We start from the raw sequence: 55,811 nt of genomic DNA, 5'->3' as shown, positions 1-55,811 counted from the left end.
GATCAGCGGCGGCGGCCTCCCCTGAGCTTCGACTTCCTGATCAACCCTTCATACTGATGAGCGAGCAGATAGCCCTGCACCTGCGACACCGTATCCATCGTCACGCTGACGACGATCAGGAGCGACGTGCCGCCAAAGTAGAACGGGACCGAGGCGTAGGAAATCAGAATTTCAGGAATCAGGCAGACGATCGCGAGATAGATCGCGCCGAGCACCGTGATGCGCGACAGCACGTAGTCGATATATTCGGCGGTGCGCTCCCCGGGCCGGATGCCCGGGATGAAGCCGCCATGCTTCTTCAGATTGTCCGCGGTCTCGGTCGGGTTGAACACGATCGCGGTGTAGAAGAAGGCAAAGAACACGATCAGCGCGAGATACATCAGCAGGAACAGCGGCCGGCCGTGGCTGAGCTGGGTGGTGAGCCACTGGAACCACTCTGGCCCCTTGCCGGCGTTGAAGTTCGCAACCGTGGTCGGCAGCAGCAGCAGCGACGAAGCGAAGATCGGCGGAATCACGCCCGAGGTGTTGAGCTTGAGCGGCAGATGCGAGGACTGGCCCTCGAACATCTTGTTGCCGACCTGGCGCTTCGGATACTGGATCAACAGCCGGCGCTGCGCACGCTCCATGAACACGATGAAGGCGATCACGGCGACTGCCATCACGATGACGATCAGGATCAGGCCGGTCGACATCGCGCCCTGGCGGCCGAGTTCTAGCATGTTGGCGAGCGCCGACGGCAGCTCGGCGACGATGCCTGACAGGATGATCAGCGAGATACCGTTGCCGATGCCGCGCGAGGTGATCTGCTCGCCGAGCCACATCAGGAACATGGTGCCGCCGGTCAGCGTGATCGCGGTCGAGATCCGGAAGAACATGCCGGGGTCGCTGACGACATTGCCGGCGCCTTCGAGGCCGATCGCGATGCCGTAGGACTGGAACAGCGCCAGGATCACCGTGAGATAGCGGGTGTACTGGTTCAGCGTCTTGCGGCCCGCCTCGCCTTCCTTCTTGAGCGCCTCAAGTTGCGGCGACACGGTGGTCAGCAGCTGGACGATGATCGATGCCGAGATGTACGGCATGATGTTCAGCGCAAAGATCGCCATGCGGTGGATGCCGCCGCCGGCGAACATGTTGAACATGCCGAGGATACCGCCGGACTGGCTGCGGAACACCTGCTCCCAGATGTTGGGATCGATGCCCGGCAGCGGGATGTAGGTGCCCAGCCGATAAACAAGCAGCGCACCCAGGGTGAACCAGATGCGCTTCTTCAGCTCGTCAGCTTTCGCCAGCTGTCCGAAATTGAGGTTTGCGGCAAGTTGTTCGGCTGCTGAGACCATGTTCGGCTTTCTCCCGGAGCCCGCTTCGCCGACGCCCCCAAGAAACTCGCTCTCTCGGGCCGTCGGCAGACACCGGACATTATCTGGTGCTCGGCCTCGATAAGTCCATCATTCGATCTGCGGATTGCCCGCGCAGGCCGCGGGCAATGACGCAGATGTTACGCCGCCTCGCCTTCGTCCTTGGCGGGAGCCAGGATCTTGACCGAGCCGCCGGCCTTCTCGACCGCAGCAATCGCCGACTTGGAGGCGCCGTGCGCTTCGATGGTCAGCTTGGTCTTGATCTCGCCGCGGCCGAGCAGCCGCAGGCCGTCCTTGGCGCGGCGCAGCACGCCGGCCTTCACCAGCGACTCGACGTTCACCGTCGCGCTCGCATCGACCAGCTTGCTGTCGATCGCTTCCTGCAGACGGTCGAGATTGATCTCGGCGAAGTCGAGCCGGAAGATGTTGTTGAAGCCGCGCTTCGGCAGGCGGCGATGCATCGGCATCTGGCCGCCTTCGAAACCCTTGATGCGGACGCCCGAACGCGCGGTCTGGCCCTTGCCGCCGCGGCCCGAGGTCTTGCCCTTGCCGGAACCGATGCCACGGCCGACACGCATGCGCTTCTTGCGCGAGCCGGCGTTGTCGGCGATATCGCTGAGCTTCATCGCCCTTCTCCTTATCTCTGCTTACTCGCCGACGACGCGGACGAGATGCTGGACTTTGCTGATCATGCCGCGAACTTCAGGGGTGTCCTGCAGCTCGGCAACCCGGCCGATCTTGTTGAGCTTGAGGCCGATCAGCGTCGAACGCTGCGAGTGATGGCGGCGGATTGCGCTGCCGATCTGCTCGACCTTGATGGTCTTGCTGGCCTGGGCCATGACAGTAACTCCAAATAGCGCGCTGGCTAATCGCGCGGGGTTATTCCGCCACCACTTCGGCGTCACCGCCGACGCGGCGCGACTGCAGGGTGGAGACCTTGATGTTGCGGCGCGCTGCCACCGAGCGCGGCGAATCCTGATGCTTCAGCGCGTCGAAGGTTGCGCGAACCATGTTGTAGGGATTCGACGAGCCGATCGACTTCGCCACCACGTCCTGGATGCCGAGCGTCTCGAACACCGCGCGCATCGGGCCGCCGGCGATGATGCCGGTACCGGCCGGAGCGGCACGCAGATAGACGCGGCCGGCGCCGTGACGGCCGGCGATGTCGTGATGCAGCGTGCGGCCTTCGCGCAGCGCGACCCGCGTCAGGTTGCGCTTCGCCGATTCGGTCGCCTTGCGGATCGCTTCCGGAACTTCGCGCGCCTTGCCGTGGCCGAAACCGACCCGGCCCTTCTGATCGCCGATCACGACCAGCGCCGCAAAGCCGAAGCGCTTGCCGCCCTTGACGACCTTCGCCACGCGATTGATGTGGACGAGCTTGTCGACGAACTCGCTGTCGCGCTCCTCGCGATCCCTGCTCCGTTCGCGTCCGCCGCGTTCGCGTTCACCTGCCATGGTGTTTTCCAATCTCTACGAGGCCTGACGCCTCTATCCTGGTAATCGTTCGATTCGTTTAGAAGCTCAATCCGCCTTCGCGCGCCGCATCCGCGAGCGCCTTGACGCGCCCGTGATAGATGTAGGCGCCGCGATCGAACACGACTTCCTTGACACCCTTTTGCGCCGCGCGTTCCGCCAGCAGCTTGCCGACCGCCTTCGCCGCATCGATGTCGGCGCCGGTCTTGCCGGCGTCGCGCAGGTTCTTCTCCAGCGACGAGGCGGACGCGAGCGTCTCGCCCTTTTGGTCGTCGATGACCTGGGCGTAGATGTGCTTGGACGAGCGGAACACCGACAGCCGCGGACGGCCGCCTGCCGAGCGGCGAAGCGCAAGGCGGACGCGCTGCTTGCGCCGGGCATTCGTAACCTTGAGTGACATGACCGGCTCCGTTACTTCTTCTTGCCTTCCTTGCGGAAGATGAATTCGTTGGCGTACTTCACGCCCTTGCCCTTGTAGGGCTCCGGCGGACGGTAGGCGCGGATCTCGGCGGCGACCTGGCCGACGCGCTGCGGATCGTTGCCGGTGATCGTGATCTCGGTCGGCTTCGGCACCGCGATGGTGATGCCTTCCGGGATCGCGTAGACCACGTCGTGGCTGTAGCCGAGCGCGAGCTGCAGGTTCTTGCCCTGCATCGCGGCGCGGTAGCCGACGCCGGTGATCTCGAGCTTCTTCTCGAAGCCCTTGGTGACGCCCTCGACGAGGTTGGCGACCTGCGCGCGCGCGGTGCCGTACATCGCCTGCGCGCGGTTGGTCTTGACGCGCGGAGCGACCTTGACCTGGCCGTTCTCGAACTTCACCTCGACGTCGTCATGCACGACGAACTGAAGCTGGCCCTTCGGCCCCTTCACCTTCACCGTCTGGCCCTCGACGCTTGCCGTCACACCCGACGGGATCGCCACCGGCCTTTTGCCGATACGTGACATCGTAAAATCCTTCCTCAGAACACCGTGAAGAGAACTTCGCCGCCCACGTTGGCGTCGCGCGCCTCGTGGTCAGCCATGATTCCCTTCGGCGTCGACAACACCGAAATGCCGAGACCGTTGTTCACGCGCGGCAGGTTCTTCACCGAGGCGTAAACGCGGCGGCCCGGCTTCGACACCCGCTCGATCTCGCGGATGACGGGCTCGCCGTCGAAATACTTCAGCTCGATCTCGAGCTCGCTGCGGCCCGAGGCATGCTCGACGCTGGCGTAGCCGCGGATGTAACCCTCGGACTTCAGCACTTCGAGCACGTTGGCGCGCATCTTCGAGCCGGGGGTCGAGACCTTGGACTTGGAGCGCATCTGCGCGTTGCGGATGCGGGTGATGAGATCGCTGATCGGATCGTGCGTAGACATGGTTCCGACCCTCCTTACCAGCTCGACTTCACGAGCCCGGGAACCAGGCCCTTGGAGCCGAGTTCACGCAGCGCGATGCGCGAGAGCTTGTTCTTGCGATAGTTCGAGCGCGGACGCCCGGTCAGTTCGCAACGGTTGCGGATGCGGGTCGCCGACGAGTTGCGCGGCATCTCGGCAAGCTTCAGCGTCGCCGCGAAGCGCTCTTCCATCGGCTTGGTCTTGTCGGCGATGATCGCCTTCAGCTTCGCACGCTGCGGGGCGGCGTTCTTCGCCATCCGCTTGCGCCGGTTGTTCTTCTCGATCGAACTCTTCTTTGCCATGCTTGGCTCCTGGGTATCCGCGTTTGAGTGGCTTTGCTCAGCTACTCACTGCCGGAACGGGAAATTGAAAGCGGTCAACAAGGCGCGCGCCTCGTCGTCGGTCTTGGCGGTGGTGCAGACCGTGATGTCCATGCCACGCGCTTCCGAAACCTTGTCGAAGTCGATCTCGGGGAAAATGATGTGCTCCTTGATGCCGAGCGAATAATTGCCGCGGCCGTCGAAGCTCTTCGGGTTCAGGCCGCGGAAGTCGCGGACGCGGGGCAGCGCCACGTTCACCAGGCGGTCGATGAACTCGTACATATGGGTCTTGCGCAGCGTGACCTTGCAGCCGATCGGCTGGTTCTCACGCAGCTTGAAGGTCGCGATCGCGATCCGCGAATAGGTCACGATCGCCTTCTGGCCGGCGATCTGGCTCAGCTCGGCAGCGGCCGTCTCGGCCTTCTTGCGGTCGTTGACAGAATCGCCGACGCCCATGTTGAGCACGACCTTGTCGAGGCGCGGCACCTGCATCACGTTGGCATAACCGAACTTCTCGGTCATCATGCCGCGGATCTTCTTGTCATACTCCGCGCGCAGACGCGGCGTGTAAGCTGTCTCAGCCATCGATCTCTGCTCCCGAGCTCTTGGCAACACGAACCTTCTTGCCATCGGCCTGAATCTTGAACCCAATGCGGGTCGGCTTTCCGTCCTTGCCGACATACGCAATGTTGGACAGGTGGATCGGCATCTCCTTGGAGATGATGCCGCCTTCCTGGGTCTGGCTCTGCTTCTGGTGACGCTTCACCATGTTGATGCCGCGAACGAGAGCCTTGTTCTCGTCCGGACGCACCTCGAACACCTCGCCGGTGCGACCCTTGTCGCGGCCGGTGAGCACCATCACCTTGTCGCCCTTGCGGATCTTGGCAGCCATCACAGCACCTCCGGCGCAAGCGAAATGATCTTCATGTGGTTCTTGGCGCGCAACTCGCGCGGCACCGGCCCGAAGATACGGGTGCCGACCGGCTCGGACTGATTGTTGATCAGCACGGCGGCGTTGCGGTCGAAACGGATGACCGAACCGTCGGCGCGGCGGATGTCCTTGCGGACCCGGACCACGACGGCCTTCATCACGTCGCCCTTTTTCACCTTGCCACGCGGAATGGCTTCCTTGATCGACACAACGATAACGTCGCCCACGGTGGCATAGCGGCGCTTGGAACCTCCAAGAACCTTGATGCACATGACACGGCGTGCGCCTGAATTATCGGCCACGTCGAGGTTGGTCTGCATCTGAATCATTGATGCACCTCGTCCTCTTTCTGCGCTTTAGCGCGCCCAAAATTTCCCTGAATGTCTTCGGCCAGGCCGAAGTAATCAGGCCGTTTTCTTGTGTTCGCCCCGGACCACGGTCCAGCGCTTCAGCTTCGAGATCGGCTTCGATTCCTCGATCCAGACCATGTCGCCCGGTTTGAACTGATTGTCCTCGTCGTGCGCGTGGTAGTTCTTGGAACGGCGGATCGTCTTCTTGTAGATCGGGTGGGTGAAGCGGCGATCGACGCGCACCACCACGGTCTTGGCTTGCTTGTCGCTCACGACCACGCCCTGCAGAGTACGTTTCGGCATAGCTGGCCCCTTACTTCTTCTTCGCGCGCAGCTGCGCGGCGATGGTCTTGATACGAGCGATATCGCGGCGGGCTTCCCGCATCCGCGACGTGTTCTCCAGCTGCCCGGTGGCGCGCTGGAAACGCAGGTTGAAGCGTTCCTTCTTCAGGTTAAGGACCGCGTCTTCCCGCTGGTCGTCGCTCATCGCGCGAATGTCTTCAACTTTCATCTCGGCCATGGCGATTACTCCGCAATGCGCGCAACGAAGCGCGTCTTGATCGGCAGCTTGGCGGCGGCGAGCGACAGCGCCTCCTTGGCGGTCTGCACCGGCACGCCGTCGATTTCGAACATCACGCGGCCCGGCTTGATCCGGACCACCCACAATTCCGGCGCACCCTTGCCGGAGCCCATGCGGACTTCGGCGGGCTTCTTCGACACCGGCACGTCCGGGAACACCCGGATCCAGACGCGGCCGGCGCGCTTCATGTGACGGGTCAGCGCGCGGCGGGCGGCTTCGATCTGACGGGCGGTGACGCGCTCAGGCTCCATCGCCTTCAGGCCGAACTGGCCGAACGCCAACGTCGCGCCAGAGGTCGCAACGCCGTGGATACGGCCCTTATGCGCCTTCCGGAACTTCGTCTTCTTAGGTTGCATCATGGCTTTAAGCCCTCAAATTCCTGCTTTGCCTCAAGCGGCGTCGCGGCGCGAACGCGGCGTGTTGTCGCCCTCGGCCATCTTCTTATCCTGGGCCATCGGATCGTGCTCGAGGATCTCGCCCTTGAAGATCCAGACCTTGACGCCGCAGGTGCCGAAGGTCGTGAACGCGGTGGCAACGCCGTAGTCGACGTCGGCGCGCAGCGTGTGCAGCGGCACGCGACCTTCGCGATACCACTCCATGCGCGCGATTTCGGCGCCGCCGAGACGGCCCGAGCAGTTGATGCGGATGCCCTCGGCGCCGAGACGCATCGCCGACTGCACGGCGCGCTTCATGGCGCGGCGGAACGCAACGCGGCGCTCGAGCTGCTGGGCGATCGATTCAGCGACCAGGGTCGCGTCGAGCTCCGGCTTGCGGATTTCGACGATGTTGATCACGACGTCCGACGAGGTGATGTCGGCAACCTTCTTGCGCAGCTTGTCGATGTCGGCGCCCTTCTTGCCGATCACGACGCCCGGACGGGCCGAGTGGATCGTCACGCGGCACTTCTTGTGCGGGCGCTCGATCACGATGCGGGCGACAGCCGCCTGCTTGAGCTCCTTGTGCAGGATCTCGCGGATCTTGACGTCCTCGTGCAGGAGCTTGCCGTATTCCTGCTTGCCGGCGAACCAACGGGAGTCCCAGGTCCGGTTGATGCCGAGACGCAGCCCGATTGGATTGATCTTTTGACCCATCGTCTTCTCCTGCGCCCTTCTTAGGCGCTTGCCTCGGCCTCGACCTGACGAACCACGATGGTCAGGTGCGAGAACGGTTTGAACACACGGCCCGAACGGCCACGGCCGCGCGGAGCAAAACGCTTCATCACGATGCCATTGCCGACATGCGCCTCGGCAACGACGAGATCGTCGACATCGAGGTCATGGTTGTTCTCGGCGTTCGCGATCGCCGATTCCAGGCACTTCTTGACGTCGACCGCGATCCGCTTGCGCGAGAACTGCAGGTCGGCGAGCGCAGCCGAAGCCTTGCGGCCGCGGATCAGCTGTGCCACCAGGTTGAGCTTCTGCGGGCTGACGCGCAGCATGCGGGCGACGGCCTTGGCCTCATTGTCCGCGAGGCTACGTTCGCGCTTTGGTTTGCTCATCGTCTATTCCTCAAGCCTTCTTGGCTTTCTTGTCGCCCGAGTGGCCGTGGAAGGTCCGGGTCGGCGAGAACTCGCCGAACTTGTGACCCACCATTTCCTCGTTGATCGCCACCGGCACATGCTTCTGGCCGTTGTAGACACCGAAGGTCAGGCCGACGAACTGCGGCAGGATGGTGGAGCGACGGCTCCAGATCTTGATGACGTCGTGACGGCCGGACGCGCGCGCGGCATCTGCCTTCTTGAGCAGAGAACCCTCGACGAACGGGCCTTTCCAGACTGAACGAACCATGTCCGGCGTTCCTTACTTCTTCCGCTTGTGGCGGCTGAGGAGAATGAATTTGTTGGTCGACTTGTTGGTGCGGGTCTTCTTGCCCTTGGTCGGCTTGCCCCACGGAGTAACCGGGTGGCGACCGCCCGAGGTACGACCTTCACCACCGCCGTGCGGGTGATCGATCGGGTTCATGACGACGCCGCGGTTGTGCGGACGCCAACCGAGCCAGCGGGTACGACCGGCCTTGCCGATCGAGATGTTCATGTGATCCGGGTTCGAGACCGCGCCGATCGTGCCGCGGCAACGGCCGTGCACGAGACGCTGCTCGCCCGAGTTCAGGCGGACGATGACGTAGTCCTGGTCGCGACCGACGATCTGGGCATAGGTACCGGCGGAGCGTGCCAGCTGGCCACCCTTGCCGATCTTCAGCTCGATGTTGTGCACGATCGTGCCGACCGGCATGTTGCCGAGCGGCATGACGTTGCCCGGCTTCACGTCGACATAGTTGCCGGCGACGACGGTGTCGCCCGCCGCCAGACGCTGCGGCGCCAGGATGTAGGCCAGCTCACCGTCCTGATACTTGATCAGCGCGATGAACGCGGTGCGGTTCGGATCGTACTCCAGCCGCTCCACGACCGCCGGCATGTCCACCTTGTCGCGGCGGAAGTCGACGGTGCGGTAGGCCTTCTTGTGGCCGCCGCCGCGGAAACGCACGGTGATGCGACCGGTGTTGTTACGACCGCCGTTGCCGAGCTTGCCCTCGGTCAGGGTCTTCACCGGCTTGCCCTTGTAGAGCGCCGAACGATCGACCATGACCAGCTGGCGCTGGCCCGGCGTCGTGGGATTGTAGGTTTTCAATGCCATCGTCGTTGCGCCTTATAGTCCGGTAGTCACGTCGATGCGGTGGCCCTCTTCAAGGGTCACGATCGCGCGCTTGGAGTCCGACTGCGAACCGAGATTGCCGCGGAACACCTTGGTCTTGCCCTTGCGAACGAGAGTGTTGACGCTCTTCACCTTGACGTCGAACAGCTTCTCGACCGCTTCCTTGATCTGCGGCTTGGTCGCCTTGCCGGCGACCTTGAACATCACCTTGTTGTGCTCGGAGGCGAGCGTCGCCTTTTCCGTCACGACCGGCGAGATGATGACGTCGTAGTGGCGCGGATCGATGTTCTTCATTTGAAGCGCGCCTCCAGCGCATCAACCGCAGCCTTGGTCAGCACCAGCTTGTGGCGGCGGAGAATGTCGTAGACGTTGATGCCCTGGATCGGCAGCACGTCGATGTTCGGGATGTTGCGGGCCGCGGTCGCGAAACCGTTGTTCAGCTCCGCACCGTCGATGATCAGCGCATTGGTCAGGCCGAGGCCCGAGAAGTGACCGAGCAGCGCCTTGGTCTTGGCGGCCTCGAGCTGTGCATTGTCGATCACGATCAGCCCGCCGTCCTTGGCCTTGGCCGACAGCGCATGCTTCAGCGCGAGCGCGCGCACCTTCTTCGGCAGGTCGGTCGCATGGGAGCGAACCACCGGACCGAATGCACGGCCACCGCCGCGGAACTGCGGCACGCGGGCCGAGCCGTGACGGGCGCCGCCGGTGCCCTTCTGCTTGTACATCTTCTTGCCGGTGCGCCAGACGTCGGCGCGGCCCTGGGCCTTGTGCGTGCCGGCCTGGCGCTTGTTGAGCTGCCACTGCACGCAGCGCTGGATGATGTCCTTGCGCGGCTCGAGACCAAAGATTTCGTCCGACAGCTGAACCGAACCGGCGTCCTTGCCTTCAAGGGTGGTGACTTTTAGTTCCATCTCACACGCCCTCCTTCTCGGCTACAGCCTCGGTAGCTTCACCGCCGGCGACCTTGAACTTGCCGGGCTTCGGGGCTTCCTTCGGCAGCGGCTTCTTGACCGCGTCGCGCACCGAGATCCAGCCGCCCTTGGAGCCGGGAACGGCGCCTTCGACGAGGATCAGGCCGCGCTCGACGTCGGTCGAAACCACGCGCAGATTGAGCGTGGTGATGCGGTCGACGCCCATGTGACCGGGCATCTTCTTGTTCTTGAAGGTCTTGCCGGGGTCCTGACGGCCACCGGTCGAACCGATCGAACGGTGCGAGACCGACACGCCGTGGGTGGCGCGCAGACCGCCGAAATTCCAGCGCTTCATACCGCCGGCGAAGCCCTTACCGATCGAGGTACCGGTCACGTCGACAAACTGGCCGACCACGAAATGGTCCGCCTGAATTTCCGCGCCGACCGGGATCAGCGCGTCCTCGGACACGCGGAACTCGGCAACCTTGCGCTTCGGCTCGACCTTGGCGACCGCGAACTGGCCGCGTTCGGCCTTCGGCATGTACACCGTCTTGCGGGCGCCCGAGCCGAGCTGAAGAGCGACATAGCCGTTCTTCTCGGTCGTGCGGTGGCCCAGCACCTGGCAGTTGCCCAACTTCAGCACGGTCACAGGGATATGCTCGCCGGTCTCCGTAAAGACCCGCGTCATCCCGACCTTTTGTGCGATCACTCCGGAGCGCATCGGCGTGCTTCCTGTCTTTCTGTCCGCAAGCGGCGGACGTAAAAATCCAAAACCTTAGAGCTTGATCTCGACGTCGACACCGGCGGCCAGGTCGAGCTTCATCAGCGCATCGACGGTCTGCGGGGTCGGGTCGACAATGTCGAGGAGGCGCTTGTGAGTGCGCATCTCGAATTGCTCGCGGCTCTTCTTGTCAACGTGCGGCGAACGGTTGACGGTGAACTTCTCGATGCGGGTCGGCAGCGGAATCGGTCCGCGAACCTGCGCACCGGTGCGCTTCGCCGTGTTCACGATCTCACGGGTCGACGTATCGAGGATTCGATGGTCGAACGCCTTGAGACGGATGCGAATGTTTTGGCCGTTCATTGCCGTATCTCTTTCTTCGTCGCTCAATTAGCGAATAGCGAGTGGTGAGCGGCGGGTGGGCGAACCCACCCGCTGCAAACTGACTGATCCACCCTTACTCGATGATGGCGGCGACGACGCCGGCGCCGACGGTGCGGCCGCCTTCGCGGATCGCGAAGCGCAGCTTCTCTTCCATCGCGATCGGCACGATCAGGTGCACTTCCATCGCGATGTTGTCGCCCGGCATCACCATCTCGGTGCCTTCGGGCAGGTGCACAACGCCGGTCACGTCGGTGGTGCGGAAGTAGAACTGCGGACGGTAGTTGGTGAAGAACGGGGTGTGACGACCGCCCTCTTCCTTGGTGAGGATGTAAGCCTCAGCCTTGAACTTGGTGTGCGGCTTGACCGAACCGGGCTTGCACAGCACCTGGCCACGCTCGACTTCCTCGCGCTTGGTGCCGCGGAGCAGCGCACCGATGTTGTCGCCGGCCTGGCCCTGATCGAGCAGCTTGCGGAACATTTCGACGCCGGTGACGATGGTCTTCTGGGTGTCGCGGATACCGACGATCTCGATTTCCTCGCCGACCTTGATGATGCCGCGCTCGACACGGCCGGTGACGACGGTGCCGCGGCCCGAGATCGAGAACACGTCTTCAACCGGCATCAGGAACGGCTGGTCGATCGGGCGCTCCGGCTGCGGGATGTATTCGTCGACATTGCGCATCAGCTCGAGGATGGCATCGTGGCCGAGCGTCTTGTCCTTGTCTTCGAGAGCGGCGAGCGCCGAGCCCTTGATGATCGGGATCTTGTCGCCCGGGAATTCGTACTTCGAGAGCAGCTCACGGACCTCGAGCTCGACGAGCTCGAGCAGCTCCGGATCGTCGACCATGTCGCACTTGTTGAGGAACACGACGAGCGCGGGCACACCGACCTGGCGGGCGAGCAGGATGTGCTCGCGGGTCTGCGGCATCGGGCCGTCAGCAGCCGACACGACCAGGATCGCGCCGTCCATCTGGGCGGCACCGGTGATCATGTTCTTGACGTAGTCGGCGTGGCCGGGACAGTCGACGTGGGCATAGTGACGGTTCTTCGTCTCGTACTCGACGTGAGCGGTCGAGATCGTGATGCCGCGTGCCTTCTCTTCCGGCGCCTTGTCGATCTGGTCGTAGGCGGTGAACGTCGCGCCGCCGGTCTCTGCAAGCACCTTGGTGATCGCTGCGGTCAGCGAGGTCTTGCCATGGTCGACGTGACCGATGGTGCCGATGTTGCAGTGGGGCTTGTTACGCTCGAATTTTGCTTTGGCCATTTGACTCTCCGTTCAGTCGTTAGTTGCTAACCAACGACAATCAAGCAAACTTTTTCTGGACTTCAGCCGACACGTTCGCCGGTGCTTCGGCGTAGTGATCGAACTGCATTGTGAAGGTCGCGCGACCCTGGCTCATCGAGCGCAGGTTGTTCACGTAACCGAACATGTTCATGAGCGGCACCATCGCGTTGATGACGTTGGCGTTGCCGCGCATGTCTTGGCCCTGGATCTGGCCGCGCCGGGAATTCAGGTCGCCGATGACCGAACCGGTGTAGTCTTCCGGGGTCACCACCTCGACCTTCATGATCGGCTCGAGCAGAACGGACTTGCCCTTCGTCAGCGCCTCGCGGAACGCGGCGCGCGACGCGATTTCGAAGGCCAGTGCCGACGAGTCGACGTCGTGATACTTGCCGTCGACGAGTTGCACCTTGACGTCCACCACCGGGAAGCCGGCAACGACGCCGGAGCCCATCACGCTGTTGAGGCCCTTTTCGACGCCGGGGATGTATTCCTTCGGCACCGCGCCGCCGACGATCTTCGATTCGAACTCATAGCCCTTGCCAGGCTCGTTCGGCTCGACGACGATCGACACTTCGGCGAACTGACCGGTACCGCCGGTCTGCTTCTTGTGCGTGTACTTGACTTCGGCCTTCTTGGTCACGCGCTCGCGGAACGCCACCTGCGGCGCGCCGATGTTGGCATCGACCTTGTAGGTGCGCTTGAGGATGTCGACCTTGATGTCGAGATGCAGTTCACCCATGCCCTTGAGAATGGTCTGGCCGGACTCTTGGTCGGTCGACACGCGGAACGACGGATCTTCCGCAGCGAGCTTGGCAAGCGCCACGCCGAGCTTTTCCTGGTCGGCCTTCGACTTCGGCTCGATCGCGATCTCGATCACCGGCTCCGGGAATTCCATCTTCTCGAGGATGACCGGCTTGTCGGGATCGCACAGCGTGTCACCGGTGCGCGCTTCCTTCAGGCCAGCCAGCGCGACGATGTCGCCGGCATAGGCTTCCTTGATGTCTTCGCGGTTGTTCGCATGCATCAGCAGCATGCGGCCGATACGTTCCTTCTTCTCGCGGGTCGAGTTCACCACGCCGGTGCCGGACTGCAGGACGCCGGAATAGATGCGGCAGAAGGTGATGGTGCCGACGAACGGGTCGTCCATGATCTTGAACGCGAGCAGCGCCAGCGGCTCCTTGTCGTCCGCCCTGCGCACGACTTCGTTGCCGTCATCATCGACGCCCTTGATCGCGGGCACGTCGATCGGCGACGGCAGATAGTCGACGACGGCGTCGAGCAGCGGCTGCACGCCCTTGTTCTTGAACGCGGAGCCGCACAGCACCGGATAGAACGCGCCGGTCAGCACGGCCTTGCGGATCAGGCGCTTCAGGGTCGCCTCGTCCGGCTCCTTGCCGTCGAGGAACGCAGCCAAAGCGTCGTCGTCGAGCTCGACGGCGGCTTCCACCATCTTCTCGCGATATTCCTTGGCCTGCTCGACCATGTCTTCCGGAATGTCGACATAGTCGAACTTCGCGCCGAGCGATTCATCGTTCCAGACGATGCCCTTCATGACGACCAGGTCGACGAGGCCCTTGAAGTTGTTCTCGGCACCGATCGGAAGCTGGATCGCGATCGGCTTGGCACCGAGGCGGTCGACGATGTCGGACAGGCACTTGAAGAAGTCGGCACCGGTCTTGTCCATCTTGTTGGCGAAGACGATGCGCGGAACCTTGTACTTGTCGCCCTGGCGCCAGACGGTCTCGGTCTGTGGCTCGACGCCCTGGTTGGAGTCGAGAACGCAAACCGCGCCGTCGAGCACGCGCAGCGAACGCTCGACTTCAATGGTGAAGTCGACGTGGCCGGGGGTGTCGATGATGTTCAGGCGCTTGCCGTTCCAGAACGCGGTGGTCGCAGCCGAAGTGATCGTGATGCCACGCTCCTGCTCCTGCTCCATCCAGTCCATCGTCGCGGCACCTTCGTGCACTTCGCCGATCTTGTGGCTCTTGCCGGTGTAATAGAGGATGCGCTCGGTGGTCGTGGTCTTGCCGGCATCGATATGCGCCATGATACCGAAGTTGCGGTAGTTCTCTATGGCATGAACGCGGGGCATAGGCTGTTCCTTAAATTCCGTTGTTCGCCTTACCAGCGATAGTGCGAGAAGGCGCGGTTGGCTTCCGCCATCCGGTGCACGTCTTCGCGCTTCTTGACGGCGTTGCCGCGATTGTTCGAGGCATCGAGCAGCTCGGCCGACAGGCGCTCCGTCATGGTCTTCTCGTTGCGCTCACGGGCGGCCGAGATCAGCCAGCGGATGCCGAGCGCCTGACGGCGCACCGAACGGACCTCCACCGGGACCTGGTAGGTCGCGCCGCCGACGCGGCGGGAACGGACCTCGATGGTCGGCATCACGTTCTCGAGCGCCTGCTCGAACACGCCGAGCGGCGGCTGCTTGGTCTTGGCCTCGATCATGCCGAGCGCACCATAGACGATGTTTTCGGCGACCGACTTCTTCCCGGCGTACATCACCGAGTTCATGAACTTCGTAATGATGATGTTCCCGAACTTCGGATCCGGAAGAACTTCACGCTTCTCAGCAGAATGGCGACGCGACATCTGATCGTTTCCCGCTTACTTCGGACGCTTCGCGCCGTACTTCGAACGGCGCTGCTTACGGTTCTTGACGCCCTGGGTATCCAGCACGCCACGGAGGATGTGGTAGCGCACGCCGGGCAAGTCCTTGACGCGGCCGCCGCGGATCATGACCACCGAGTGCTCCTGCAGGTTATGGCCTTCACCCGGGATGTAGCCGATCACCTCGAAGCCGTTGGTCAGGCGCACCTTGGCGACCTTACGAAGCGCCGAGTTCGGCTTCTTCGGGGTCGTGGTGTAGACGCGCGTGCACACGCCGCGCTTCTGCGGCGACTGCTGCAGCGCCGGCACCTTCTTGCGCGACTTCTGCACTTCACGTGGTTTTGCGATCAGCTGGTTGATCGTCGGCATGCAGCCTTCACCCTTTAGTTCGCGCGAAAACCTTGAATGGCTCCGCAAATTTCTTCTCAGGACTAGCCGTCCCGTACGGCCCGCTCGACGCGGAACAAGCACCCGCGCAAAGCGAAATCGCGCCAACCACTCATCACTGAGCGGAAAGCGCATCGACGCCACAGAGGACCGCGATTCCGAACCGTTCAGCGTTCGCTGTTCGGTCCGCCACCGAGGTCATGCATCCGAATTCACTCTCAAGAGGACGTGCTCAAGAGAACTAAAATCGTCCTGGCATTGCCTAGCTATCATCGACAGCGTTTGAGCGGCATTCGTCGAGGTTGGTGCCCGTTCGGCGCCTGAAAAAGGGCCTTGGGGTGTTCCGTTCCGACGCTGGCGTAGCTCACCGCCTGTCGTTAAGTGAGCGCCTTGTATAATCGAGAGATAGTGAAGTCAAGCAAAACGACAAGCAAAGAAACGCCTCTGGCGCTTGCAGATTTCGCATTTCGCGGCGCTCGTCGGGCGACGAAATGCGACAGCCTTCACGCCTCCCCTCGCCTCAATCCGAATCTCCGGCACGTCAGCAGAATCGCATTGTATCCGGGTAAAATATGATTAGAAACAATTCTCCCCAACTTGGACCTGAAGGCGAATTTCGAAACTAAGCCTTTATTTGCCATTCGCAGCGCAAAAATTGCGGTCTACGGCCACGGAAGACGTCATGCGGTACACCGACATCGCGATCATCGGCGGAGGTCTTGCGGGCTCGACCGCGGCCGCCATGCTCGGCCGTGCCGGGATACCGACCGTCCTGATCGACCCCCACCAGGTCTATCCGTTCGACTTCCGCGTCGAAAAGGTCGGCGGCGACCTCCAGCTCGCGCGATTCGCCCGCACCGGAATTGCCGAATCCGTGCTCCGTTCGGCGACGCTCGATGGCGAGAACTGGATCGCGCGATTCGGCTATCTGCTCGACCGGCAGCCGAGCCGGCAATACGGCATCATGTATGACGCGCTGATCACTGCGATTCGGGCCGAGATCGCCGGGCCGGCGGAATTCATCCGCGACAAGGTCGTCAATGTCGCGACCAGCTCCGAGCGGCAGCGGCTCGTGCTTTCGGGCGGCGAGGAGATCTCGGCGCGGCTCGTGGTGCTTGCCAACGGCCTGAATGTCGGGCTGCGCCGGATGCTCGGCATCGAGCGGCTGGTGACCAGCTTCTGCCATTCGATCTCGATCGGCTTCGATTTCGTCCCCGTCGGCCGCCCCCGCCTTCCCGTTCGCGGCCATGACCTACTTTTCGGAGCGGCCGAGCGACCGCATCCCCTACATCACGCTGTTTCCGGTCGGAAACCGGATGCGCGCCAACCTGTTCACCTACCGCCCGGCCGACGATCCGTGGCTGCGGGCGCTGCGGCGCAATCCGGTCGAGACGCTGAACGCTGCGCTGCCGCGGCTGCGCCGGCTCACCGGTGAGTTCGACGTGGCCGGCGACATCAAGATCAGGCCCGCCGACGTCTATGTCAGCACCGGCTATCGGCAGGCCGGCGTCGTGCTGGTCGGCGATGCCTTCGCCAGCACCTGCCCCGTCACCGGCACCGGGACCGACAAGGTGTTCACCGACGTGTCCCAGCTCTGCAATGTCCATATCCCGGCCTGGCTTGCGACCGACGGCATGGGCGAGGAGAAGATCACGGCGTTCTACGACGATCCGGTCAAGACGGAGTGCGACGCCTGGTCGAATGCCAAGGCATTCAGCTTCCGCGAGGTGTCGATCGGCAGCGGGCCCTACTGGCAAGCCCAGCGCTGGGCGCGCTTCCTCGGCTATCTCGGCCGGGGCTCGCTGCGCCGGCTGCACCGCCCGCAGGCAGCGTCAGCGACGCGGTCCGCCAATCACTTCCGGCAACGTCCGCGCGCCGCAGACAGGGCGTAGAGGCGTGATCAGCAGGAGCGTTTTCGAGCGAAGTGGGTACCGGTTCGCGTAAAGAAAGCGCGTCAAACAAGATTCTAGCGCCCGGCCATCGCTGGCGACGCGGCGCGGGACTCACGCCTCGTCTTCGTCCTCATCGTCTTCATCCTCGTCATCTTCATCATCGTCCGCGTCGTCGTCATCCTCGTCATCCGCGTCGTGATGGACATGCCCCTGGTCGTCCCACAGCCTGCGGTAGACGCCATTCAGGGCCAGCAGTTCCTCGTGCGAGCCGCGTTCGATCGCCCTACCGCCGGAGATCACGATGATCTCGTCCATCTCGACCACCGAGGCCAGTCGGTGCGTCGACCAGATCATGGTGCGACCCTCGGCGACCTTGAGCAGCGTGCGGTTGATCGCCGCTTCCGTGGTCTGGTCGAGCGCCGAGGTCGCTTCGTCGAGCAGCAGCACGGACGGGTTGCGGATGATCGCGCGCGCGATCGCGATGCGCTGGCGCTGGCCGCCGGACAAGGTGTCGCCGCGTTCGCCGACCGGCGTGTCGTAGCGCTGCGGCAGGCTCATGATGTAGCGATGGATCTCGGCCTTCCTGGCGGCGTCCTCGACCTCCGCGTCGGTGGCCCCCTCCTTGCCGAGCCGGATGTTTTCGCGGATCGACATGTTGAACAGCATGTTCTCCTGGAACACGACCGCCATGCTGGCCCGCAGCGACTCGCGCGTCACCCGGCGGATGTCGACGCCGTCGATGGCGACGCGGCCCTCGTCCGGCACGTAGAGCCGCAGGATCAGGTTGATCAGCGTGCTCTTGCCGGAGCCGCTGGGACCGACGATCGCAATGCTCTTGCCGGCATTGAGCTTGAGGCTGAGATTGTCGAGCACCGGCGTCTGCGCCCCCTCATACTGGAAGGTGACGCGGTCGAAGGAGATGTCGTTGGTGATGCGCGGCAGATCCGGCGCGCCAGGGCGGTCGGCGCCGCGGGTCGGCTCATCGAGCAACTCCTGGATGTGCCGCACTGCCGCCGCAGACTGGATCGACACCGGGATGAAATGCATGAGATGGGCGATGTTGTACGACACCTCCCAGAATGCGCTCTCGAAGGTCACGAAGGTGCCGACCGTGATCTGCCCCTTGGTGGCGAGATAGGCGCCGATCGCCAGCACCACGAGGTGAAGCAGCAGCACCGAAATGGTGACGGTGCGCTCCACCATGGTCGACAGGAACATGGCTGAGGCGGCCTTGGCCCGGACGTCGCGGTTGCGCAGCGTGAACCAGCCGAGCGCCCGGCGCTGCAGGTTGAACGCCTTGACCACCGCCTGGGCAGCGACGTTCTCCTGCACCATGCCGAGCAGCGCGGCTTCGTTCTGCTTCTGCTCGTAATTGGCCAGCACCGCCTTCGGCGTCAGGATGCGCGGCCCGATCAGCGTGATCGGAAACACCAGCAAGGCGACCACGGCAAGCTGCCAGTTCAGGAACAGCATCAGGATGATGCCGGCGATCAGCTCGAGGCCCGGCAGCGCCGCGCTGTTGGCGAAGGTCTTGACCGAGCCCTCGAAGGCCGACAGATCGATCGAGAAACGCGACAGGATCTCGCCGCGCTTGGTGCGGGCGAAATAGGCTGACGGCAGGTTCTGGACGTGGTCGAAGATGCGGGTCCGGACGTCGGCGATGATGCCCGCGCCGAGCCGCGCATCCCAGCGCTCGTACCAGACCGCGATGATCGAGGTGACGATGCCGGCGACCGCGAGCACGCCGAGGATCTTGTAAAGGGCCTGGAAATCCTCCTCGCCGAGCGCGTCGTCGATCAGGAATTTCAGGCTGAGCGGCATGATGACGTTGAACAACGTCTCGACCAGCACGCCGATCGCGACGAAAGCGAGCGGCTTCTTGTAGTTGGTCAGGATCGGCTTGACGAAGCTGAAGATCGTGGACAGCGCGCCGGCCGCTTCCCTGGCGGTGAAGACGACGAGGTCCTCGTCATCATCGTCGTCGAGCTCGAACTCGTCGTCCTCGTCCTCGTCCTCATCATCGTCGTCATCGGCCGGCGCGGCGGCCGGCTTGGCGGAAGCGGTTGCCGCAGGCGGACCGGCCGCGGCCGCAGACTTTTTCTTCAGCTCGGGATCGTCGGCCGCCGATCGATTCGGATCGTCTGATGCAGGAGGTCTTGGCGCCATGAAACCAACCGTTGCTCCACGGCCGGCATGACCGCAAATCGAAACCGCAGCGGCGAATGCTGCTGGTACAATCCTATGCGATCACAATGAATTCGGCAAAGCGTTTGGAACGGCGCGGCGCGCGGTCCCGTGGATTCGGGGTCACCGCACGGCCGCCGTTTGATGTTGGTTGGCGCGGGGCCGCTCGCCTTGCGCAAGACCGCAAGCCGGTGCCGCTAGTCGTCGTGATCCGCCTCGACCTTGTCGAAGAAGGAATAGCGCAGGCTGTCGGAGTCGGCGTACCACTGCCCCGGCCCCTTGTTGGCGGCAAGCGTCAACATCCACAGCGCATCGGTGCAGTCGCGGCGGTGCATCGACAGGTCGAAGCCGTTGCCGAAGAACAATTCCGACCATTCCCACCAGGTGCCGAGCTTCTTCACGCCGCGCAGCAGGTCGTAGCGATCGATCACCGCCGGCGCCATGTCCGAGGTCACCGACGCGAACACGACGCCGGTCTTGACCACCCGGTTGAGCTCGCGCACCCCGCGCACGACCTGCTTCTCGCCGAGATGGCACAGCGAGGTCTCGAACACGAAGTCGAACTCATTGTCCTTGAACGGCATGTCGGCGATCGAGCCGAGCTTGTTGTACTTCTTGAGCGCCTTCGGCGTCTTGCCGTGGATGTAGCGGTTGTTCTCGATGCCCCAGGCATCGATGCCGCGCTCGCGCAGCGCGCCGACCAGCTCGCCGCTGGCGGAACCGGCGATCAGCAGCTTGTAACCCTTCGCCCTGCCCCACACCGTCTTGATCAGGTCGGTCAGATAGGCCGGGTCGGTGAAGGTGCGCCAGACTTCGCTGTAGGGACCGGCGCCGCGATAATTCTCGAAATAATTGCGGTCGATCTTGTCGGACAGCGCGCCTTCGTCCTGCGCACGGGCGCGGCGCAGCCGCATCATCTCGGTGACGATGATGTCGGTCGCGGCATCGGAGGAATCGAGCAGCCCGTTCAGCGTCGAATCGAACAGATAGTCGCCGACTACCACGATGCCGGGGTGCTGCTTCGGATCTGGGCGGTGGTTGGTCATGACGTCGCGCACCGGCAGGCCGCCCGGCAGCGCGTTGACCGACGACAGCCAGCGATGGGTCTTGCCCTCGAGGAAATGCGCACGGGCATCGCCGAGCGAGGCCGGCAACGACTTCAGCGCGGCGTCGATCAGTTCCTCGTCGCTGAGATTGGCGAAGGCGAGCGCGTCGGAGCCGGCGATCAGCCAGTTCAGCACGCCGTGCTTGCCGACATCGTGGCGCGCGCCCTCATTGTAGACGCAGCAGCCGCCGAACGCTTCCGACATGAACCAGGCGCCCGGGATCTTCTCGCCCCAGAACGGCTCGTCGAACAGGATCGAGACGCGCAGATAGTGCGCGGGACGATCGAAATAGGCGACGTGCTTGACCATCGACTTGCGCAGCTGCTCGCCGTCCCAGCGCATGGTCGCGAGCCAGGAATGCGGCAGGCAGACCAGCACGAGGTCGAAGTCGCGCGTCTCCGGCCCCTTGCCGTTCATCATGTTGAGCTGGTAGCGGCCGCTTGCGGTCTTGCCGACCTGGAGCACGCGATGGTTGAGCTGGACGTCGGCGCTGACCTCCGAGCGCAGGCAATCGATCAGCTGCTCGTTGCCGTTCTGGATCGAATACAGGCCGATATAGCCGTCGACATCCATGACGTAGTTCTTCAGCGCGTTGAGGCCGTTGGTGTTGTGGCTCTCGGTCGCGAGGTCGGAGCGCGCCATCACCTTGAAGAACCGCTTGGCGGTCACGTCCTCGACCTCTTCGTCGAGGATCTGCTCGGCGGTCTTGTAAGCCCACGGATGTTCATTGTCGTGGGCGCCGACGCCCTCGTAATACTCGATCGGCGACACCAGCTCGCTGCAGCGCTTGCGGAACGCCTCGATCGCGGCCGCGGTCTTGGCGCCGTATTTGCGGCGCATGCCGGGAACGTCGGCCAGCAGTTCGCCGTCGAGCTGCACCTGCTCGGCATCCATCGGGATCGTCTGCAGGCCGAAATGCTGGATCAGCTCGCGCAGCGGGTCGGGTCCTGTCATCGAGTAATCGTAGATCTCGGCGACGCCAGCCTCGTACATCGCCGGCGCGGTATCGAATTTGCGCGTGACAATCTTGCCCCCGAGACGGTTCGACGCCTCGAAGATGGTGATGCGGCAGAGGTCGCCGAGTTTGCGCTTCAGATACCAGGCGCTCATCAGCCCCCCGGGGCCGCCGCCTACAATCGCCAAGTCGAGCATATCGATTCCGTCGTCTCCGGCACGAGCCAAACAGCCGGTCTAAGTCACCCTAGCAAAGGCACTTTTTTGCCTGAAGGGAAGATGAACAAACTGCGTCCCTGCACCGCAGCAAGGCAAGAAAGCAACAAAAAGGCCGGCAGAACGCCGGCCTTCTCGCTGACTACCGTAGTCTTGCGGATGCCTATTCCGCGGGCGGCAGCGCCAGCGGCTCCGCTTCCGGAGCCGTCGGCACGATCGCCGCCTGCTGCTTCTCGCGCTCGTCGAGGATCAGCTTGTCGCGCTTGACCGCGACTTCGCGAATCCGTGCCATCGAGGCGCCCGTGCCGGCCGGGATCAGGCGGCCGACAATGACGTTCTCCTTGAGGCCTTCGAGCGGGTCCACCTTGCCGTTGACGGCAGCTTCGGTGAGCACGCGCGTGGTCTCCTGGAACGACGCCGCCGAGAAGAAGGAGCGGGTCTGCAAGCTCGCCTTGGTGATGCCGAGCAAAACCGGCGTCCCCGTGGCGGGCTTCTTGCCCTCCTCCTTGGCCTTGGTGTTGAGCGCGTCGAACTCGATCTTGTCGACCTGCTCGCCCGAGATCATGTCGGTGTCGCCCTGATCGGTGACTTCGACCTTCTGCAGCATCTGACGGACAATCACCTCGATGTGCTTGTCGTTGATGAGCACGCCCTGCAACCGGTAGACCTCCTGGATTTCGTTGACCAGATAGGCAGCGAGTTCCTCGATGCCCTTGATCGCCAGGATGTCGTGCGGCGCCGGGTTGCCTTCGACGATGAAATCGCCCTTTTCGACGATGTCGCCGTCCTGAAGGTGGATGTGCTTGCCCTTCGGGATCAGGTACTCGCGCGGCTCCTCGGTCTTGTCCATCGGCTCGATCGAGATGCGGCGCTTGTTCTTGTAGTCGCGGCCGAAGCGGATCGTTCCCGCGGTCTCCGCGATGATCGCCGCATCCTTCGGCTTGCGAGCCTCGAACAGTTCCGCCACCCGCGGCAGACCGCCGGTGATGTCACGCGTCTTGGCGCTCTCGGTCGAGATACGCGCCAGGATGTCGCCGGGCATCACCTTCGCGCCGATGTCGACCGACAGAATGGCGTCGACCGACAGCATGTAGCGGGCATCGCCGCCACGCGCGAGCTTCATCACCTTGCCGTCCTTGCCCTTGACCACGATGGCCGGACGCAGGTCCGAACCGCCGCGCGTCGTGCGCCAGTCGATGACCACGCGCTTGGCGATACCGGTCGACTCGTCGAGCGTTTCCGAGATCGACTGGCCTTCGACCAGATCCTCGAAACCGATCGTGCCCTCGACTTCGGTGAGCACCGGGCGGGTATAGGGATCCCACTCCGCGATGCGCTGGCCGCGCTTGACCATGTCGCCTTCGTCGACGTGCATCTTCGAACCGTACTGAATACGGTGGGTTGCACGCTCGGTACCGTCGGCATCGACGATCGCAACGACCATGTTGCGCACCATCGCGACCAGGTTGCCTTCGCTGTTGCGGGCGATCGCCTTGTTCCTGATCACGATCTTGCCGTCGAAGTTCGATTCGACGAACGACTGCTCGTTGAGCTGGGCTGCGCCGCCGATGTGGAACGTGCGCATCGTCAGCTGCGTGCCGGGTTCACCGATCGACTGCGCCGCGATGACGCCGACGGCCTCACCGTGGTTGACCGGGGTGCCGCGGGCCAGATCGCGGCCGTAGCACTTGGCGCAGATGCCGTTGATCAGCTCGCAGGTCAGCGCCGAGCGGATCTTCACCTCCTGGATGCCGGCCTGCTGGATCGCGTCGACATGGGTCTCTTCCATCAACGTGTCGCGCTTGACGACAATCTCGTTGGTGGCGGGATCGCGCACGTCATCGCAGGCCGTACGGCCCAGGATGCGCGAGCCGAGCGAGGCAACGACCGTGCCGGCATCGACGATGGCGCGCATCTTGATGCCGAGCTTGGTGCCGCAATCGGTCTGCGTGATGATGCAGTCCTGCGCGACGTCGACCAGACGGCGGGTCAGGTAGCCGGAGTTCGCGGTCTTCAACGCGGTGTCCGCGAGGCCCTTGCGGGCGCCGTGGGTCGAGTTGAAGTACTCGAGCACCGACAGACCTTCCTTGAAGTTGGAAATGATCGGCGTCTCGATGATCTCGCCCGACGGCTTGGCCATCAGGCCGCGCATGCCGGCGAGCTGGCGCATCTGGGCCGGCGAACCACGCGCACCGGAGTGCGCCATCATGTAGATCGAGTTGATGTCGGCATCAGCGCCCGCCGCCGTCTTCTTGGTGGACGAGATCTCCTTCATCATCGCCTTGGCGACTTCTTCACCGGCCTTCGACCAGGCGTCGACGACCTTGTTGTACTTCTCGCCATGGGTGATCAGGCCGTCATTGTACTGCTGCTCGAAATCCTTCGCCAGCGTACGGGTCTGGTCTACGATCTTCCACTTCGACGCCGGCACGACCATGTCGTCCTTGCCGAACGAGATGCCCGCCTTGAAGGCGTTGTAGAAGCCGAGCGCCATGATGCGGTCGCAGAAGATCACCGTCTCCTTCTGACCGCAGTGACGGTAGACCTGGTCGATCACGCCGGAAATCTCGCGCTTGGTCATCAGCTTGTTGATGATGTCGTACGAGATCTTGGTGCTCTTCGGCAGCAGGTTGCCGAGCATGACGCGGCCGGCGGTGGTTTCGATCCACCGCTTGGACATCTTGCCTTCCTCGTCGAGGCCTTCCCACCGGTACTTGATCTTGGTGTGGAGGTGGATGACCTTCGAATGCAGGGCGTGCTCGAGCTCGGCCATGTCGCCGAAGATCTTGCCCTCGCCGGGCAGGCCTTCGCGCATGATCGAGACGTAGTAAAGGCCGAGCACGATGTCCTGCGACGGCACGATGATCGGCTGGCCGTTCGCCGGATGCAGGATGTTGTTGGTCGACATCATCAGGACGCGCGCTTCCAGCTGCGCTTCCAGCGACAGCGGAACGTGCACGGCCATCTGGTCGCCGTCGAAGTCGGCGTTGAAGGCGGCGCAGACCAGCGGATGCAGCTGGATCGCCTTGCCCTCGATCAGCACCGGCTCGAACGCCTGGATGCCCAACCTGTGCAGCGTCGGCGCGCGGTTGAGCAGCACCGGATGCTCGCGGATCACCTCATCGAGGATATCCCAGACCTCCGGACGCTCCTTCTCGACCAGCTTCTTGGCCTGCTTCACCGTGGTGGACAGACCCTTGGCGTCGAGCCGCGAGTAGATGAACGGCTTGAACAGCTCGAGCGCCATCTTCTTCGGCAGGCCGCACTGATGCAGGCGCAGCTCGGGACCGACCACGATCACCGAACGGCCCGAATAGTCGACGCGCTTGCCGAGCAGGTTCTGGCGGAACCGGCCCTGCTTGCCCTTCAGCATGTCGGCGAGCGACTTCAGCGGGCGCTTGTTGGCGCCGGTGATGACGCGGCCGCGGCGGCCGTTGTCGAACAGCGCGTCGACGGCCTCCTGCAGCATGCGCTTTTCGTTGCGGATGATGATGTCGGGCGCACGCAGCTCCATCAGCCGCTTCAAGCGGTTGTTGCGGTTGATGACGCGGCGATACAGGTCGTTGAGGTCGGAGGTCGCGAACCGGCCGCCGTCGAGCGGCACCAGCGGGCGCAGGTCCGGCGGAATCACCGGCACGACCGTCATGATCATCCATTCCGGCTTGTTGCCGGAGACGCGGAAGGCCTCGACGATCTTCAGACGCTTGGCGAGCTTCTTGTGCTTGATGTCGGAGTCGGTCTCCGCCATGTCGGCACGCAGCGTCGCCTCGAGCTTCTCGAGCTCGAGCCCCTTCAGCAGCTCGCGGATCGCCTCCGCGCCGATCATGGCGGTGAAGCTGTCCTGGCCGTACTCGTCCTGCGCCTTCAGATACTCGTCTTCCGACAGCAGCTGACGGTCCTTCAGCGCGGTCAGACCCGGCTCGAGAACGACGTAGTATTCAAAATAGAGGATCCGCTCGAGATCCTTCAGCGTCATGTCGAGCAAGAGGCCGATGCGCGACGGCAGCGACTTCAGGAACCAGATGTGGGCGACCGGCGCCGCCAGCTCGATATGGCCCATGCGCTCGCGCCGGACGCGCGACAGCGTCACTTCGACCGAGCACTTTTCGCAGATGATGCCCTTGTACTTCATCCGCTTGTACTTGCCGCACAAGCACTCGTAGTCCTTGATCGGCCCGAAGATGCGCGCGCAGAACAGGCCGTCACGCTCCGGCTTGAAGGTGCGGTAATTGATGGTCTCCGGCTTCTTGATCTCGCCGTAGGACCAGGACAGAATCTTCTCCGGAGACGCGATCGAAATCCGGATCTGGTCGAAGACCTGAGCCGGCGTCGTCGGATTGAAAAGATTCATAATCTCTTGATTCATGGTCTTCTCCTCGCGTGCCGATCGTCACCGGCAGCAAATTCGAAACTTTTATTCAACGCGCGCCCCACTCAACGTCCGAGCAGAGCGCGAAGGCCCGGCGCTTTCGCGCCGGGCGTAAATCAACGCTTTACTCGGCCGCTTCCGACGTCGGCGCCGGTCCCACCTTGGAATTGTGCAGGTCGACGTTGAGGCCGAGCGAGCGCATTTCCTTGACCAGCACGTTGAACGATTCCGGAATACCGGCCTCGAAGGTGTCGTCGCCGCGCACGATCGCCTCGTACACCTTGGTACGGCCGGCGACGTCGTCCGACTTCACGGTCAGCATTTCCTGCAGCGTGTAGGCGGCGCCGTAGGCTTCCAGCGCCCAGACCTCCATTTCGCCGAAGCGCTGGCCGCCGAACTGCGCCTTGCCGCCCAGCGGCTGCTGGGTGACGAGCGAGTACGGACCGATCGAACGTGCGTGGATCTTGTCGTCCACGAGATGGTGCAGCTTGAGCATGTAGATGTAGCCCATCGTCACCTTGCGATCGAACGCATCGCCGGTGCGGCCGTCATAGACGGTCGACTGGCCGGAGGCGTCGAAGCCCGCGAGCTTCAGCATCTCCTCGATGTCGGCTTCCTTGGCGCCGTCGAACACCGGCGTTGCGATCGGCACGCCGTGGCTCAGATTGCGGCCGAGTTCGACCAGCTCGTTGTCGTTCAGCGACTTGATGGTTTCATCCTCGCCATAGATCTTCTTCAGGGTCTCGCGCAGCGGCTTGAGATCCTGCTTCTGATAGTAGGCGTCGATGGTCTGGCCGATGCGCTTGCCGAGGCCGGCGCAAGCCCAACCGAGATGGGTCTCAAGGATCTGACCGACGTTCATGCGCGAAGGCACGCCGAGCGGATTGAGCACGATGTCGGCGTGCGTTCCGTCCTCGAGGAACGGCATGTCCTCGATCGGCACGATCTTCGACACCACGCCCTTGTTGCCGTGACGGCCGGCCATCTTGTCGCCGGGCTGGATCTTGCGCTTCACCGCGACGAAGACCTTGACCATCTTCATCACGCCGGGCGGCAACTCGTCGCCACGCTGCAGCTTCTCGACTTTGTCGAGGAAGCGCTGCTCGAGGCCCTTCTTCGACTCGTCGTACTGCTTCCGCATGGCCTCGATCTCGGCCATCAGCTTGTCGTTCGGCGAGGCGAACAGCCACCACTGCGACTTCGGATACTCGTCGAGCACCGCACGGGTGATCTTGGTATCCTTCTTGAAGCCCTTCGGACCGGCGATGCCCTGGCGGTTCTCCAGGAGCTCGGCGAGGCGGTTGTAGACGTTGCGGTCCAGGATCGCCTGCTCGTCGTCGCGGTCCTTGGCCAGACGCTCGATCTCTTCCCGCTCGATCGCCAGCGCACGCTCGTCCTTGTCGACGCCGTGACGGTTGAACACGCGGACTTCCACGATGGTGCCCTGCACGCCCGGAGGCACGCGCAGCGAGGTATCGCGGACGTCGGAGGCCTTCTCGCCGAAGATGGCGCGCAGCAGCTTCTCTTCCGGCGTCATCGGGCTCTCGCCCTTCGGCGTGATCTTGCCGACCAGGATGTCGCCGGCGCGAACTTCCGCACCGATGTAGACGATACCGGCTTCGTCGAGGTTCTTCAACGCTTCTTCCGAAACGTTCGGAATGTCGCGGGTGATTTCCTCAGGCCCGAGCTTGGTGTCGCGGGCCATCACCTCGAACTCCTCGATGTGAATCGAGGTGAAGACGTCGTCCTTCACGATCCGCTCGGAGAGCAGGATCGAGTCTTCGAAGTTGTAGCCGTTCCACGGCATGAACGCGACCAGCACGTTGCGGCCGAGCGCGAGCTCGCCGAGATCGGTCGACGGACCGTCGGCGATGATGTCGCCCTTCTTGACGATATCGCCGACCTTCACCAGCGGACGCTGGTTGATGCAGGTCGACTGGTTGGAGCGCTGGTACTTCATCAGCCGGTAGATATCGACGCCCGACTTGGTCGGATCGAGATCCTCGGTGGCGCGGATCACGACGCGGGTGGCGTCGATCTGGTCGATCACGCCCGAGCGGCGCGCGGCAATCGCCGCGCCCGAGTCACGGGCGACCACGCCTTCCATGCCGGTGCCGACGAACGGCGCCTCGGCGCGAACCAGCGGTACCGCCTGGCGCTGCATGTTCGAGCCCATCAGCGCGCGGTTGGCGTCGTCGTTCTCGAGGAACGGGATCAGCGCTGCTGCGACCGAAACCAGCTGCTTCGGCGACACGTCCATGTAGTCGACCTTGTCCGGCGTCACCGGCAGCACTTCGCCGGCATGACGGCAGACCACCAGATCGTCGGTGAAGCGGCCCTTGGCATCGAGCGGCACGTTGGCCTGCGCGACGCGGTAGCGGCCCTCTTCCATCGCCGACAGATAGACCACCTCGTCGGTGACCCGGCCGTCCTTGATCTTGCGATAGGGCGTCTCGACGAAGCCGTACTTGTTGACGCGCGCGAACGTCGCCAGCGAGTTGATCAGACCGATGTTCGGACCTTCCGGCGTTTCGATCGGGCAGATACGGCCGTAATGCGTCGGATGCACGTCGCGGACTTCGAAGCCGGCACGCTCGCGGGTCAGACCGCCCGGGCCAAGCGCCGACAGGCGCCGCTTGTGGGTGATCTCCGACAGCGGGTTGGTCTGGTCCATGAACTGCGACAGCTGCGAGGAACCGAAGAACTCGCGCACCGCGGCAGCCGCGGGCTTGGCGTTGATCAGGTCCTGCGGCATCACGGTGTCGATATCGACGCTCGACATGCGCTCCTTGATGGCGCGCTCCATGCGGAGCAGGCCGATCCGGTACTGGTTCTCCATCAGCTCGCCGACCGAACGCACCCGGCGGTTGCCGAGGTGGTCGATGTCGTCGATCTCGCCCTTGCCGTCGCGCAGGTCGACCAGCGTCTTGATGACCGCCAGGATGTCTTCCTTGCGCAGCGTGCGATGGGTGTCGGGCGCATCGAGCTCGAGGCGCATGTTCATCTTGACGCGGCCGACCGCGGAGAGGTCGTAGCGCTCGGCATCGAAGAACAGCGACTGGAACATCGCCTGCGCCGAATCCAGCGTCGGCGGCTCGCCCGGACGCATCACGCGGTAGATGTCGAACAGCGCGTCCTCACGCGTCAAGTTCTTGTCGGCCGAGAGCGTGTTGCGGATATAGGCGCCGACATTGACGTGGTCGATGTCGAGCAGCGGCAGGTCCTTGTAGCCCTGCTCGTTCAGCACCTTGAGCGACTTCTCGGTGATCTCCTCGCCGGCTTCGGCGTAGATCTCACCGGTCTTCGGGTTGACGAGATCCTCGGCGAGATAGTTGCCGACGAGCTCCTCGTCCGACATCCGGAGCGCCTTCAGGCCCTTTTCCTGCATCTGGCGCGCGCTGCGCACGGTCAGCTTCTTGCCGGCCTCGAGCACCACCTTGCCGGTGTCGGCGTCGATCAGGTCGTTGATGGTCGAGTAGCCGCGGAATCGGTTGGCATCGAACGGCACGCGCCAACCGTCCTTGGTCCGCTTGTAGGTGATCTTCTTGTAGAAGGTCGACAGGATCTGCTCGCCGTCGAGACCGAGCGCGTACATCAGTGAGGTCACGGGCAGCTTGCGGCGGCGGTCGATGCGCGCGAACACGATGTCCTTGGCGTCGAACTCGATGTCGAGCCAGGAACCGCGATACGGAATCACGCGCGCGGCAAACAACAGCTTGCCGGACGAATGGGTCTTGCCCTTGTCGTGGTCGAAGAACACGCCGGGCGAACGGTGCATCTGCGAGACGATGACGCGCTCGGTGCCGTTGACGACGAAGGTGCCGTTCATCGTCATGAGCGGGATATCGCCCATGTAGACGTCCTGCTCCTTGATGTCCTTCACCGACTTGGCGCCGGTTTCCTCGTCGATATCAAACACGATGAGGCGCAGCGTCACCTTGAGCGGCGCAGCGAAGGTCATGCCGCGCTGGCGGCACTCGTCGACGTCATATTTCGGCTGTTCGAACTCGTAGCGGACGAATTCGAGCATCGAGGTGCCCGAAAAATCCGAGATCGGAAATACCGAGCGGAACACCGCCTGCAGGCCCTCGTCGAGGCGACCGCCGGCCGGCTCGTCAACCATCAGGAACTGGTCGTAGGATGCCTTCTGAACCTCGATGAGGTTCGGCATCTCGGCGACTTCCTTGATGTGACCGAAAAACTTGCGTACGCGTTTGCGACCGGTGAATGTCTGCTGCGCCATCGTGGCCTCTCATTTTCGTCGCCTTTGTGGGGCGAACCTTCCGGGACGCGATTGCCATCGCCCCCGGGTTGAATTTCGAATCGTCCCAAAGGAACGAAGCGCAAAGTCAGGAATTAAATCCCCGGCCCGGCCCCATCACCTCCAAAACGCAAAACGACGCGCGAGGCGCATCACTGCACCCGCTCGTCCAAACGCTCCGCTTTACGGACTGAAAAAGCCCGAAATCTGACTGTCTCCCAACGGCTTCCGCCGGGTGCCCTGCCGCCCCCGCCGCCTACCGTGTTTTTCTGCTGCCAACCCGATATGGGATGGCAATAAAGGAGATTCGAGGGTTAAGTCCACGGATCCCCACACTTTTTTGTGTCCGGCGCGCCGCGCGACAACCTGTCGCACGCCGCTTGCACGGCCCGGGAGCGCCCTGCGGCGCTCCCGGATTGCGCATTACTTGAGTTCGACCTTGGCGCCAGCCTTCTCGAGCTGGGCCTTGATCTTGTCGGCTTCGTCCTTGTTGACGCCTTCCTTGACGGGCTTCGGAGCGCCTTCGACGAGGTCCTTGGCTTCCTTCAGGCCCAGGCCGGTGATGGCGCGGACTTCCTTGATGACTTCGATCTTCTTGTCGCCGGCGGCAGCCAGCACGACGGTGAAGTCGGTCTTCTCTTCAGCCGGAGCAGCGGCAGCACCGCCGGCAGCCGGGCCAGCAACCGCCACGGCGGCAGCGGCAGACACGCCCCACTTTTCTTCGAGGAGCTTGGCGAGTTCGGCGGCTTCGAGCACGGTGAGGCTCGAGAGGTCGTCGACGATTTTCTGCAAGTCAGCCATTGATCTGTTTCCTTAAACGTTTGGTTCGAACCAGGTTTTGAGATTAGCGAAGGGTCAGGCCGCTTCGCTCTTTGAGGCATGAGCCTGGATGACGCGTGCGAGCTTGGCCGCGGGCGCGTTCGACAGCTGAGCAAGCTTGGTCGCCGGCGCCACGAGGAGGCCCACGATCTTGCTGCGCAGTTCGTCGAGCGACGGCAGTGAGGCAAGCGCCTTCACGCTGTCGACATTCAGGACGGTTTTACCCATCGAGCCGCCGAGAATGACGAACTTTTCGTTCGTCTTGGCGAATTCGACGGCAACCTTTGGCGCCGCGACCGGATCGTCCGAAGTAGCGATCACAGTCGGCCCCTTCAGCAGGGAACCGATGGCAGCGACGTCAGTGCCTTCAAGAGCAATTTTGGCGAGACGGTTCTTCGAGACCTTCACCGACGCACCCGCCTGCTTCATCTGCATGCGCAGCTTCTGCATCTGGGCCACGGTGAGGCCGGAATAGTGAGCGACGATCGCGACGCTCGTGGCCTTGAAGGCCTCGTTGAGCTGTCCGACCGCCTCTTTTTTTGCCGCTCGTTCCACAGCAAGCTCTTTCCGGTTGGCGGCCTCTCCGCGAGGACAGGACCGCCGGGTTGCACCCATCGTCCCGCCCTAAACCTGATCCGCTGGGCGCAAGACCCTTCGGACATGCCGGGCAAGACGACATCTAGAAGCCTGCCCTCCCAGAGCCTTGCGGCCATGGGCTGTCGAGGTTCGAACCAAATCAGCCTCCCAGCCGCGAACAGGCCGCGACATGGAGTGCGAAATCCGGTCTTCACCCGTCTATGCAGGCCATGCGATTAAGCCGTTGAAAACACGAAGTTCTCTCGGGCGCCTGCAGTCTCGGACAGGATCGAGGCACTTCAGCACGCTGAAGGCCTCTGCTCTCATTCCGTCGGAGGCGATGGGTTCTCCTTCCTTTCGAGCATCCTTGCGGGCATGCGGAAAGGAATGATCTCCTATCACCTCAGGTTTTCGGAATGCGAGCACAGACATGCCAGCAAGTGCCAGCACGCCCGGAAGCCGCTATGTAACCGGTCCCGCGCTACTTGCCAAGAGCAAATTTCAGACCAGTTTCACATTGCGGCCGGGAACCGGTTCCGAGGCCGGAACCGGCAGCCGCTCAGGCGCCCCTTACCTCAAACGGCAGCGGCTTGCCGACGAAGAACGCCTCGAGATTGGCGAGCACGCAGTCCTGCATCGCCAGGTGCGATTCCAGGGTGTGGCCGCCGATATGCGGCGACAGCACGACGTTCGGCAGCGCCGTCAGTACGTCCGGCGCGTGCGGCTCCTTGGCGAACACGTCGAGGCCGGCGCCGGCGATTGAGCCATCGGTCAGTGCCGCCACCAGCGCCCTCTGGTCGATGACGGAGCCGCGCGAGGTATTGACGACGATCCCGCTGGTGCCGAGTCGGCGCAGGATGTCGGCATTGACGGCGTGAACCGTGTCCGCGCCGGCGCGCACCGCGATCATCAGCACACTGCACCAGTCGGCGAGCGCCTCGAGGCTCGGAAAGTGCTGATACGGCACGTCCTGCCGTGATCGGCTGAAGTAGCCGACCTCGGTTTCGAACGCCGCGACCCGCGCTGCGATCTTGCGGCCGATCTCGCCGAGACCATACACGCCGACCTTGCGGCCGCGCATGCCGGCCTGCGGCCGCATCATCGGCGACGGCTTGGCGGCGATCCAGTCGCCGCTGCGGACATAGTTGTCGGCGACCGGCAGGCGGCGCGTAGCCGCCAGCATCAGCGTCACCGCGATGTCGGCAACCGATGCGGCATTGGCGCCGGGGCTGTGGCCGACCGCAATTCCGCGCTTGGCGGCGGCGGCAAGATCGATCCCCTCATAGCCGGTGCCGTAGCAGATGATCGCGCCAAGCTTCGGCAGCAGGTCCATCGCCTCGCCGCCAAGTGTCGTCCCACCCGATGTGATCAGCGCCCGGATCTCGCCAAGCTCCGCCGCCGAAAACATCTCGGTCGGCCGCTTGCCCGCGGCATTCAGCAGCTCGTAGCGCTCGCCGAAGCGCACCAGCTCGTTTCTGGGAAAGCGCGAATAGACCAGGACCTTATCGGGCATTGTTGTTGTTTCCTGCGAGAGGCTTCACCTGGAGCCTTTTGCACTCCGATTGAATCGGACTCCGGCTCTGGATACTTGTTTTGGCGCGTTTTCTTTACGCGAGCCGGTAGCCACTTCGCGCGAAACGCTCCGGCAAAACAAAGGGCGGAACCGGTTGCCCGATCCCGCCCCTGTCTATCTCGTCACGGCCTGAGACCTCAGCCGAGGATCGTGCCCGGCTCGACCTTCACGCCCGGGCCCATGGTGGAGGAAACCGCCACGCGCTGGATGTAGGTGCCCTTGGAACCCGCCGGCTTCGCCTTGGAGACCGCGTCGGCGAGCGCCTTGACGTTCTCGACCAGCTTGTCCTCGGAGAACGAGGCCTTGCCGATGCCGGCCTGCACGATGCCGGCCTTCTCGACGCGGAACTCGACCGAGCCGCCCTTGGCGCCCTTCACGGCGTTGGTGACGTCCATGGTCACGGTGCCGATCTTCGGGTTCGGCATCATGCCGCGCGGTCCGAGCACCTTACCGAGGCGGCCGACCAGCGGCATCATGTCGGGAGTGGCGATACAACGATCGAAGTCGATCGCACCGCCCTGCACCTTCTCGACCAAGTCTTCGGCACCGACGACGTCGGCACCGGCGGCCTTGGCTTCCTCAGCCTTGGCGCCGCGCGCGAACACGCCGACGCGCAGCGTACGGCCGGTTCCGTTCGGCAGATTGACGACGCCGCGGACCATCTGGTCGGCGTGGCGCGGGTCGACGCCGAGATTGATCGCGATCTCGATCGTCTCGTCGAACTTCGACTTGGCGCGCTCCTTGACCATCTTGATGGCGTCCGCGAGCGGGTAGAGCTTCTCGCGGTCGACGCCCTCGCGGGCCTTCTTCAAACGCTTTCCGATTGACATGGCCCGTTACCCCGCAACTTCCAGACCCATCGAACGGGCAGAGCCCTCGACCATCTTCATGGCCGATTCAATGGTGTCGCAATTCAAGTCCTTCATCTTCTTCTCGGCGATCTCGCGCACCTGCGCCTTGGTCACCGCGCCGGCCTTGTCGCGGCCCGGCGCCTTCGAGCCGGACTGGATCTTGGCAGCCTGCTTGAGGAAGAACGACATCGGGGGCGTCTTCATCTCGAAGGTGAACGAACGATCGGCATAGATCGTGATCACCACCGGGATTGGGGTATTCTTCTCTTCCTTCTGGGTCTGCGCGTTGAACGCCTTGCAGAACTCCATGATGTTGAGACCGCGCTGACCAAGCGCGGGGCCGATCGGGGGCGAAGGATTCGCCGCACCGGCCGGGACCTGAAGCTTCAGGTATCCGGTCACTTTCTTTGCCATTTATCACTCCTGTTGTGCCGGACGGTGCCGGCGGTTTCAGGTTCCGTGGTTCGGTTGAAGGGGCTGGCGACCGCCTCCTCCCTCCCACGGCCTCTCACTTGACGCGGGGCATATACCCCACGCCGTCCGGTCAGACCACCTTTTCGACCTGACCGAATTCCAGTTCCACGGGGGTCGCACGGCCGAAGATCGACACCGCGACCTTCACGCGCGAGCGCGCCTCGTCGATTTCTTCCACCACGCCGGAGAACGAGGCGAACGGGCCGTCGGCCACGCGCACGTTCTCGCCGATTTCGAACGACACCGACGCCTTCGGACGCTCCACGCCCTCCTGCACCTGGTGCAGGATCCGCATCGCCTCAGATTCCGAGATCGGCATCGGCTTGTTTTCCGCGCCGAGGAAGCCGGTCACCTTCGGGGTGTTCTTGATCAGATGGAACGCCTCGTCGGTCAGCTTCATCTTCACCAGCACATAGCCCGGGAAGAACTTGCGCTCGGCGTCGATCTTGCGGCCGCGACGCACCTCGGTGACCTTCTCGGTCGGCACCAGCACCTGCTCGAACAGCTCTTCCAGCCCGCGCTGCTTGGCCTGCTCGCGGATCGATTCCGCGACCTTCTTCTCGAAGTTCGAATAGGCGTGAACGATGTACCAGCGCTTGTCCATCAATTGAGTTCCCATGCTCATCAGTGGATGCCCAGTACCAGGGTGATGAGGTAGCGGATGACCTGGTCCGCGGCGAAGAAGAAGATCGAGGCCAGCGCCACCATCACGAACACCATGATGGTCGTGATGGTCGTCTCGCGGCGCGTCGGCCAGGTGACCTTGGCGGTCTCCGAGCGCACTTCCTGCAGGAATTTGAACGGGCTGAAAGCCATCGTGAGATCCGCGTCCGTCTCCGGACGATTTGCAACGTTTCAAGGAATCCGAACAGCCGATCTTGCGGACCCAGCCCTCGTTTGGAAGGTTGAGCCGATAAACGAGCTCGAATGTTCGGGGAATTAGGCCGCGCCGGATATCCGCGATCAAAGCGGGCCGGCTGCGAGTGCCGGGTATCTACTGCGACACCGGCCAAAGGTCAAGGTCGGCGGGGTCGCGCCCACCCCGGCCGCGTCTGCGGCGGACCGGAACGGGGCCCCTCGAATCAAGGACTTAGGCTGATGGTTACGAGGTCCGTTGCCCCGGCCGTCCACCGCGGCGGCCGGGTGGATCACCCGGCAAAGCTCTTCTGGACCGCCTGATCCAGCGTGGCGCCGGCGACGTAGCGCTGGCGCAGCTCGCGTTTGAGCAGCTTGCCGCTCGGGTTCTTCGGCAGGGCATCGACGAAGATGACCCGCTTCGGCACCTTGAAATGGGCCATCGACGCCGCGCAGTGCTTGATCACCGCCTCGGCATCGAGGCTCTCGCCCGCCTTGGCCACCACGATCGCGGTCACCGCCTCGATCCATCGCGGATCGGGCAGCCCGACCACCGCGACCTCCGACACTGCAGGCAGCCGGTAGATCATCTCCTCGACCTCGCGGCTTGCGACATTCTCGCCGCCGCTCTTGATCATGTCCTTCACGCGATCGACGACCGTGATGTAGCCGTCGGCATCGACAGTCGCGAGATCGCCGGAATGAAACCAGCCGCCGGCAAATGCCGCCGCGGTCTTGACCGGATCATTGTAGTAACCGGACAAGAGATGCGGCGAGCGGTGCACGATCTCACCGACCTCGCCCACCTGGACGTCGGTCATGTCCGGCCTGACCACCCGCGTCTCGACATTGATCGCGGGCTTGCCGGCTGAGCCGGCCTTCGGCAGCTGGTGCTCCGGCGCCAGCACGGTCGCGAGCGGCGCGATCTCGGTCTGGCCGTAGAAATTCCAGAACTTCACATCGGGCAGCCGGCGCTGCAATTCGAGCAGCACCTCGACCGGCATGATCGAGGCGCCGTAATAGCCCTTGCGCAGGGTCGAGAGATCAGTGCGATCGAACGCGCCCGAGCGCAGCATCGCGATCCAGATCGTCGGCGGCGCGAAGAACGAATTGATCTTGTGGGCCGCGATCAGCGCCAGGACATTTTCGGGCACCGGCTTGCCGGTAATGAGACTGGTGGCGCCGAGATAGATCGCGGGCCCCAGGAAGACGTCGAGCTGCGCGCAATGATACAGCGGCAGCGCGTGCAGCACGGTGTCGTCGGTCGCCATGCCGCCGTCGATGATGCAGCTGACATACTGCCACATCACGGCTTCATGGGTGAGGATTGCGCCCTTCGGCAGCGATTCCGTGCCGCTGGTGTAGATGATCTGCGCGGGATCGCGGCTGTCCACCGACACCTCCGGCGCCGACGCGTCGCTGTGCAGCAGACTGTCGAACGTCGTGATGCCGTCGGGCGCGGTGGCCGGGTCTTCGCCCGGCAGCCAGATCAGGGTTTCAACCGCCGAGCCCTTGGCGGCGGCAGCGTGCGCGGTCTCCACGAAATCGGGGCCGACCGCGAGCAGCTTCGCCCCGGAGTTGGCGAGGATGAAATTGATCTCGTCGGGATTGAGCATGAAGTTGATCGGCACCAGGATCGCGCCGATCCGCGCCACTGCGAAACGCAGCGCGGCGAAGCCGTGCGAGTTGCGCGACAGCACCGCAACACGATCGCCCTTCGCAACGCCAAGGCCGAGCAAGCCGCGCCCGAGCCGATTGCAGATCGCGTCCACCTCCGCGAAGGTCCAGCTCACCTCGCCGCAGATCAGCGCGGTCTTGTTGGGGTAGCGCTTGGCCGACCGGCGCAGCAGATCGCCGATGCTGTGCTCGCGGGCGCGCTGGATGGTTGCTGCGATGTCTCCGCTCATAAAGTCCCTCCCGAATGTGCTTCTTGTCGTTGTCTCGTCTTCGCCTTGCCGTCCCTACTCCCGGGCGGCGTAAGCGTGTTCCATGTAGGTGTGCTCGACCGAACGATCGAGCGAGGCGATCTTCTCGAAGCCGCGCCGCCAGTCCTGCAAATGCCGCCGGGTCCACAAGACGCCGGCCGCCTTGTCGCGCCGCTTGATCGCATCGAGGATGTGGCGATGCGCCTCGAGCAGGCGCGCGCCGCCTTCCGGCACACCGCCGACGATCATCTCGGTGGTCGGAAAGAACAGCTGCGCGGCGGGCTCGCGGGCGAGCTGCAGCACGCGGTTCTGCGAGGCCTTGGCCATCAGCACATGGAATTCCGCATCGAGCTCGGCGAGACCGGCGGGATTGCCGACCACCACAGCACTGCGTTCGAGATTGCCGGCGAGCTCGGCGATGTTCGCCTCGGTCGCGCGCTCCACCGCGCCCTCAACGCTCGCGACCTCCAGCGTCATCGACGTCTCGAACAATTCGCGGAACGTCACCTCGTGCAGGATCAGCGCGCGCGACAGCCGCGTGGCGAGCTTGTTGTAGCGCGGCAGGCAGGCCTGCAAGCGGCGGCTGGAATCGCGGCGGATCAGCCCGCCTTCCTCGAGCACGCGAATGCCTTCGCGCACCGTCGAGCGGTTGACGCCGAACTGCGCGACCAGCTGCTGCTCGGTGCCGATCGGCTCGCCCGGCCTGATCCGGCCGTTGATGATCTCGCGTTCGATCGCGTCCGCGACCTTCTGATAGGCCGGCGCGACATCGATGCGCCGGAACAGCGGCGTGGCGGGCACCTCGGGCTCCCCATTGTCGTTTGTCGGACAAAGGATAAGCGAAGGCCTTTGTAGCGTCAAATAGGCAATTCTGGGCCGGATTGTCGCACCTGGTCGGCCGGAATTGACACCGGAACCGAGCAAATCTAGCTTTGTCGGACAAGCCGATAAGAACACCCTGGGGAGGCGCATCACCATGAAATCCATCGTCACGAGTCTGTCCGCCGCCGGCCTGATCGCCGCCGTGCTGGCGGGTCCCGCTCTCGCGCAACAGACGCCGCTCAAGATCGGCGTGCTGACCGATTTCCAGTCGGTCTATTCGGACATCGGCGGCGCCGGGAATGTCGAAGCCACCAAGATGGCGATTGAGGAGTTCGGCGGCTCGATGTTCGGCAAGCCGATCGAGCTCGTCACCGCCGACGCCCTCAACAAGGCCGACGTCGCCGCCACCATCACCCGCAAATGGTACGAGGCCGAGAACGTCGACATGATCATCGACATGCCGACCTCGGCGACCGCACTCGCCGGCATGGAGATGTCGAAGCGGTTCGAGAAGATCATGATCGTGACGGATGCGGCGAGCTCCGACATCACGGGCAAGTCCTGTTCGCCCTACACGCTGCACTGGACCTACGACACCTACGCCAACGCCCACACCGTCGGCAGTGCGATCGTGAAGAACGGTGGCGACAGCTGGTTCTTCATCACCGCCGACTACGTGTTCGGCCATTCGATCGAGCGCGACACCGGCGACGTGGTCCGCGCCGCCGGCGGCAAGGTGCTCGGCAGCGCCCGGCATCCGCTCAACACGCCGGACTTCTCCTCGTTCCTGCTGCAGGCGCAGGCCTCGAAGGCCAAGATCATCGGCCTGGCCAATGGCGGCGGCGACACCATCAACGCGATCAAGCAGGCCGCCGAGTTCGGCATCGTCGCGGGCGGGCAGAATCTGGCTGGGATCGTGATGTTCATCTCTGATATCCACAGCCTCGGGCTCAAGCTCGCGCAGGGCCTGATCATCACCGAGGCCTACTACTGGGATCTCAACGACCGCACCCGCGCCTTCGGCAAGCGCTTCTTCGAGCGCATGAAGCGGATGCCGACGATGAACCAGGCCGCGACCTACAGCGCCACCCTGCACTACCTCAACGCCGTGCAGGCGGCCGGTACCAAGGAGACCAAGCCGGTGCTGGCGAAGATGCGCGCGACCCCGGTCCGCGACGCCTTCTCCGACAACGGCGTGGTGCGCGAGGACGGCCGCATGGTGCACTCGATGTTCCTGTTCGAGGTCAAAAGACCTGAGGAATCGAAGGCGCCGTGGGATTACTACAAGGTGCTCGCCGAGGTGCCCGGCGACCAGGCGTTCCGGCCGATGAAGGACGGCGGCTGCCCGCTCATCAAGTGAGTGAATACAATCATGGCCGGGGTCCAAGACCTCGGCCAACACATTCAAATAATTGGGTAAAAGCTGGCAGGAGTGGCAGGGCTCGAACCTGCGACCCCCGGTTTTGGAGACCGGTGCTCTACCAATTGAGCTACACTCCTGCAGGGAACCAGCGTCGCCGCCGGTTCGCGCCGTTTCAAGCACAGGGCATGGCCGGTTTGCAAGGGCGAACCGGTGAAGCTTCTGTTCATTGCAAAACTTATGCGCCAGACTTCCGCCATCACTCCACGTCGGCGCTCCGCCGCAAGAATCAAGAATCAAGAACCCGGGAGAGACCATGAACGCCCAGACCGCCACCAAGCAGCCCGCCAGCCAAACCACCCCGTCCCTCCCCCTCGCCAAACCCGAATCGATCGGACTGTCGAGCACGCGGCTGCAGGCACTGTCCGACACCTTCAAGCGCGAGGTCGACAAGGGAACCGCGCCCGGCTTCACGGTGCTGGTGGCGCGGCGCGGCCAGATCGGCTGGTTCGATGCGATCGGGCGGCAAAGCCCGGCGGCCTCCGCGCCGATGACGCATGACACGATCTTCCGCATCTTCTCGATGACCAAGCCGATCGTCTCGGTCGGCATCATGATGCTGCTGGAGGACGGCCACTTCCTGCTCAACGACCCCGTCGCGAAGTTCATCCCCGAATTCGCCGAGACCAAGGTCGGAGTCGAGCACAACGGCAAGCTCGAGCTGGTCCCCGTGCAGCGGCAGATGACGATCCAGGACCTGCTGCGCCACACCTCTGGCCTCACCTACGACCACACCGGCAACGGCCCGGTGCAGCAGCTCTACCAGCAGTCGCGGCTGCGCAGCCGCAAGATCACCAATGCCGAGCACGCCACCATGCTCGCCGGCATGCCGCTGATCTGCCAGCCCGGCGCCGAGTGGAACTACAGCCGCTCCACCGACATCCTCGGCCGCATCATCGAAGTCGTCAGCGGCAAGACGCTCGGCGCGTTCTTCGCTGAGCGCATCCTCTCGCCGCTGCAGATGAACGAGACCGCCTTCCACACCGGGGAAGCCAATGCCGGCCGTCTCGCCGAGGCTTTTGCGAACGATCCCTGGACCAACGAGAAGGTGCAGCTGTTCAACATGCTGGAGAAGCCGGCGATGGAATCCGGCGGCGGCGGACTTGTTTCGACCACGATGGACTATGCGCGCTTCGCGCAGATGCTGCTGGGCGGCGGCTCGCTCGACGGCACCAGGATCATCGGCCGCAAGACGCTCGAATTCATGGCCTCCGATCACCTCGGCGCCGGCGTCAAGGTCCAGGGCACGCTGGTGTCGCCCGGCCACAGTTTCGGCCTCGGCTTCGCCGTGCGCATGCAGCAGGGCATCGCGCCGTTCTCCGGCTCGGTCGGCCAGTACTTCTGGAGCGGCATGGCCGGCACGTTCTTCTGGATCGATCCGCGCGAAGACCTGATCGCGGTCTTCATGATGCAGGGTCCGGGCCAGCGCGAATATACCCGCTCGCTGGTGCGCAACGGCGTGTATGCGGCGGTGGAGTGAAGTCATTGCGGCTCGAGATCCCGGGTTCGCGCTGACGCGCGCCCCGGGATGACGCTTTGCGTCAGCTGATCGTCGCGCCGCCGTCGATCACGATGGTCTGGCCGGTGAGGAAGTCGCCGGCGCGCGAGCCCATCAACACGGCGGCGCCCGCGATCTCGTCCGGCACGCCGATCCGCAGCAGCGGCGAGCGCGCGGTCGAGGCCTTCAGCGTGTCCGGATTGTCCCACAGCGCCTTGGCGAAGTCGGTCTTGATCAGGCCCGGCGCGATGCAGTTCACGCGGATATTGTGCTTGCCATATTCGCAGGCGAGGTTGCGCGCGAGTTGCATGTCGGCGGCCTTCGAGATCGCGTAAGCGCCGAGCACGGTCGAGCCCTTCAAGCCGCCGATCGAGGACACGATGATGATGGAGCCGTCCTTGCGCTCGATCATCTGCGGCACCACCATCGAGATCAGCCAGTTGTTGGCGACGATGTTGTTGTCGAGGATCTTGCGGAACTGATCGTCGGAGATGCCGGCAAGCGGACCGTAATACGGGTTCGACGCCGCGTTGCAGACCAGCACGTCGATGTTGCCGAAGGCGCGATTGCTCTCGTCGACCAGATTTTGCAGGTTTTCCTTTGACGAGATGTTGGCGGCGATCGCGACCGCGGTGCCCTTGCCGAACTTGCCGTTGATGTCGCCCGCGACCTGCTCGCAGACGTCGGCCTTGCGCGAGGAGATCACGACCTTGGCGCCGTGCTCGGCCATCCGCTCGGCAATGGCGAGCCCGATGCCGCGCGTCGAACCGGTGATGACGGCGACTTTTCCCTTCATGTCGAACAAGGTCATGTTTCTCTCCCTGATGTAAGGCGTTTGAATTCTGTGTTCAGCTTAGGCAGCGTTCCGGTGTTCCGATAGCGGCAATCACGCAAGCTTGCTCGCCGGCCTGACTTCGGGTCCGGACGGCTGGTGCATCGCGGCGTGCCTGGGGTCGGCGATCCAGGGCTGCTGGTTCACCATTGGCAGCCGCCACATCGACACGTTGGGCGCCGCGATGTGATCGAGCCGCGTCACCGAGACATTGTCGATATCAAACGACAGGCCCCGATCCGGCTGGCCGCCGAGCGCAAGCCCGACCGCGGCCCTGATCACGCCGCCATGGCCGACCGCGATGATGTCCTTGCCGGCCTCCGCGGCGGTGATCCGCACGATGGTGCGGCAGACGCGGGTGTAGAGATCCATGAAGCTCTCGCCGCCGGGCGCAGGCTCGTTGACGTCGGCGAACCACATGCTGCCGGGCGGGCGGCTGGCGAGAAACGCGGCGCGGTTCATGCCCTGCCACCGGCCGAGATGCAGCTCGGCGAAGTCGCGCTCCTGCGTCATGCTTTCGGGCTTCGGATACCCGGCGGCCCAGATCGCATCCGCGGTCTTGTGCGTGCGCTTCAGATTGCTCGAATACCACACGGCGTTGCGCGGCAGCATCTTGGCGACCGCCTCGAAGACTTCGACATCGCCGGTGTCGCAGTCGATATCCTCCTGCCCGTAGATGTTGCCGCCGTCGCTGCGCACCGGCGCATGACGAACCCACCACCACCGCGTCACCGTCACGTTAGGCTTCTCTGGATTGGACATCGGATGAGCCCTTCAATACTGTCCCGTCACGCTGTACGTCACGCCGCACATCGTCTCAAGTGCTTCTGACGTTTGAAATTTTGTTTGAATTCCGTCGCGCGGCAGACGCGCCAAGGATCACTCGAACTAACCATGTGAACAGGGAGAAAATCATGGGCCGCCTCGAAGGCAAATCCGTCATCATCACCGGCGCAGGAAGCGGCATCGGCCGCGCCGCCTCGCTGCTGTTCACCAAAGAAGGCGCCAAGCTGATCGCGGTCGATCGCACCGATGGCGTCAACGAGACCGCGAAGCTGGTGCGCGATGCCGGCGGCACGGTCGAAGCCGTCACCGCCGATGCCGGCTCGGAGAGCGACGTGAAGGCCTTCATCGAGAAGGCGGTTTCGAAATACGGCAAGCTCGATGCGATCTGGGCCAATGCCGGCGTCAGCGGCGGCCTCGTGCCGCTCGCCGACCAGACTCCGGAACATTGGCAGGAGGTGCTGCGCGTCAATCTGATCGGCCCGTTCCTCGCGATCAAGCATTCGATCCCGCACATGACCAAGCAGGGTTCCGGCTCGATCGTCTGCACCGCATCCGTCGCGGGCCTGAAGTCCGGCGCCAGCGGACATCCCTACGGCGCGAGCAAGGCCGGCGTCATCAGCCTGGTGCAGACCACCGCCTACTCGCTCTCCGGCACCGGCGTGCGCATCAACGCGGTCTGCCCGGGCCTGATCGAAACCGGCATGACCAAACCGGTGTTCGACCGTGCCAAGGAGCGCGGCACCCAGGACAAGATCGGCCAGCTCAATCCGCTGAAGCGCCCCGGTCAACCGCACGAACTCGCCGCAATGGGATTGTTCCTGGCGAGCGACGAGGCGTCTTACGTCAACGGCCAGGCCATCCCGGTCGACGGCGGCCTCACCGCGTCGATGCCGTATACGGGCAAGCCGATTTAGCAACGGCATTCTCCGTTCGCGGCGCAATCCGAATGACGCCATGACGGCGCCACATCCACCACCGTCGTCCCGGCGCAAGCCGGGACCCATACTCCGCGGCGGATGTTGTGAGGGGGGACTCGTCGTTCCAGCATAATGGGTCCTGGCTTTCGCCAGGACGACATCGAATTTGTTGCGACATCGAGAGTCAAACAATCGCATTCTCGCGACATGATCTGCCCGAGTTCTGCTCTTCGTTTCACCCTCTCCGTTCACAGAGGGCGCAGGGAAAGCCGGGTGCCGATCGCACCCATGGGCCCCGAGCAATGGGTAGAAAGCTCGGGGGTAGGACCACAGGTGTAACCGGTGCAATCCGGCTTTCCCTGCGCGATGGGTTACGGCTTATTTCGTGCTCTCCCCGGCGAGACTGGGCTTGCTTGTCACCGCCTTCCGCAAAAGCGCTACGCGCTTTGCAAAGGGGACACCGGCCGCTAGGGCGTCAGGACCACACGACTTCGCCGTCCGCTTCACGTGTGCTCGTCAGTCACAACGTTCGGCGTCCACCGCATCTCACACCGCGTTCGTGACGATCGCGAAGCGCCCCTCGATCGGGTGAGACGGGAAGATTTATACACTGAGTTGCACTTCTGATAAAAAGAAATATTTTTGCTGCGCGGGATTGACAGGTTTTGGTTGAGTTGCCCGTCGTGTCGAATGGGCAACACCGGAGGACGCAACCATGCGCCGTAGGATGGGTAGAGCGCAGCGAAATCCATCATCTCACCGCGCGGATCAAAGTCGATGGGTTTCGCTTCGCTCTACCCATCCTACGCTCTACGGCACGCCCTACCCCGGCAACAGGCTCCGCTCCCGTGCCGGCGAATAGTCCACCTGAGCCAGCAACCGATCCTCGATCTGCCCGACCATCAGGCCGTGCTCGGCATGGGTGACCCGCTTGATCTCGCTCCATTCGGGATCTGCCATGAATGCCGCCCACTGCGCGATCTTGGTCGCCTCGTCGGGCCATTCGAGCAAATACACGAACTCGGTGCGGTCACCGAATTTCGTCTCCCACATGCTGACGAATTTGAAACCGTAGCGCCCCGTCGTGATCCGCGCCGCGTGATCGCGGAACCGGGCATGAAACGCGGCCTTATTGTTCTCGAAGATTTCGTAGATGCGCAATTGCTGGATCATGGCGATCTCCCGGTCGTTACATGGGACGACGGACGTCGACCCGCAATAACGTCCGGCAGCGGTCCGAATATTGCTTGGCCCCGGCAGGCAAACCAGCTGTTATACTTTGCTGGCAGGATCGCCGGCACATCAGCAATTCCTTGCACACTCCCTCGCACACGAACAGGCAATGCAAAATCAACGCCCCGACCGTATCCGCAAGCTCTTGGCCGACCTCGTCGCGTTTGACACCATAAGCGACCGCAGCAACCTCCCCCTGATCGACTACATCGAGCGCTACCTCGCCTCGCTTGGCGTCAGCGGACAGCGCATCGTCGATGACACCGGACAGAAGTCCTCGTTGTGGGTCACGGTCGGCCCCGAGGACAGAGCCGGGCTGGTTCTGTCAGGGCATACCGATGTCGTGCCGGTTGCGGGACAGGACTGGAGCCACAACCCGTTCGAGCTCGTCGAGCGTGACGGGCGGCTGTACGGCCGCGGCACCACCGACATGAAGGGCTTTGTCGCCGTCTGCCTCGCGATGGTCCCGGAAATGCTCACGGCCGATCTGAAGACGCCGATCAATCTTGCGATCTCCTATGACGAGGAGATCGGTTGCGTCGGCGTGCGCCCGATGCTGCGCGACGTCGCACGCAAGCCGATCAGGCCGCTCGGCTGTTTCGTCGGCGAGCGACCCGGATGCAGGTGATCATCGGCCACAAGGGCAAGCATGGCGTGCGCGCCACGTTCCGCGGGCTCGCCCGTCACTCCTCGATCGCGCCCGACGGCGTCAACGCCATCGAATACGCGGCCGATCTGACCACCGAAATTCGCCGCCGCGCCGCGCTGCTGGCCGCGGATGCGGAGCGAGACAGCCTCTACGACGTTCCGCACTCGACCCTGCTCACCAGCATAGTCCGCGGCGGCGCCGCGCTGAACATCGTGCCCGACCAGTGCGTCGTCGAATTCGAATGCCGCGGCATCGGCATCACCGAGTCCAGAGCCGTGACGGATGCGATCATCGCCTGGGCGAAGGCCGAGATCGAGCCTGACATGCGCAAGCGGCATCCGGAGTGTGGCATCGATTTCGAGGAAATTCTCGACTACCCCGCGCTCGACACCGCGGCGGACGCGCCGATCGTCACGCTCGCCAAGCAGCTCGCCGGCCGCAACGACCACGCCAAGGTCGCGTTCGGCACCGAGGCGAGCCTGTTCGTCAGCATGGCGGATGTGCCGTCCGTGGTGGTCGGCCCCGGCTCTATCGCGCAGGCGCACACGCCGGATGAATTCGTCGAGATGTCGCAGCTCGAGGCTTGCGGAGAATTCGTCGCGCGGCTGATCGCGCATTGCGCGAAGTGATATTCTGCTGCGTAGGGCGTGAAACAGGAGCCCGGGACCATGTCGACCGAGAAGGAACGTCAGCAAGGCGGAGTGGCGGAAACCTTTCGCGTGGCCGTGCAGGCGCTGATCATCGCGCTGGTCATCCGCACCTTCCTGTTCCAGTCCTTCAACATTCCGTCCGAGTCGATGGAATCGACGTTGCTCGTCGGCGACTACCTGTTTCTCTCGAAATACAGCTACGGATATACGCACTACTCCCTGCCCTTCTCACCGCCGCTGTTCTCGGGTCGTATCTTCGGCTCCGAACCCAGGCCGGGCGATGTCGTGGTGTTCCGGCTGCCGAGCGACGACAAGATCGATTTCATCAAGCGCGTGATCGGCCTGCCAGGCGATCGCATTCAGATGATCGACGGGCAGCTGTACATCAACGGCACCGCGGTCAAGCGCGAGCGGGTCGATGACTATGTCGGTCGCGACGACGGGCCGCGCCCGGTCCGCGTCAAGCGCTGGCGCGAGACCCTGCCGAACGGAGTCAGCTACGACGCGCTCGATCGCATCGAACGTTCCGAATACGACAACACGCCGGTCTATGTCGTGCCGCCCGGGCATTTCTTCGCGATGGGCGACAACCGCGACAACTCGGCCGACAGCCGCGTGCCGCCGGCGCGCGGCGGCGTCGGTTACGTGCCGTTCGAGAACCTCATCGGGCAAGCCAAGGTGATCTTTTTCTCGATCGGCAATGACGCGCCGGCATGGCAAGTGTGGCACTGGCCGGCATCGGTGCGCTGGAATCGGCTGTTCACCGGCATTCACTGATGTTCAGAGCGTAGGGCGGGTTAGCCGAAGGCGTAACCCGCCGCTCTTGCGCTGAACGACGGCGGATTGCGCCTTCGGCTAATCCGCCCTACACGTCCGGCGGCAGGCCCGGCCCCGTCGCGGCCGGGCGCAGCTTGTCGCGCTTGCGCTCGCGGTAGAAGGCGTACAGGCCGGAGGCGACGATGATCGCAGCGCCCGCGAGCATCTGAACGTCGGGCTGGTGGCCGAAGGCGAGATAGCCGAGCAGCATCGCCCACAGCAGTGCCGAATAGCGAAACGGCGCCACTGCCGAGATGTCGCCTGTGCGCAGCGACACGATGATGCACTGATAGCCAATCAGGATCAGCACCGCGGCCAGCACCAGCAGGCCGAGGGCGTGGCCCGACGGCGGCTTCCAGCCGCCAAGCGGGACAAGAACGGCAGCGCCTGCCGTCGTCACCGTCACGGTGGTGAGCAGCGTGATGAACACGGTCGGCAGCGCTTTCGGGATGCGGCGGGTGGCGAGATCGCGCACCGCACAGAAGCCGACCGACGCCAGCGCCAAGAGTGAGGCCTGGCTGAAGCCCTCCGCCCCCGGCCGCACGATGACCAGCACACCGATGAAGCCAGCCGCGATCGCAAGCCAGCGCCGCCAGCCGACCGGCTCGCCGAACACCAGCGCCGCGCCCAGCGTGATAACGAGCGGCAGTTGCCTGGAAGATCGCCGACGCGTTGGCGAGCGGGATCTGCGAAATCGCCGAGAGATAGGTCAGCGTGCCGCCGATCTCGCCCATCACGCGCAGTCCGACCGGCCAGATCAGCAGTGCGCTGAAGCTGCGCAGCGCGTCGCGGTACCAGGCGAGTGCTGCGACCAGCACCATCGCGACCAGACCGCGGACCAGCAGGATCTCACCGATGTTGAGCTCCGCCGACACCGCCTTGGTGATGGCGTCGTTGGCCGTGAAGCTGGCCATGGCCGCCGCCATGAACAGGCTGCCGCGAAGATTCGAGGAAAGGGCCAAGGTGAAAGTGTCCGATCAGGACGAGGGCGGGCGTTGACCGGACTGACTTGCCAAAGCGGCGCAGCGAACTCAAGTCACAGATGGCTACAATGCGGAAACATGCCGCAGCTCGCAGAAGCGGCGCGAGCCTTGTGGGATCGCGCCGCGTTTTCGGATCAGGTTGCGCCGGCCTTCTGCGCGTATTCCCATGACGCCTGCGACAGCGGCACGGTGCGCTTGGCCGACTCGAGGGCCTTGGCATTCGCGGCGGTGCCGTCGCGGACGCGGCCCGCAATGCCCTGCGTGATGCCGGCGAGGCGGAACAGGTTGTAGGAGAAGTACCAGTTCAGATCCGGCACAGCCATGCCGGTGACGTCGCAGTAGATCTGCGCGGCCTCGTCCTGGCTCGGAATGTTCAACGCCTTGAGGTCGGCATTGGCGAGGCCCGGCATGGTCCACTGCATCAACAGATAGGTGAAGTCGGCCATAGGATCGCCGAGCGTCGACAATTCCCAGTCGAGCACCGCCTGCACCCGCGGCTCCGTGGCGTGGAAGATCATGTTGTCGAGGCGATAGTCGCCGTGCACGACCGAGACGCGCTTCTGCTCCGGCACCGTCTTCGGCAGCCACTCCGCGAGCTTCTCGAATTCGGGAATGTGCTGCGTCTCGGACGCGCGATACTGTTTGGTCCAGCGGTCGACCTGGCGCGCAAAATAATTGCCGGGCTTGCCGAAATCGCCGAGGCCGATCTTTTCGGGATCGAGCATGTGCAGCTTCGCCAGCGTCTCGATCTTGCTGGTGAAGATCTTGCGGCGCGCGTCGGGCTGCTGGCTCGGCAGCGTCGGATCCCAGAACACCCGCCCCTCCTCCATCGACATGATGTAGAAGGCCGAGCCGACCACCACATCGTCGGTGCACAGCGCGTAGGCTTTGGCGACCGGGAAATTCTGCTTGCCGAGCGCCGCGATGACGCGGAACTCGCGATCCACCGCATGGGCCGACGGCAACAATTTACCGAACGGACGGCGGCGCATCACATAGTTGCGGCCGGGGGTTTCGAGCTTGTAGGTCGGGTTGGACTGGCCACCCTTGAACTGCAGGACCTTGAGCGGGCCCTGATAGCCCTCGACGTGTTCCTGCATCCAGGCCGCGAGGTTCGCCTCGTTGATACGATGGCGCTCCTCGACTTCCCTTGTGCCGGAAAATTCTTCGTCTTTCCTGACGCCGTCCGCCACGGTGACGCTCCCTCAACTCGATTTTTCAAGGAGCACGTCGGGCGCTCCCGCGATCAGGCTGGCACGCCAGCCTGATTTCTCTTTTTCATTCTGAGCACGATGTCAGCGCGAACGCCATGCGTTCCGCATCATGCTTAGTGCGACGTGTTTGCATACTTCCGAAGTTCAAGTCTGGCAATGGCGCGATTGTGCACCTCGTCCGGACCGTCTGCCAGGCGAAGCGTGCGGATGTGGGCGTAATCCTTGGCAAGCCCGGCTTCGTCGGAGACGCCGCCGCCGCCATAGGCCTGGATCGCCTGGTCGATGATCTTCAGCGCCATGTTCGGAGCTGCGACCTTGATCATCGCGATCTCGGCCTGCGCGGTCTTGTTGCCGACCTTGTCCATCATGTCGGCGGCCTTGAGGCACAGCAAGCGGTTCATCTCGATGTCGGTGCGGGCCTCGCCGATGCGCTGCTCCCAGACCGAATGCTCGATGATCTTCTTGCCGAACGCGGTGCGCGAGGCGAGCCGCTTCACCATCTTCTCCAGCGCCTCCTCGGCCTTGCCGATGGTGCGCATGCAGTGATGGATGCGGCCCGGACCGAGACGGCCCTGCGCGATCTCGAAGCCGCGGCCTTCGCCGAGCAGGATGTTTTCCTTCGGCACGCGGACGTTTTCGAGCAGCACCTGGGCATGGCCGTGCGGCGCGTCGTCGAAGCCGAACACCGGCAGCATCTTCTCGACCTTGATGCCGGGAGTGTCGAGCGGCACCAGGATCTGCGATTGCTGCTGATGCTTGGCGGCGTTGAAGTCGGTCTTGCCCATCAGGATCGCGACCTTGCAGCGGGGATCGCCGACGCCCGACGACCACCATTTGCGGCCGTTGATGACGTAGTGATCGCCGTCCTTCTCGATCCGGGTCTCGATGTTGGTGGCGTCAGAGGACGCAACCGCCGGCTCGGTCATCAGGAAGGCGGAGCGGATTTCGCCGTCCATCAGCGGGCGCAGCCATTTGCGCTTCTGCTCCTTGGTGCCGTAGCGGATGAACACTTCCATGTTACCGGTATCGGGGGCGGAGCAGTTGAAGACCTCGGACGCCCAGGAGATGTGGCCCATCTCTTCCGACAGCAGCGCGTATTCGAGGTTGCTCAATCCCGCGCCGTGGAATTCGTCATCCTCATGCGAGGACGGCGGCATGAACATGTTCCAGAGGCCTTCGGCCTTCGCCTTCTTCTTCAGATCCTCGAGGATCGGGATCACCTTCCAGCGCGGGCCTTCGGCGTCCTGCTTGTCGTAGATCGGCACGGCGGGGCGGACATGCGTTTTCATGAAAGCCTGAACGCGCTCAAGCCATTCCTTCTGCCTGGCCGACATCGTGAAATCCATGGGACGCTCCTCGTTTCCTAGACTTGGGCTTTGCACTGGGGCCGTGGAACTGGGCCTTGGCCGTTTGGGCAACATTGTTGACCCCGCCTCCGCGGCCCGCAAGGGCGTTCGCGAAAACGGCGGCGGTGGTGTGCCAGAACGCCGCCCCGCGATCAGCGGATTGACATTTCCAGCTCTTCAAACGATAGTTTCATACAAATGTTTGAAATGCAACTCCCCGTCGTCTTCGTCATTCCCCGGCATTCCGCGGAATAACGGAAAGGCTCAACGCCATGGCCAGCGACCAGACCCGATCCGCCATTCTCGCCGCCGCCGAGCGGCTCTATGCCGACCGCGGCTTCGGCGACGTCACGCTGCGCGACATCGTCGCGGAGGCGAACGTCAACCTCGCGGCGGTGAACTATCATTTCGGCTCCAAGGACGAATTGATCGCGGAGCTGTTCGTCACCCGCAGCATCCAGACCAACCGCGAACGTCTCAATGAATTGAAGGCGGCGGAGGAAAATGGTGGCGGACGCGCCTCGATCGAGGACATCATGCGCGCCCTCGTCGGTCCCACTTTGCGTGGCTGCCTCGGACCCGATCGAGAGGGCTCGACCGCGGCGCGTTTCATGATCCGCGCCTCGATCGAATCCGTGCCGCCGATCCGCCGCATCAAGAACCGCGAGGTCGATCACTTGCGCAAATTCGCCGCCGCGATGCGCCGCGCGATGCCGGGCCGTGACGACACCGAACTGTACTGGGGCCTGCACTTCGCGCTCGCGATGGCGCACCACACCATCCGCGAGAAGGAACGCCTGCTGCGGCTGTCCGAAGGCAAATGCGATCTCGACGACGTGCGCGCCATCATCGATCGCGTGGTCACGGTCTCGGTGATGGCGCTGACGATGGGCGACGTGCCGAGCAAACCGGCGCTGCGGCCGGTCGTGGTGCACGGCCGGCTAACGCGCCAGGATTTGTGAGGTCTTCCGCGCTACACCATCGCGATGCAGTCGATCTCGACGTCGAACGGCCCGGTCCATTCCGGGATGCAGACGAAGATCCGCGCCGGCAGATCATCCGCGAAATATCTCCGGTAGATCGCGTTGAAGGTCGCGAAGTGTTTTGCCGAGGTGCAGAAGATGTTGCACTTCATCACGTTGTCGAACGACGCGCCGGCCGCCGCGAGGCACAGCCTGAGCTGCTCCATCACCAATTCGCTCTGCCGCTCGATCGAGGCGCCGGTGGCGATCTCGCCGGTTGCCGGATCGAACGGCGGCAGGCCGGAGACGAAGATCATGTTGCCGGCGCGCGTGACTGCCGACGCCGGCGCCTTCCAGCGCTCCAGCCAACTGGAGATCGGTTCGACGCGGACCACTTCCCGTTTCATGATTGGCACCTTCGATAAGGGATCGATGGCGCCAATCTAGCAGGCTCGTGTCAAGAATGCTTCGATACAGGTCGAAGTGTCGTAGCCGACCAAACAGCCCTCTCCCCGTCATCCTGAGGAGCGCGAAGCGCGTCTCGAAGAATGCACGGCCCGGCTGGTGGCCGATTCATCCTTCGAGGCTCGCTCCGCTCGCACCTCAGGATGACGGGAAGAGCGGACCGCCCGTGGCTCCGGCGCGCGCCTACAGAATCCCCTGCGCCTTCAGCCCTTCGACCTTGGCGTCGTCGTAGCCGATGGTCGCCAGCACGTCCTTGGTGTCGGCACCTAACAGCGGCGGGGCGCGGTAGTCGGTGATCGGCGTGCCCGAGAAGGTCAGCGCGTTGCGGATCAGCGACAGGTTCGGCTCGAAGGGGTGATCGACCTTGACCCGCATGCCGCGCGACTGCACATGCGGATCGTTGAACACCTGTTCGAAATTGTTGATCGGACCGGACGGCACGCCCGCCTCCTCGAGCTTGTCCAGCCAGTAGGCGACCGGATGCTTCAGGAACAGGCCGGCGAAGATCGCCATGATCTCCTTGCCGTGCACGACGCGGTCGTTGTTCTTGACGAAGCGCTTGTCGTTGGCGAGCTCGGGTTCGCCGAGCACGGCGCAGGTGCGCTGGAACTGCCCGTCATTGCCGACCACCAGCATCAGCTCGCCGTCGGTGCAGCGGAACACGCCGGCCGGCATGCCGCCATTGCCCCAGGTGCCGCGGCGCGGCGGCATGTTGCCGTTGACGAGATAGATCTGCAGCCAGTGCGACAGCGAGGCGATCACCGTGTCGAACAGGCAGACGTCGACATGCTGCCCCTCGCCGTTGTTGGCGTCACGATGGTAGAGCGCCGACAGAATTCCGATCGAGGTGTTCATGCCGGTCATGTAGTCGACGATCGAGGGGCCGACCTTCATCGGGCCCGCGCCGGGCTCGCCGTCGATATGGCCCGTCACGCTCATCAGGCCGCCCATCGCCTGCAGGATCGCGTCATAGCCGGCTCGCGTCGCGTACGGGCCGGTCTGGCCGAAGCCGGTCACCGAGCAATAGATGATGCCGGGGTTGAGCTGCTTGATGGTGTCGTAGTCGAGGCCGTAGCGCTTGAGGTCGCCGACCTTGTAGTTCTCCATCATCACGTCGACCGACTTGGCGAGCTCGCGGATGATCGCCTGCCCCTCGGGCTTGGCGATATTGACGGTGACCGACTTCTTGTTGCGGTTGGCGCAGAGGTAGAACGAGTTGTTGTTGTTCGCCTTGCCTTCGGGATCGGCGAGGTAAGGCGGGCCAAAGGCGCGGGCGTCGTCGCCGCCGCCGGGCCGCTCGATCTTGATCACCTCGGCGCCGAGATCCGCCAGCATCTGGGCCGACAGCGGGCCCGCGAGCACCCGCGTCAGGTCGAGAATCTTGATGCCCGAAAGTGGCAGAGCCGACATGAACGTTCCTCCGAAATCTTGCTAAATCTTGATTATCGGCGCCGGACCGTGTCTTGCCCGTTTCCTGCCCGTCTCCTGGGCGCGCCAGAGCTTGCGGATACACCATTTTGCTGCCGCGAGCACTGCATTGTCGGCATGAAGCCATCCGCGTGTGGCGCAACGGCGGGGGTCCTTCGGGAACCGGCCGCGCGTATCGGGCCGATTGCCGCCACGCGAAATTGTGAAGATCACCGACACCGATTTGTCTCAACGCCGACGGTATCCTGCCGCGACGAGGAGGACATCATGCGGACGATCACGAAAGCCGGGCTGTTGCTGACCCTGCTTGGGGCCGCAATGGCGCCGGCGGATGCGCGCGACGGCCACGGCCATGGCGGCGGCTTGCACGGCATGCATGCCGGCGGCGCAAGTCGCGGCGGCGGGTTTGTCGCCGACAAGCGCCACGCCGACGACCCCTACACCAAGGCGGCCTCCGACGAAGAGGACCGCCTGCTCAACAGCAAGCTGAAGAGCATCTGCCGCGGCTGCTAGAACGCGATGAGGTTCAATCGTCACCGCGCTTCAGGGAGTCCATCAAGTGCTCCCAAGGTTCGTCGTTTACGGCTGGTACGGGACCGTCTCAGAACGGCGGCGGTCCGGGATTAGGCAGGGCTACGTCGAAGGCCGTGACGACGGTAGCGATGCAGCGGTAGAAGCCGCACAGCGCCACCAGTTCGACCACGCCCTTCAAGCCCAACGCCTGCTGCAAGCGCTGCTGCAGCAGGTCGGGCAGAGACTCTTGCGCCACGACATGGCGGGCCGCGCTGCAAATGTCGAGGTAGAGAGCGCTCATGGGCGGAGCCGCGAAATCACCAGCCTGCAAGGCGTTCACCACCGCCTGGGGCACGCCCGCGGCGACAGCGATCGGCGCATGCTGCTCCCATTCATAGGCCACGCCGAGGCCGCGCGCCGTCGCCAGGATGGCGAGCTCGCGCACGTCGGCGCTGAGCAGGCCGTGGAAGCGCAGATAGCTGCCGAGATTGCCGATATGCTCAGCCAGCACGGGGTTGTTCATCAGCGCTAGGTACATGCCATGCAGTCCGCCGCGCGGGCCGGCCAGGCGCCGGTAGATGGCGCGGCCCTCATCGTCCAGATCCGGCGTCGGGTCGGGCAATTGTGCCATGGCTTCAATCCAGCGACGCGCCTTTGGCGCGGTTCCAGGGGCCCACGGGCGTGGTGGCGTCACGGTCGCAGCGCACATCGACGATGAACGTGCCGCCCGAACGAAAGGCGTGCTCGAAGGCGCCGACCAGGTCGCCGGGCTGCTCCACCACCACACCGTCGGCACCGAGCGAGCGCGCAAATTGCACCCAGTCGTGGGTGCGAAGCAGGGACAGCTCGGCTGCGGCCGGGCTCATCTGCTTGGCGCGCAGGTAGACATTCCCCAAGGCGCCGTTGTTGATGACGACGTAGACGATAGCGAGACCGTGACGCGCCGCGGTCTGGATCTCGATGCCGTGCATCAGCATGCAGCCATCGCCGGTGATAACCGCACACGGCAGCTCCGGCCGCGCCAGCTTGGCGCCGATTGCCGCGGGAATGGCCCAGCCCATCGGCGCCAAGGCGGTGGCGGTGAGATAGGCGCTGGGCCCATGACTTTGCCAGTAATGCCCGCCAAAGACCCGATGCGCGCCGGAGTCGACCAGCAGCACGCAGTCGCGCGGGGCCACCTGACGCAGGTCGGCAACGGCGCGCGCCGGGTGGATTGGCATCGCATTGCTGCGGGTGTTGGCGACATCGTACAGGCGCGGCATGGCGCGTATGCGCGCGGTCCACGCGTCGCGCGCCGCCCGGGTGCCGGCGAGAGTGCTGCGCACGGGCTCATCGTCCAACATCCAGCGCACAAACTCGCGCGCGTCGCCCACCACGGACCCGGTCACCGCATAGTCGCGACCGAACTCGCAAGCGTCGATGTCGACCTGTACGGTGACCGCCGGCAGGTTCGGACTCCACGACATGGTGTCGCGCTGGCTCAGGCCCGAGCCCAGGATCAATAGCACGTCGGCCTTCACGTCGGCCGCCGGCGGCGAGTTCGGGCCGGTGTCATCGTCCGGCGTCAAAGCCAGTGTCGAATGGCGAGTCCCGCCATAGCCAAACACGCCCAGCGACAGACGATGGTCTTCCGGGATTACGCCCTTGGCGCGCAACGTGGTGGCAATCGGAATGCCGCAGCTATCGGCAAGCCGCACGAGGTCCTCCGTGGCGCCGGATCTCACGCAGCCGTTTCCGGCCAGAATGGCGATGCGCGGGCCTGCCGTCAGCAACGCTCGCGCGGCGGCCGCGGTCTCCCGGTCCAGCACACGCGGCGGCGTTGCCAAGCCGTATTGCAGCGGGCGGTAGGCCTCGGTCACGGGCCGCTCGTGCAGATCTTGCGGCAGGC

The 55,811-nt window shown here is 63.8% G+C and carries 56 protein-coding genes, 1 tRNA gene and 2 pseudogenes; 9 read left to right on the top strand and 50 right to left on the bottom strand.

What is annotated here, in order from left to right:
• Window positions 1-2: 2 nt before the first annotated feature.
• From secY to rpsL, 26 genes are all read right to left on the bottom strand, one after another.
• Window positions 3-1,337 (bottom strand): preprotein translocase subunit SecY, encoded by a 1,335-nt coding sequence (secY, locus tag H8B02_RS07705; RefSeq protein WP_021081647.1) that lies wholly within the window; start codon window positions 1,335-1,337, stop codon window positions 3-5.
• Window positions 1,338-1,495: 158 nt separating this feature from the next.
• On the bottom strand, window positions 1,496-1,981 hold the full coding sequence (rplO, locus tag H8B02_RS07700) for a 50S ribosomal protein L15 (RefSeq protein ID WP_092114984.1): 486 nt from the start codon (window positions 1,979-1,981) through the stop codon (window positions 1,496-1,498).
• 21 nt (window positions 1,982-2,002) lie between these two features.
• On the bottom strand, window positions 2,003-2,194 hold the full coding sequence (gene rpmD, locus H8B02_RS07695; protein WP_092114985.1) for a 50S ribosomal protein L30: 192 nt from the start codon (window positions 2,192-2,194) through the stop codon (window positions 2,003-2,005).
• A gap of 40 nt (window positions 2,195-2,234) precedes the next feature.
• The gene (gene rpsE / locus H8B02_RS07690; RefSeq protein ID WP_028349043.1) at window positions 2,235-2,810 is read right to left on the bottom strand and encodes a 30S ribosomal protein S5; all 576 of its coding nucleotides are present in this window, start codon (window positions 2,808-2,810) and stop codon (window positions 2,235-2,237) included.
• Between the two features lie 58 nt (window positions 2,811-2,868).
• A complete protein-coding gene (rplR, locus tag H8B02_RS07685) occupies window positions 2,869-3,228 on the bottom strand; it encodes a 50S ribosomal protein L18 (protein WP_029081760.1) in 360 nt (119 codons plus the stop codon).
• Window positions 3,229-3,239: 11 nt separating this feature from the next.
• Window positions 3,240-3,773, bottom strand: coding sequence for a 50S ribosomal protein L6 (gene rplF / locus H8B02_RS07680; RefSeq protein WP_092114986.1), 534 nt, complete (start codon window positions 3,771-3,773; stop codon window positions 3,240-3,242).
• 14 nt (window positions 3,774-3,787) lie between these two features.
• A complete protein-coding gene (gene rpsH / locus H8B02_RS07675; protein WP_029081761.1) occupies window positions 3,788-4,186 on the bottom strand; it encodes a 30S ribosomal protein S8 in 399 nt (132 codons plus the stop codon).
• Window positions 4,187-4,200: 14 nt separating this feature from the next.
• On the bottom strand, window positions 4,201-4,506 hold the full coding sequence (gene rpsN, locus H8B02_RS07670; protein WP_229165664.1) for a 30S ribosomal protein S14: 306 nt from the start codon (window positions 4,504-4,506) through the stop codon (window positions 4,201-4,203).
• 45 nt (window positions 4,507-4,551) lie between these two features.
• Window positions 4,552-5,109: a 50S ribosomal protein L5 gene (gene rplE / locus H8B02_RS07665; RefSeq protein ID WP_229165663.1), complete on the bottom strand. Its 558-nt coding sequence runs from the start codon at window positions 5,107-5,109 to the stop codon at window positions 4,552-4,554.
• Complete coding sequence (rplX, locus tag H8B02_RS07660) at window positions 5,102-5,416, bottom strand: 50S ribosomal protein L24 (RefSeq protein WP_229165662.1); 315 nt, start codon at window positions 5,414-5,416, stop codon at window positions 5,102-5,104. Before rplX ends, rplE begins: the two co-directional genes overlap by 8 nt.
• Window positions 5,416-5,784: a 50S ribosomal protein L14 gene (rplN, locus tag H8B02_RS07655; protein WP_011473865.1), complete on the bottom strand. Its 369-nt coding sequence runs from the start codon at window positions 5,782-5,784 to the stop codon at window positions 5,416-5,418. Before rplN ends, rplX begins: the two co-directional genes overlap by 1 nt.
• A gap of 75 nt (window positions 5,785-5,859) precedes the next feature.
• The gene (gene rpsQ / locus H8B02_RS07650; RefSeq protein ID WP_092114991.1) at window positions 5,860-6,108 is read right to left on the bottom strand and encodes a 30S ribosomal protein S17; all 249 of its coding nucleotides are present in this window, start codon (window positions 6,106-6,108) and stop codon (window positions 5,860-5,862) included.
• Between the two features lie 10 nt (window positions 6,109-6,118).
• Window positions 6,119-6,325 carry a 50S ribosomal protein L29 gene (gene rpmC, locus H8B02_RS07645; protein WP_021081654.1) on the bottom strand — a complete coding sequence of 69 codons (207 nt, stop codon included), beginning with the start codon at window positions 6,323-6,325 and terminating at the stop codon, window positions 6,119-6,121.
• Between the two features lie 5 nt (window positions 6,326-6,330).
• Window positions 6,331-6,744: a 50S ribosomal protein L16 gene (gene rplP / locus H8B02_RS07640; RefSeq protein ID WP_016843752.1), complete on the bottom strand. Its 414-nt coding sequence runs from the start codon at window positions 6,742-6,744 to the stop codon at window positions 6,331-6,333.
• 30 nt (window positions 6,745-6,774) lie between these two features.
• A complete protein-coding gene (rpsC, locus tag H8B02_RS07635) occupies window positions 6,775-7,476 on the bottom strand; it encodes a 30S ribosomal protein S3 (protein ID WP_018272135.1) in 702 nt (233 codons plus the stop codon).
• A gap of 20 nt (window positions 7,477-7,496) precedes the next feature.
• The gene (gene rplV / locus H8B02_RS07630) at window positions 7,497-7,883 is read right to left on the bottom strand and encodes a 50S ribosomal protein L22 (RefSeq protein ID WP_018272136.1); all 387 of its coding nucleotides are present in this window, start codon (window positions 7,881-7,883) and stop codon (window positions 7,497-7,499) included.
• A gap of 10 nt (window positions 7,884-7,893) precedes the next feature.
• Window positions 7,894-8,172 carry a 30S ribosomal protein S19 gene (gene rpsS, locus H8B02_RS07625; RefSeq protein ID WP_018272137.1) on the bottom strand — a complete coding sequence of 93 codons (279 nt, stop codon included), beginning with the start codon at window positions 8,170-8,172 and terminating at the stop codon, window positions 7,894-7,896.
• Between the two features lie 12 nt (window positions 8,173-8,184).
• Window positions 8,185-9,018, bottom strand: coding sequence for a 50S ribosomal protein L2 (rplB, locus tag H8B02_RS07620; protein ID WP_021081655.1), 834 nt, complete (start codon window positions 9,016-9,018; stop codon window positions 8,185-8,187).
• Between the two features lie 12 nt (window positions 9,019-9,030).
• A complete protein-coding gene (locus H8B02_RS07615) occupies window positions 9,031-9,330 on the bottom strand; it encodes a 50S ribosomal protein L23 (RefSeq protein ID WP_092114992.1) in 300 nt (99 codons plus the stop codon).
• Window positions 9,327-9,947 (bottom strand): 50S ribosomal protein L4, encoded by a 621-nt coding sequence (rplD, locus tag H8B02_RS07610; RefSeq protein ID WP_092114993.1) that lies wholly within the window; start codon window positions 9,945-9,947, stop codon window positions 9,327-9,329. Before rplD ends, H8B02_RS07615 begins: the two co-directional genes overlap by 4 nt.
• Window position 9,948: 1 nt before the next feature.
• Entirely contained in the window at window positions 9,949-10,668 is a 720-nt protein-coding gene (gene rplC / locus H8B02_RS07605) for a 50S ribosomal protein L3 (RefSeq protein WP_092114994.1), read from the bottom strand.
• A 54-nt stretch (window positions 10,669-10,722) separates the two neighbouring features.
• A complete protein-coding gene (rpsJ, locus tag H8B02_RS07600) occupies window positions 10,723-11,031 on the bottom strand; it encodes a 30S ribosomal protein S10 (protein WP_002712302.1) in 309 nt (102 codons plus the stop codon).
• Between the two features lie 94 nt (window positions 11,032-11,125).
• Window positions 11,126-12,316: an elongation factor Tu gene (gene tuf / locus H8B02_RS07595; protein WP_212309666.1), complete on the bottom strand. Its 1,191-nt coding sequence runs from the start codon at window positions 12,314-12,316 to the stop codon at window positions 11,126-11,128.
• Window positions 12,317-12,356: 40 nt separating this feature from the next.
• Complete coding sequence (gene fusA, locus H8B02_RS07590) at window positions 12,357-14,429, bottom strand: elongation factor G (protein WP_229165661.1); 2,073 nt, start codon at window positions 14,427-14,429, stop codon at window positions 12,357-12,359.
• A gap of 29 nt (window positions 14,430-14,458) precedes the next feature.
• Window positions 14,459-14,929 carry a 30S ribosomal protein S7 gene (rpsG, locus tag H8B02_RS07585; protein WP_021081660.1) on the bottom strand — a complete coding sequence of 157 codons (471 nt, stop codon included), beginning with the start codon at window positions 14,927-14,929 and terminating at the stop codon, window positions 14,459-14,461.
• A gap of 15 nt (window positions 14,930-14,944) precedes the next feature.
• Window positions 14,945-15,316, bottom strand: a complete 372-nt coding sequence (gene rpsL, locus H8B02_RS07580; protein WP_028168167.1) for a 30S ribosomal protein S12 — start codon at window positions 15,314-15,316, stop codon at window positions 14,945-14,947.
• 700 nt (window positions 15,317-16,016) lie between these two features.
• Here rpsL and H8B02_RS07575 point away from each other — a divergent pair.
• Window positions 16,017-17,226: pseudogene (locus H8B02_RS07575) on the top strand (FAD-dependent oxidoreductase).
• A 111-nt stretch (window positions 17,227-17,337) separates the two neighbouring features.
• Here the strand turns inward: H8B02_RS07575 and H8B02_RS07570 are convergent.
• The 13 genes from H8B02_RS07570 to H8B02_RS07510 form a co-directional block, all read right to left on the bottom strand.
• Window positions 17,338-19,392, bottom strand: coding sequence for an ABC transporter ATP-binding protein (locus H8B02_RS07570; protein WP_229165660.1), 2,055 nt, complete (start codon window positions 19,390-19,392; stop codon window positions 17,338-17,340).
• A gap of 215 nt (window positions 19,393-19,607) precedes the next feature.
• Window positions 19,608-21,668, bottom strand: a complete 2,061-nt coding sequence (locus tag H8B02_RS07565) for an FAD-dependent oxidoreductase (protein ID WP_229165659.1) — start codon at window positions 21,666-21,668, stop codon at window positions 19,608-19,610.
• A 181-nt stretch (window positions 21,669-21,849) separates the two neighbouring features.
• Window positions 21,850-26,052, bottom strand: a complete 4,203-nt coding sequence (gene rpoC, locus H8B02_RS07560) for a DNA-directed RNA polymerase subunit beta' (RefSeq protein ID WP_176530640.1) — start codon at window positions 26,050-26,052, stop codon at window positions 21,850-21,852.
• Window positions 26,053-26,179: 127 nt separating this feature from the next.
• Window positions 26,180-30,298, bottom strand: coding sequence for a DNA-directed RNA polymerase subunit beta (gene rpoB, locus H8B02_RS07555; RefSeq protein ID WP_229165658.1), 4,119 nt, complete (start codon window positions 30,296-30,298; stop codon window positions 26,180-26,182).
• 441 nt (window positions 30,299-30,739) lie between these two features.
• The gene (gene rplL, locus H8B02_RS07550; protein ID WP_050420389.1) at window positions 30,740-31,117 is read right to left on the bottom strand and encodes a 50S ribosomal protein L7/L12; all 378 of its coding nucleotides are present in this window, start codon (window positions 31,115-31,117) and stop codon (window positions 30,740-30,742) included.
• Between the two features lie 54 nt (window positions 31,118-31,171).
• Complete coding sequence (gene rplJ, locus H8B02_RS07545) at window positions 31,172-31,690, bottom strand: 50S ribosomal protein L10 (RefSeq protein ID WP_229165670.1); 519 nt, start codon at window positions 31,688-31,690, stop codon at window positions 31,172-31,174.
• A 580-nt stretch (window positions 31,691-32,270) separates the two neighbouring features.
• On the bottom strand, window positions 32,271-33,224 hold the full coding sequence (locus H8B02_RS07540; protein WP_229165657.1) for a 2-hydroxyacid dehydrogenase: 954 nt from the start codon (window positions 33,222-33,224) through the stop codon (window positions 32,271-32,273).
• Between the two features lie 197 nt (window positions 33,225-33,421).
• Window positions 33,422-34,114, bottom strand: coding sequence for a 50S ribosomal protein L1 (gene rplA, locus H8B02_RS07535; RefSeq protein WP_018272150.1), 693 nt, complete (start codon window positions 34,112-34,114; stop codon window positions 33,422-33,424).
• A gap of 6 nt (window positions 34,115-34,120) precedes the next feature.
• On the bottom strand, window positions 34,121-34,549 hold the full coding sequence (gene rplK, locus H8B02_RS07530; RefSeq protein WP_045008228.1) for a 50S ribosomal protein L11: 429 nt from the start codon (window positions 34,547-34,549) through the stop codon (window positions 34,121-34,123).
• Window positions 34,550-34,679: 130 nt separating this feature from the next.
• Entirely contained in the window at window positions 34,680-35,213 is a 534-nt protein-coding gene (nusG, locus tag H8B02_RS07525) for a transcription termination/antitermination protein NusG (protein WP_044538613.1), read from the bottom strand.
• 20 nt (window positions 35,214-35,233) lie between these two features.
• Entirely contained in the window at window positions 35,234-35,425 is a 192-nt protein-coding gene (gene secE / locus H8B02_RS07520; RefSeq protein WP_092115004.1) for a preprotein translocase subunit SecE, read from the bottom strand.
• 332 nt (window positions 35,426-35,757) lie between these two features.
• The gene (locus H8B02_RS07515; protein WP_229165656.1) at window positions 35,758-37,371 is read right to left on the bottom strand and encodes an acyl-CoA synthetase; all 1,614 of its coding nucleotides are present in this window, start codon (window positions 37,369-37,371) and stop codon (window positions 35,758-35,760) included.
• Between the two features lie 54 nt (window positions 37,372-37,425).
• Complete coding sequence (locus H8B02_RS07510) at window positions 37,426-38,190, bottom strand: FadR/GntR family transcriptional regulator (protein WP_229165655.1); 765 nt, start codon at window positions 38,188-38,190, stop codon at window positions 37,426-37,428.
• A gap of 175 nt (window positions 38,191-38,365) precedes the next feature.
• Between H8B02_RS07510 and H8B02_RS07505 the strand changes: the two genes are divergently transcribed.
• Entirely contained in the window at window positions 38,366-39,571 is a 1,206-nt protein-coding gene (locus tag H8B02_RS07505) for an ABC transporter substrate-binding protein (RefSeq protein ID WP_229165654.1), read from the top strand.
• 64 nt (window positions 39,572-39,635) lie between these two features.
• Here H8B02_RS07505 and H8B02_RS07500 read toward each other — a convergent pair.
• Window positions 39,636-39,711, bottom strand: a tRNA-Trp gene (locus H8B02_RS07500).
• Between the two features lie 176 nt (window positions 39,712-39,887).
• Here H8B02_RS07500 and H8B02_RS07495 point away from each other — a divergent pair.
• Window positions 39,888-41,111, top strand: coding sequence for a serine hydrolase domain-containing protein (locus H8B02_RS07495; protein ID WP_229165653.1), 1,224 nt, complete (start codon window positions 39,888-39,890; stop codon window positions 41,109-41,111).
• Between the two features lie 61 nt (window positions 41,112-41,172).
• On the opposite strand, the gene H8B02_RS07490 is transcribed toward H8B02_RS07495, so the two are convergent.
• Both H8B02_RS07490 and H8B02_RS07485 read right to left on the bottom strand, forming a co-directional pair.
• Window positions 41,173-41,940 carry an SDR family NAD(P)-dependent oxidoreductase gene (locus tag H8B02_RS07490; protein WP_229165652.1) on the bottom strand — a complete coding sequence of 256 codons (768 nt, stop codon included), beginning with the start codon at window positions 41,938-41,940 and terminating at the stop codon, window positions 41,173-41,175.
• A 75-nt stretch (window positions 41,941-42,015) separates the two neighbouring features.
• Window positions 42,016-42,723 carry a histidine phosphatase family protein gene (locus H8B02_RS07485; protein ID WP_229165651.1) on the bottom strand — a complete coding sequence of 236 codons (708 nt, stop codon included), beginning with the start codon at window positions 42,721-42,723 and terminating at the stop codon, window positions 42,016-42,018.
• Between the two features lie 152 nt (window positions 42,724-42,875).
• Between H8B02_RS07485 and H8B02_RS07480 the strand changes: the two genes are divergently transcribed.
• A complete protein-coding gene (locus H8B02_RS07480; protein ID WP_229165650.1) occupies window positions 42,876-43,661 on the top strand; it encodes an SDR family NAD(P)-dependent oxidoreductase in 786 nt (261 codons plus the stop codon).
• Window positions 43,662-44,486: 825 nt separating this feature from the next.
• Here H8B02_RS07480 and H8B02_RS07475 read toward each other — a convergent pair.
• Window positions 44,487-44,837, bottom strand: coding sequence for an NIPSNAP family protein (locus tag H8B02_RS07475; protein ID WP_229165649.1), 351 nt, complete (start codon window positions 44,835-44,837; stop codon window positions 44,487-44,489).
• A gap of 169 nt (window positions 44,838-45,006) precedes the next feature.
• On the opposite strand from H8B02_RS07475, the pseudogene argE reads away from it, so the two are divergent.
• Window positions 45,007-46,175, top strand: a pseudogene (gene argE, locus H8B02_RS07470) (acetylornithine deacetylase).
• Window positions 46,176-46,214: 39 nt separating this feature from the next.
• Window positions 46,215-46,973, top strand: a complete 759-nt coding sequence (gene lepB / locus H8B02_RS07465; RefSeq protein ID WP_229165648.1) for a signal peptidase I — start codon at window positions 46,215-46,217, stop codon at window positions 46,971-46,973.
• An 88-nt stretch (window positions 46,974-47,061) separates the two neighbouring features.
• Here the strand turns inward: lepB and H8B02_RS48445 are convergent, their stop codons facing one another.
• On the bottom strand, window positions 47,062-47,628 hold the full coding sequence (locus H8B02_RS48445; protein ID WP_312000695.1) for a DMT family transporter: 567 nt from the start codon (window positions 47,626-47,628) through the stop codon (window positions 47,062-47,064).
• Between the two features lie 98 nt (window positions 47,629-47,726).
• On the opposite strand from H8B02_RS48445, the gene H8B02_RS48440 reads away from it, so the two are divergent.
• Window positions 47,727-48,011, top strand: a complete 285-nt coding sequence (locus H8B02_RS48440; protein WP_312000694.1) for a hypothetical protein — start codon at window positions 47,727-47,729, stop codon at window positions 48,009-48,011.
• 118 nt (window positions 48,012-48,129) lie between these two features.
• On the opposite strand, the gene H8B02_RS07455 is transcribed toward H8B02_RS48440, so the two are convergent.
• Both H8B02_RS07455 and H8B02_RS07450 read right to left on the bottom strand, forming a co-directional pair.
• Window positions 48,130-49,188, bottom strand: coding sequence for a phosphotransferase family protein (locus tag H8B02_RS07455; RefSeq protein WP_229165647.1), 1,059 nt, complete (start codon window positions 49,186-49,188; stop codon window positions 48,130-48,132).
• A gap of 134 nt (window positions 49,189-49,322) precedes the next feature.
• Window positions 49,323-50,555, bottom strand: a complete 1,233-nt coding sequence (locus H8B02_RS07450; protein ID WP_212309687.1) for an acyl-CoA dehydrogenase family protein — start codon at window positions 50,553-50,555, stop codon at window positions 49,323-49,325.
• Between the two features lie 272 nt (window positions 50,556-50,827).
• Between H8B02_RS07450 and H8B02_RS07445 the strand changes: the two genes are divergently transcribed.
• Entirely contained in the window at window positions 50,828-51,517 is a 690-nt protein-coding gene (locus H8B02_RS07445) for a TetR/AcrR family transcriptional regulator (RefSeq protein ID WP_092115017.1), read from the top strand.
• An 11-nt stretch (window positions 51,518-51,528) separates the two neighbouring features.
• Here the strand turns inward: H8B02_RS07445 and H8B02_RS07440 are convergent, their stop codons facing one another.
• Window positions 51,529-51,924: a Rid family hydrolase gene (locus H8B02_RS07440; protein ID WP_229165646.1), complete on the bottom strand. Its 396-nt coding sequence runs from the start codon at window positions 51,922-51,924 to the stop codon at window positions 51,529-51,531.
• A gap of 241 nt (window positions 51,925-52,165) precedes the next feature.
• On the bottom strand, window positions 52,166-53,392 hold the full coding sequence (locus H8B02_RS07435) for a CaiB/BaiF CoA transferase family protein (protein WP_092115019.1): 1,227 nt from the start codon (window positions 53,390-53,392) through the stop codon (window positions 52,166-52,168).
• 285 nt (window positions 53,393-53,677) lie between these two features.
• Here H8B02_RS07435 and H8B02_RS07430 point away from each other — a divergent pair, with 285 nt between their 5' ends.
• Window positions 53,678-53,923 (top strand): hypothetical protein, encoded by a 246-nt coding sequence (locus H8B02_RS07430; RefSeq protein ID WP_229165645.1) that lies wholly within the window; start codon window positions 53,678-53,680, stop codon window positions 53,921-53,923.
• A gap of 88 nt (window positions 53,924-54,011) precedes the next feature.
• On the opposite strand, the gene H8B02_RS07425 is transcribed toward H8B02_RS07430, so the two are convergent.
• Together H8B02_RS07425 and H8B02_RS07420 are read right to left on the bottom strand one after the other, a co-directional pair.
• Window positions 54,012-54,554, bottom strand: a complete 543-nt coding sequence (locus H8B02_RS07425; RefSeq protein WP_229165644.1) for a carboxymuconolactone decarboxylase family protein — start codon at window positions 54,552-54,554, stop codon at window positions 54,012-54,014.
• Window positions 54,555-54,558: 4 nt separating this feature from the next.
• The coding region (locus H8B02_RS07420; protein ID WP_229165643.1) for a thiamine pyrophosphate-binding protein at window positions 54,559-55,811 on the bottom strand (1,253 nt) is incomplete at its 5' end.

Origin of the sequence: Bradyrhizobium altum, assembly GCF_020889705.1 — a bacterium.
Lineage (GTDB): Bacteria > Pseudomonadota > Alphaproteobacteria > Rhizobiales > Xanthobacteraceae > Bradyrhizobium > Bradyrhizobium altum.
The sequence above is the reverse complement of the archived record's forward strand: the minus strand, read 5'-3'. Positions and strand labels throughout refer to the sequence as shown.

What these genes read in the sequence shown, in the direction of transcription:
- secY (WP_021081647.1), bottom strand. Translation starts at nt 1,337, where the DNA reads ATGGTCTCAGCAGCCGAACAACTTGCCGCAAACCTCAATTTCGGACAG.
- rplO (WP_092114984.1), bottom strand. Translation starts at nt 1,981, where the DNA reads ATGAAGCTCAGCGATATCGCCGACAACGCCGGCTCGCGCAAGAAGCGC.
- rpmD (WP_092114985.1), bottom strand. Translation starts at nt 2,194, where the DNA reads ATGGCCCAGGCCAGCAAGACCATCAAGGTCGAGCAGATCGGCAGCGCA.
- rpsE (WP_028349043.1), bottom strand. Translation starts at nt 2,810, where the DNA reads ATGGCAGGTGAACGCGAACGCGGCGGACGCGAACGGAGCAGGGATCGC.
- rplR (WP_029081760.1), bottom strand. Translation starts at nt 3,228, where the DNA reads ATGTCACTCAAGGTTACGAATGCCCGGCGCAAGCAGCGCGTCCGCCTT.
- rplF (WP_092114986.1), bottom strand. Translation starts at nt 3,773, where the DNA reads ATGTCACGTATCGGCAAAAGGCCGGTGGCGATCCCGTCGGGTGTGACG.
- rpsH (WP_029081761.1), bottom strand. Translation starts at nt 4,186, where the DNA reads ATGTCTACGCACGATCCGATCAGCGATCTCATCACCCGCATCCGCAAC.
- rpsN (WP_229165664.1), bottom strand. Translation starts at nt 4,506, where the DNA reads ATGGCAAAGAAGAGTTCGATCGAGAAGAACAACCGGCGCAAGCGGATG.
- rplE (WP_229165663.1), bottom strand. Translation starts at nt 5,109, where the DNA reads ATGGCTGAGACAGCTTACACGCCGCGTCTGCGCGCGGAGTATGACAAG.
- rplX (WP_229165662.1), bottom strand. Translation starts at nt 5,416, where the DNA reads ATGGCTGCCAAGATCCGCAAGGGCGACAAGGTGATGGTGCTCACCGGC.
- rplN (WP_011473865.1), bottom strand. Translation starts at nt 5,784, where the DNA reads ATGATTCAGATGCAGACCAACCTCGACGTGGCCGATAATTCAGGCGCA.
- rpsQ (WP_092114991.1), bottom strand. Translation starts at nt 6,108, where the DNA reads ATGCCGAAACGTACTCTGCAGGGCGTGGTCGTGAGCGACAAGCAAGCC.
- rpmC (WP_021081654.1), bottom strand. Translation starts at nt 6,325, where the DNA reads ATGGCCGAGATGAAAGTTGAAGACATTCGCGCGATGAGCGACGACCAG.
- rplP (WP_016843752.1), bottom strand. Translation starts at nt 6,744, where the DNA reads ATGATGCAACCTAAGAAGACGAAGTTCCGGAAGGCGCATAAGGGCCGT.
- rpsC (WP_018272135.1), bottom strand. Translation starts at nt 7,476, where the DNA reads ATGGGTCAAAAGATCAATCCAATCGGGCTGCGTCTCGGCATCAACCGG.
- rplV (WP_018272136.1), bottom strand. Translation starts at nt 7,883, where the DNA reads ATGAGCAAACCAAAGCGCGAACGTAGCCTCGCGGACAATGAGGCCAAG.
- rpsS (WP_018272137.1), bottom strand. Translation starts at nt 8,172, where the DNA reads ATGGTTCGTTCAGTCTGGAAAGGCCCGTTCGTCGAGGGTTCTCTGCTC.
- rplB (WP_021081655.1), bottom strand. Translation starts at nt 9,018, where the DNA reads ATGGCATTGAAAACCTACAATCCCACGACGCCGGGCCAGCGCCAGCTG.
- H8B02_RS07615 (WP_092114992.1), bottom strand. Translation starts at nt 9,330, where the DNA reads ATGAAGAACATCGATCCGCGCCACTACGACGTCATCATCTCGCCGGTC.
- rplD (WP_092114993.1), bottom strand. Translation starts at nt 9,947, where the DNA reads ATGGAACTAAAAGTCACCACCCTTGAAGGCAAGGACGCCGGTTCGGTT.
- rplC (WP_092114994.1), bottom strand. Translation starts at nt 10,668, where the DNA reads ATGCGCTCCGGAGTGATCGCACAAAAGGTCGGGATGACGCGGGTCTTT.
- rpsJ (WP_002712302.1), bottom strand. Translation starts at nt 11,031, where the DNA reads ATGAACGGCCAAAACATTCGCATCCGTCTCAAGGCGTTCGACCATCGA.
- tuf (WP_212309666.1), bottom strand. Translation starts at nt 12,316, where the DNA reads ATGGCCAAAGCAAAATTCGAGCGTAACAAGCCCCACTGCAACATCGGC.
- fusA (WP_229165661.1), bottom strand. Translation starts at nt 14,429, where the DNA reads ATGCCCCGCGTTCATGCCATAGAGAACTACCGCAACTTCGGTATCATG.
- rpsG (WP_021081660.1), bottom strand. Translation starts at nt 14,929, where the DNA reads ATGTCGCGTCGCCATTCTGCTGAGAAGCGTGAAGTTCTTCCGGATCCG.
- rpsL (WP_028168167.1), bottom strand. Translation starts at nt 15,316, where the DNA reads ATGCCGACGATCAACCAGCTGATCGCAAAACCACGTGAAGTGCAGAAG.
- H8B02_RS07570 (WP_229165660.1), bottom strand. Translation starts at nt 19,392, where the DNA reads ATGGCGCCAAGACCTCCTGCATCAGACGATCCGAATCGATCGGCGGCC.
- H8B02_RS07565 (WP_229165659.1), bottom strand. Translation starts at nt 21,668, where the DNA reads ATGCTCGACTTGGCGATTGTAGGCGGCGGCCCCGGGGGGCTGATGAGC.
- rpoC (WP_176530640.1), bottom strand. Translation starts at nt 26,052, where the DNA reads ATGAATCAAGAGATTATGAATCTTTTCAATCCGACGACGCCGGCTCAG.
- rpoB (WP_229165658.1), bottom strand. Translation starts at nt 30,298, where the DNA reads ATGGCGCAGCAGACATTCACCGGTCGCAAACGCGTACGCAAGTTTTTC.
- rplL (WP_050420389.1), bottom strand. Translation starts at nt 31,117, where the DNA reads ATGGCTGACTTGCAGAAAATCGTCGACGACCTCTCGAGCCTCACCGTG.
- H8B02_RS07540 (WP_229165657.1), bottom strand. Translation starts at nt 33,224, where the DNA reads ATGCCCGATAAGGTCCTGGTCTATTCGCGCTTTCCCAGAAACGAGCTG.
- rplA (WP_018272150.1), bottom strand. Translation starts at nt 34,114, where the DNA reads ATGTCAATCGGAAAGCGTTTGAAGAAGGCCCGCGAGGGCGTCGACCGC.
- rplK (WP_045008228.1), bottom strand. Translation starts at nt 34,549, where the DNA reads ATGGCAAAGAAAGTGACCGGATACCTGAAGCTTCAGGTCCCGGCCGGT.
- nusG (WP_044538613.1), bottom strand. Translation starts at nt 35,213, where the DNA reads ATGGACAAGCGCTGGTACATCGTTCACGCCTATTCGAACTTCGAGAAG.
- secE (WP_092115004.1), bottom strand. Translation starts at nt 35,425, where the DNA reads ATGGCTTTCAGCCCGTTCAAATTCCTGCAGGAAGTGCGCTCGGAGACC.
- H8B02_RS07515 (WP_229165656.1), bottom strand. Translation starts at nt 37,371, where the DNA reads ATGAGCGGAGACATCGCAGCAACCATCCAGCGCGCCCGCGAGCACAGC.
- H8B02_RS07505 (WP_229165654.1), top strand. Translation starts at nt 38,366, where the DNA reads ATGAAATCCATCGTCACGAGTCTGTCCGCCGCCGGCCTGATCGCCGCC.
- H8B02_RS07495 (WP_229165653.1), top strand. Translation starts at nt 39,888, where the DNA reads ATGAACGCCCAGACCGCCACCAAGCAGCCCGCCAGCCAAACCACCCCG.
- H8B02_RS07490 (WP_229165652.1), bottom strand. Translation starts at nt 41,940, where the DNA reads ATGACCTTGTTCGACATGAAGGGAAAAGTCGCCGTCATCACCGGTTCG.
- H8B02_RS07485 (WP_229165651.1), bottom strand. Translation starts at nt 42,723, where the DNA reads ATGTCCAATCCAGAGAAGCCTAACGTGACGGTGACGCGGTGGTGGTGG.
- H8B02_RS07480 (WP_229165650.1), top strand. Translation starts at nt 42,876, where the DNA reads ATGGGCCGCCTCGAAGGCAAATCCGTCATCATCACCGGCGCAGGAAGC.
- H8B02_RS07475 (WP_229165649.1), bottom strand. Translation starts at nt 44,837, where the DNA reads ATGATCCAGCAATTGCGCATCTACGAAATCTTCGAGAACAATAAGGCC.
- lepB (WP_229165648.1), top strand. Translation starts at nt 46,215, where the DNA reads ATGTCGACCGAGAAGGAACGTCAGCAAGGCGGAGTGGCGGAAACCTTT.
- H8B02_RS07450 (WP_212309687.1), bottom strand. Translation starts at nt 50,555, where the DNA reads ATGGATTTCACGATGTCGGCCAGGCAGAAGGAATGGCTTGAGCGCGTT.
- H8B02_RS07445 (WP_092115017.1), top strand. Translation starts at nt 50,828, where the DNA reads ATGGCCAGCGACCAGACCCGATCCGCCATTCTCGCCGCCGCCGAGCGG.
- H8B02_RS07440 (WP_229165646.1), bottom strand. Translation starts at nt 51,924, where the DNA reads ATGAAACGGGAAGTGGTCCGCGTCGAACCGATCTCCAGTTGGCTGGAG.
- H8B02_RS07435 (WP_092115019.1), bottom strand. Translation starts at nt 53,392, where the DNA reads ATGTCGGCTCTGCCACTTTCGGGCATCAAGATTCTCGACCTGACGCGG.
- H8B02_RS07430 (WP_229165645.1), top strand. Translation starts at nt 53,678, where the DNA reads ATGCGGACGATCACGAAAGCCGGGCTGTTGCTGACCCTGCTTGGGGCC.
- H8B02_RS07425 (WP_229165644.1), bottom strand. Translation starts at nt 54,554, where the DNA reads ATGGCACAATTGCCCGACCCGACGCCGGATCTGGACGATGAGGGCCGC.